This window comes from Aliiroseovarius sp. B-4, assembly GCF_056857795.1.
In genome coordinates this window covers 1-57,671 of record NZ_JBSXNV010000037.1, presented here as the reverse complement: position 1 = coordinate 57,671, position 57,671 = coordinate 1, and the positions used below count along the sequence as shown (strand labels likewise).

Here is a 57,671-nt window from a genome sequence, read left to right as displayed (position 1 = left end):
GGGGGGCGCTACCTTTTACCCACCCGAGGTTATCATGTCTGACGCCGCAACTGCTCCGGTCTCTGTTTTCGCACCCTGGGAAGACGCCCAGGCCAAGCCCTTGATCCAGTTTCAGAATGTCACCAAACGTTGGGGTGATTTCACTGCGATTGACGATCTTTCAATCGACATCTACGCGCAGGAATTCTTTGCGCTGTTGGGACCGTCTGGCTGCGGCAAGACCACAATGATGCGGATGCTGGCCGGGTTCGAAACGCCGACCGAAGGCGCCATTCTGATTGACGGCCAGAACATCGCCGCCATTCCCCCCAACAAACGCGCCGTGAACATGATGTTCCAAAGCTATGCGCTGTTTCCCCACCTGTCGGTGGCCGAAAATATTGCGTTCGGTCTGAAACGCGACAAGCAACCGAAAGACCAGATCGCTGCACGGGTCGAGGAAATGCTGACCCTCGTGCAACTGAACAAGTTTGCCAACCGCAAGCCGCACCAGATTTCCGGCGGCCAACGCCAACGTGTCGCGTTGGCAAGGTCGCTTGCGAAAGCCCCCAAGCTCTTGTTGCTGGACGAACCCCTTGGCGCGCTGGACAAAAAGCTGCGTCAGGATACGCAGTTTGAATTGATGGATATTCAAGAAAAAACCGGCACAACTTTCGTGATCGTGACACATGACCAGGAAGAAGCGATGACCGTCGCCAGTCGCATTGCCGTAATGGATCATGGCAAGATTATTCAGGTCGACACGCCTTCGAAGATCTATGAAGAGCCGAAGTCAATCTATGTCGCTGACTTCATTGGTGACGTAAACCTGATCAGGGGCAACGTGTCCAAGACGGGCGGTGGACACGCGTCCATTGCCTGGGCTGAAGGTCAACCCGAGCTAACCGGCATTTCACAGCAGGATCTGCCCCTTGGAGGTGCCGCCACACTGGCGGTGCGGCCCGAGAAAATGAGCATCTATACCTCGCGCCCAAAGGATCAGGCCAATGTGATCAAGGGCAAAGTCCTGGACATCGCTTATCTGGGCAACATGTCCACTTATGTGATTGAAACCACGACCGGTGAGACAATCAAGGCACAGATCGCCAATACGCGCCGCATTCACCGCCGCCAGATCACTTGGGAAGACAAGGTTTGGCTAGGCTTCACGGACACCGCCGGCGTGGTGCTGGACAAATGAAACGCTTCGCCCTGATTTCCATCCCCTATCTATGGCTACTGGCCTTGTTTCTGGTGCCATTCCTGATCGTTTTGAAGATCAGCTTGTCGGACACTGCGCTGTCGATCCCGCCCTACACCCCCACGCTTGACCTGTCCGAAGGCTGGGCAGGTGTGAAGGAATGGTGGGCCGGGCTGGACATCGAAAACTTCACCTGGTTGACCGAGGATGACCTTTACTGGAAGGCTTATCTGTCCAGCCTGAAGATCGCCATCATCTCGACGATACTGACCCTGATGGTTGGGTATCCGATCGCCTATGGGATGAGCCGCGCGCCGGACGAATGGCGCCCGACATTGATGATGCTGATCATCCTGCCCTTCTGGACCAGTTTCCTGATCCGCGTCTATTCGTGGAAAGCGATCCTGTCGAACGAAGGGCTATTGAACCAGTTATTGATGTATCTGGGAATTATCAGCGAGCCGTTGGTGATCCTGAACACCAACCTCGCCGTCTATATCGGCATCGTCTACACCTACCTGCCCTTCATGGTCTTGCCGATCTATTCGGCGCTGGAGCGGATGGACGAAAGCCTGCTGGAAGCCGCCGAAGATCTTGGCTGCTCGCGCTTCAACGCTTTCTGGCTGGTGACATTTCCGCTTTCCAAGCAGGGTGTCGTGGCCGGGTCTTTCCTCGTCTTTATCCCCGCCATGGGTGAATTCGTGATCCCGGCCCTGTTGGGCGGGTCGAAAACGCTTATGATCGGCAAAGTGCTTTGGGAAGAGTTCTTCTCGAACCGCGACTGGCCAGTAGCGTCCGCCGTCGCCGTCATTCTTCTGCTGCTGCTGATTATCCCGATTGTCCTGTTCCAGCGGAACGAAGAAAAGCAAAGGGAGGCTGAGAAATGAGGCGTCTGTCCTGGTTCAACGCGGTTTCCCTGACCTTGGGATTTGCGTTTCTCTATATTCCGATGATGATCCTGATCACCTATTCTTTCAACGCGGGTAAACTTGTGACCGTATGGTCCGGGTTCTCGACCAAATGGTATGGCGAGCTATTCCGAAACGAGGCGTTTCTGGACGCGGCGTGGGTCACGTTGAAAGTCGCGGTGATGTCGTCATCCATCGCCACGGTGCTGGGCACGATGGCGGCCTATGTCATCGTGCGCGCGGGCCGTTTCCCCGGCCGCACGGTATTTTCTGGCATGATCTACGCGCCGCTCGTGATGCCAGAAGTGATCACGGGTTTGTCTTTGCTCCTGCTGTTCATCTCGATCGGACTGGACCGTGGGGTTCTGACCATCGTTCTGGCACATACCACCTTCTCGATGTGCTTTGTATCGGTCGTGGTCTCCTCCCGCCTTGTGACCTTCGACCAGTCGCTGGAAGAGGCCGCACTTGATCTGGGCTGCACCGGATTCGAGGCCTTTCGCCTTGTCACCCTGCCCATCATCATGCCGGCGGTCGTATCTGGCTGGTTGCTGGCCTTCACCCTGTCGCTGGACGACCTTGTGATCGCGTCGTTCACTTCCGGACCCAGCTCGACCACGCTGCCGATCAAGATCTTCTCGGCGGTGCGGCTGGGCGTGAGCCCCGAAATCAACGCCCTGTCCACCATCATGATCGGTCTTGTCACCATCGGCGTTATCGGTGCGTCGCTGACATCCAAGCGGTCCATTGCCAAGCGTCAGAAAGACGAACAAGAGGCCATCCAATGACCGACTTCCTGAAAGAATACGCCGATTATTGCAAAGCGCATGGGCGGCCGGATCGGCTTGAGCTGATGTTGTGTGACATCAACGCCGTCTTGCGGGGCAAATGGTTGCCGGGGGATGATGAACAGAAGCTGACTGATGGGGCAGTGCGCCTGCCTCATTCCACATATGTACCGAACATTCTGGGGGCTGAAGTGTCCGAAACTGGGTTGGGCATTGTCGTGGGTGACCCGGACGGACGTATCGTCCCGATCGCCGGTTCGCTTAAACCAGTGCCATGGGCCAAGGGAAACATGGCACAGGTGCAGGTTGAAATGCTCGATCCCGATACGGGCAAGATCAGTGAATTATCGTCGCGCAAACTGCTTTCCAACATGGTTGACCGGTTCCATGACAAGGGATGGCACCCGGTTCTTGCCAGCGAGTTGGAGTTCTATCTGATCCAGCCACGCCAAAGCGAAGACGAGGCGCCGACCCCACCCGATCGCAGCCCCGACGCCCAGAATTATGATCTTGAAGTGCTGGAACGCACGCAAGATGTGCTGGACGATATTCTGGAGATATCGGCCATTCAGGGCATTGCGACGGACACGTTGATTGCCGAATACGGCCCAGGCCAGTTCGAGGTCAATTTCCACCATACCGACGATGTAATGAAGGCTGCCGATACGGCGCTTTTGTTCAAGCGATTGGTCCGGGGAGTTGCCCGCAATCACGGGTTGGAAGCCACCTTCATGGCGAAACCATATTCCAATTTTCCGGGCAACGGGATGCATTTGCACGCATCGGTCATTGATAAAGATGGCAAAAACATTTTCGACGATGGCAGCGGACAGGCATCAGAAATGCTGCGTGCTGCGGTGGGTGGCGCGCTTGACACCATGCGCGATTTGCAGGCCATCTTTGCACCCCATCTAAACTCCTATCGTCGCTATCGCCCGATGAGCTTTGCCCCGTCGGCCCCCGACTGGGGCTATGACAACCGTGCCGCCGGCGTCCGTCTGCCCGAGGTCTCGGGTCCCGGTGCCCGTCTGGAACACCGGATCGCGGGGGCAGATGTGAACCCCTATCTGGTGATCACCGCCATCTTGGGCGGCATTCTGCATGGGTTGGAAACGAAACCGGACCTGCCGTTGCCATTGGATGACCCAAATGCCGAAACCGCGCCGCGTCTGACCGCCGACTGGATCCGCGCTGTCGACCGGTTCTCGCAATCCGACATTGCTGCGGACATCTTTGGCGAACGCTATCGCGACATATACGCCGCTGTGCGACTGGATGAGATCGACCAGCTCACAAACGAAATCAGCCAGATCGAATACCGCGCCTATCTCGGACGGCTCTGAGCCAATGCCCCGCCGCATCTATGAAGGCTATGCCTATTCTGATGCGGCACGGGCAGAATGTATCTGGCCGCTGCCTGACCAGACCTGGCCGGAGTTGACGGACGCAGAAACAACCGAGGTCGCCATCGTCGGTGGCGGCTTTACCGGCTTGTCGGCAGCTCTGCATCTTGCCCAGTCCGGTGCCGAAGTCACTCTGCTGGAAGCACACGTTCCGGGCTGGGGGGCTTCTGGTCGCAATGGCGGTTTCTGCTGCATCGGAGGCGACAAGATCGGGCTTGGCGCAATCCGCCAGCGGTTTGGCGTTGCTGCCGCACAGGCCTATTTCAATGCTCAGCGCGGCGCAATCGACCTCGTCGACGACTTGCTCTCGACCCACGGAATTGATGCCGAGACCCATTCAAGCGGAGAACTGCAACTCGCCCACCGGCCCGACATACTGCCCACCCTGCGCGCCGAACGGGACCTCTGGGCAGAATACGGCGTCGACGCCACGCTGATCCCGCAGCAAGACCTTGCAGACCAAGGCGCATCCGGCACCTTTCACGGTGGGCTTCACGTGCCCCTGGGTTTTGCACTCAATCCCGGAAGATACTTGACCGGCCTTGCCACCGCCGCCGCAAATGTCGGGGCATTGATCCGTGCAAACAGCCTGGTCCAGTCGATCACCCGATCAGGCAGCACCTATAAGCTGAAAACGCCGCGCGGCCAATTGACGGCACGGAAGTTGATCCTTGCAACAAACGGATATGGCGCAGACGGCCTTCCCGACTGGCTGACCGGGCGTTACCTTCCCTTGCAATCCAACATCCTAATCACCCGCCCCCTGACTGAAGATGAAATCTTTGCCCAAGGCTGGACCACTGATCTTATGGCCTATGACAGCCGTCACCTCTTGCACTATTTTCGCCTGCTTCCCGACCGCCGCTTTCTGTTCGGCGCACGCGGCAATGTCAGGGCAAGCGCGCAGGGGCAGGCCGCGATGCGCGCGCGGATGCGCCGAGACCTCGCGGCGATGTTCCCGGCTTGGGTCAATGTCGAAACCCCGTTCTTCTGGTCCGGCCTCGTCAGCCTGTCCCGCGACCTGCTGCCCTATGCCGGGCCGATCGGAGATTGGGAAGACGCATGGGTGGGCATGAATTATCACGGAAATGGGGTCGCCATGGGCACATGGGTGGGTGCGCGACTGGCGGATTTGGCAATGGGGCGCGATCCCTTGCTACCCATCCACGCGCGTCCCCTGCCCCGCTTCCCCTTGCCGTCGATCAGGCGCAGCTATCTTTATCCAGCCATCCTTGCATACCGGTTGAAAGACGGCCCAGTCACCTGACCATCCCGACTTCTTCTTGTTCAGAAATCCCGGAGGTATCCCGTCTTGACCCATCAAATTGACAAACTGTCGGATTACCTCAAGGTGGCGACATGACCAGCCCGACTGTTTGCATTTCCTTCTTTTCCGGCTTTGGCCACACCAAACGTATTGCGCAGGCTATTGCGCAGGGGGTTGGCAAATCAGCGCAGCTGATTGATGTGGCTGCGATAACCGACGCCGATTGGGAGGCACTTGATGCTGCCGATGCCATTGTTTTCGGGGCACCGACCTATATGGGGTCAGCCGCCGCGCGGTTCAGCCAGTTTCTGGAGGCGGTCGATACCCGCTGGGAACATGGCAAATGGGTCGATAAGATCGCGGCGGGCTTTACGACTGCGATCCATCCGTCGGGTGACAAACTGGCAACCCTGCAAAGGTTGTCCATATTCGCTGCCCAGATGGGCATGATCTGGGTCGGCCAGTCCGAGATCGGGGCACCGGTCAAGCCTGACCGACACGGTGCCAATCGCGACGGAAGCTGGCTGGGTCTGATGGTCACAGAAAAACTGGGACAGGATGATGATCTGCCCGCGAGTGATCTTGAGACCGCACGCCGGTTCGGCGCACGTGTCGAACAGGTCACAACCCGTTGGACGCGCGGGCACCGTTAACGGCTTGTTTGGTGCCGTTTTAACACTGGCCGTTAGAAATATGCCCTTTGTTCCTCGGTATCGGCCAGATCGCGAACTCATCAGACGCTTGAGTGGTTCAGGAAAACGAAAAACCCCCACCGGTCAACGGCAGGGGTTTTCCGTTTCGTCGTTGACGGGTTTTACTTCTGCGTGATCCGCCCATCCAGCATTGGCGTCGCCGATCCCATCCCAGCCAGATACTCGGCGGTCACGTCGGCAAGATCCGGGCCAAAATCATATGCGTTCTGCGCGTCGCGGAACATCTTGTATCCGTCACCGCCGTTGCGAACATAATTGTTGGACACAACACCATAAGTCTTGGCAGGATCAAGCGGCACATAGCTGTCGCCTTCCATGACCATCACGTCCGATATCCGTTCGCCTGCCGGCTTCGACACGTCGAAGGTGAATTTCAATCCCGCCACCTGCGGGAAGCGACCAGCGCCGTCTTCATACTGGCTGACGCCGTTTTCAAGCGCCGCAAGGATGACCTCGCCCGAGACCTGGAAGGTCGACAACGTGTTCTGGAAGGGCAGAACCGTCAATACTTCGCCCATCGTCACTTCACCCGCATCAATCGAGGCGCGAATACCGCCACCGTTCTGAATGGCGATCTGGATGCCCTGATCCTTTACGCGCGCCAGCATCGCATCGGCGATGATGTTGCCCATCGCGCATTCCCGAGCACGGCACGAAGTGCGCTCTCCGTCGATGACCTCGCTCGTTTCGGCGATAACCTTATTGCGAATTTCGTCCAGTGGAACCGCTGCCTCGGCAATTCTTGCTGCGGTCGCTTCGTCCTCAGCCACTGAAACGTCCATGATGATCGGCTCACCGCTGGCTTCGGTGATGTTGCCATCGTCATCAAAGGTGACATTCAACTCGCCAAGGAATTTGCCATAAGCATAGGCCGACACAATCGCGGTGGACCCGATCATTGTCGGGTACGGGCCTTCGGCGTTTTCATTGGAGTTGGACAGTAACGTATTCGAGTGACCACCAACAATAACGTCGACGCCAGTTGTTTCTGCGGCCACCTTCTGATCGACCCCATAGCCCGAATGGCTGAGCACGATGATCTTGTTCACCCCCTCGGCAGTCAGCTTGTCGACCTCGCCCTGCACCGCCTGCACCGGATCGGTGAAAATGACATTGGGACCGGGCGAGGCCAGTTCGTCGGTGTCCTGCGGGGTGAGGCCGATCAAGCCCAGCTTTTCTCCGCCGCGTTCGATGATGGTCGATTTGGCGAGTTCGCCGGCAAGCATCCCTTCGCCTGACACATCAGCGTTGGACATCAGGACCGGGAAATCCACCGCATCCATGAAACCGCGCAGAACTTCCGGGCCGTCGTCAAATTCGTGGTTGCCCACGGTCATGGCGTCATAGCCCATCTTGTTCATCATCTCGGCGGCCAGTTTGCCCTTGTAATAGGTATAGAACAACGTGCCCTGAAACTGGTCGCCCCCATCCACAAGAATCGTGTTGTTCGCGCGCGCGCGCGCCTCGGCGATGGCACTGACCAGACGGGCCGAACCGCCAAAGCACTCGCCTGCCGTATTGTCCTCGGCCGAGCAACCGGAATCATATTTGCTGATCGGTTCGAACCGGGCGTGAAAGTCATTGGTGTGAAGAACGGTCAACGTGTAATCCGCCGCCGCCGTACCCGCTGTCACGGCCAACACCGCAGCCGTTGTCATGAAACGCATAATCATTGGGAACCCCCTGTTATTTGTCTTGCAAACAAGTTGACGCGAGTCGGCCCGACTTGTCAAAGATCGCGATATGAATGGCAAACTGACGTAACGGGAAGATGTCAGGTCTGCGGCGACCTATTGCCCCGGAAAGCCAACATGGCTTGACGAAGTTCAGCCCGCGAGTCACATGGAGGGCATGCAGATATACAAAATTTTTCGCACCGCAGAATGGCAGGCGTTCAAGGCAGCCGGCAAGACGCTGGGCGCCCCGGTCGACCTGAAGGATGGCTACATTCACTTTTCGACCGCCGAACAGGTGGCAGAAACCGCCGCGAAACACTTCGCGGACGAAGACGCTTTGGTGCTGGTCGCGTTTGAGTCTGATGCCATGGGAGGTGCCTTGAAGTGGGAACCATCCCGCGGCGGCGCCTTGTTTCCCCATCTTTATCGTGATCTCATGTTGTCCGAAGCCCTGTGGCATCGCGCATTGCCTCTGGGTCGCGATGGTCACGACTTTCCGAAAGCCCTTGCATGAACCTGGTCGAGAAAATCGCGCTTGGCGTGCTGCACCGGATTGATCCGGAACACTCGCATTCGCTGGCCCTTATGGCGATGAAGGCTGGTGTTGTTCCAATGCCGGGTATCGTGACCTCGGACCGCCTGAGGACCTCGTTCTGTGGAATGGCCCTGAGCAATCCGGTCGGGCTTGCCGCAGGCTATGACAAGAATGCGACCGTCGTTGATGCCTTGACGCAGGCAGGCTTTGGCTTTGTCGAAGTGGGTGCCGTCACCCCGCATCCGCAACGAGGCAACCCGAAACCGCGCCTGTTTCGCCTGACCGAAGACCAGGCCGTTATCAACCGTTTCGGCTTCAATAACGAAGGGATGGAGGCAGCTGCGGCCCGTCTGACCCGCCGTTCGCGTCGACGCCCTGTGCCCGTTGGGCTGAACCTTGGGGCCAACAAAGACAGTGAAGACCGCGCGGCTGATTACGTCCGCGTGTTTGAAACCTGCGGACCCTATGTCGATTTCGCGACCGTGAATGTCAGCTCACCCAACACCGAAAAGCTGCGTGACCTGCAAGGGGCGGATGCGTTGCGGGGGCTGTTGTCAGGGGTTTTGGCCGCGCGTGAAGGGCAGGACAAATATACGCCGATCTTCCTGAAGATCGCACCGGATCTGACCGACGCCGAACTGGCCAAGGTCGCGGGCGTCGCGCAAGAAGTGGATGTCGACGCGATCATCGCCACCAACACCACCCTGTCCCGCGATGGTTTGAAAAGCCGATACAGGACCGAGGCCGGCGGTCTGTCCGGCCCCCCTCTGTTTGAAAAATCCACCCGTGTGCTGGCCCGGTTGTCTGAATTGACCGATGGCACCATGCCGCTGATCGGGGTCGGTGGTATCGCCTCGGCGGAAGATGCGTATCAGAAGATCCGCGCGGGGGCTTCGATCGTGCAGCTTTATTCCGCGCTGGCCTATAAGGGGTTGAGCCTTGTGGAAGAGATCGCACTGGGGCTCGATGAATTGTTGGAACGAGACGGGTTCGCCCATGTCGCGGACGCCGTCGGAACCGGACGAAAGGATTGGCTATGACTGAAATCTGGCACAACCCACGCTGCTCGAAATCGCGCCAGACCCTGGCCATTCTTGAAGACCGTGGCGAGGATGTAACCGTGCGCCGGTATCTTGAGGATGCACCCGACGCGGCCACATTGCGGTCGGTCCTGACCGCTCTGGATGCTGCACCTATTGCGATCATGCGGACGGGTGAAACACGGTTCAAAGAGCTTGGATTGACCAAGGACAGCCCCGATGACACCCTGATCGCGGCCATGGTGGCGCACCCGATCCTGATCGAACGGCCCATCGTGATCAAAGAGGGCAAGGCTCGGATTGGTCGCCCGCCGGAAAGCGTGATAGAGATACTTTAGACAACGGTCCTTTCCAATGCGGGATAGCGCAGTCCAAGCGTGACACCGCGCGCGATGAACGAGATCAGCAGCGCCAGCCACAGCCCGTGATTGCCAATGAGCGGCATCAGTGCCAGAACGGCGATGATATAGATCGTTGCAGACACCACCATCATATTGCGCATGTCTGCCGTGCGGGTCGCGCCGATGAATATCCCGTCCAGCATCCAGGACGGCCACCCCACCAAGGGCGCGAACACCATATAGATCAGGAACACGCGTGCTGCGACGCGCACGTCTTCGGCTGTGGTCATCAGGTCGATGGCCGCGCCGCCGAATAACAGAAAGCCCAACGCCAGCACAGCCGAGATGCCTGCCCCCCATTGGCTGGACATGATCGCCGCACGGCGCAGCCCGGCGCGGTTTCGTGCGCCCAACGCCTGCCCCACGAAGGTTTCCGCGCCAAAGGCAAAACCGTCCATTGCAAAGGCGGCTACGTTCAGGAATTGAAGCAGGATCTGGTTGGCGGCCAGTTCGACATCTGAAAACCGGGCACCGAAGAACATGAAACTGGTGAAGATCGCCGTGAGCAGTAGTGACCGGATCAGAATGTCGCTGTTCACGACGGCCATGCGTTTCAGGGTTTCCGGATCCAGCACCCGCACCCGATCATGCCATGCGGCATTGGCGAACACGTCCCGACAGAGCCATAGAGCGAAGGCTGCGCCACCGACCTCGGCAATCAAGGTGGCAATGGCGACCCCTTGAATCCCCCAGCCCAACCCTAGAACAAACCAGACATCCAGAACGATGTTGATGCCGTTCATCGCTACTTGCAGCACTAGGATGGAACGCGTGCGCTCCAACGCAATCAGCCAGCCGGTGAAGGCCGTCATCGCAATGGCAAACGGGGCGCCCCAAATACGGATGGCCAGATAGTCCTGCGCCATGCCCTCGACCTCGACCGACGCAGGGGCAAGTTTGAACGCGGCCCAGAACAGGGGGACTTGTAGCACGATCAGCGCAAGCCCGGCTGTCACCGCAATCAACACCGCGCGGGTCAGCATGGCCGACACTTCACCCATTCGTCCTGCCCCATAGGCTTGCGCGGTCAGACCCGTGGTGCCCATCCGCAGGAAACCGAACACCCAATAGAAGGTCGAAATGACAACCGCCCCGATCCCCACCGCGCCAATCGGGGCCGCTTCGCCAAGCTGGCCGATGACGCCGGTATCCACGACACCCAGAATAGGCACCGTTACGTTGGACAGCACGATTGGACCCGCAACCGCAAGGATACGGCGATGGGTGATCTGCGCTGCGCGCGTGGTCATTTGCTGGGCATCAGAAAATGACCGGTGGCTTGAGTATAGAGCTTGTTACGATTGTCCTGCCACGCCTCGACATGCACCGACGCGTAGCGCCGCCCCTGCCGCACAATCCGCGCGCGCGCATAGGCGTCGCGCGGCAGGCCAGACCGCAGATAGTCGATCGAGAAATCGATTGTCTTGGGCAGATAGGGCAGGTTGTCCGGGCCAAGCGTGCCGGGGTCCAGCTTGCCGCTTTCCATGTCTTCCCACAAAGACACCCAGCTGAGTTCGATCACCGCTGCGGTTTCCAGAAACGCCGCCGTCACCCCGCCATGGATGGCTGGCAGCATTGGATTGCCGATCAGCTTGTCAGAAAACGGCAGAATGGCGGTCAACTCGTCCCCGTGACGTTCGACGGTGATGCCCAGAAAGGTCAGATAGGGCACGCTGCCGACAAGGGCCGACAAGGTTGCATCGCGACGTTTCTTGATCACCTCGACCGGTTCGGGACGGGGGCGTTTGACGGATCTGCTCATGGCGCGTCCCCCCCACTGATCTCGGTCGAGATTTCGGTCGAGCGGCGCTTGGAATCGCCATCGGCAGAAAACGCGCCGGTTGCGGTGGCCACCGGGCGGCTTTCATCTTCGTCCAGCGCCACGGCACGCACAAAGGCCACTGACCGGGTGACGTGATAACAGGTGGCGCGCGCTGTGATCCGCTGCCCGGGCGTCGCCGGGCGCATGTAATCAATGCGCAGGTCAAGCGTCGCGGTGACCGCGGGGGCGTCCGGGTGGCTCATCACAGCCGACCCGCAGCAAGTGTCCATCAGCGCCGATACCGCGCCACCATGAATGACCCCCGAACGGGGATCGCCTATGAAGCGCGGATCATATGGCATGGACATCACTGCCTCGCCTTCCCCCAATGCGTCAAGGGTCATGCCCAAGGCCCCGCAATGCGGGATGGCTTCAGTAAATTTCCGTGCAATTTCAGCTTTCTTTTCGGGAGTAAGACCTTTGATCATCACAGGTTCCCTTTTGTCATGTCCCGCCTTTTATTGGCTGTTGCAAAACACACGTCTAGCCCTGTTTCTCGAATTGGGAATAATTCCCAATTGCAAAAACATCCGTGACTGGTGCCACCGCCCGTATTGTCCCGAGTTGGAAAGTGCGCGTGGGGTGCAGGTTCCGCTGGCTGCTCAATTCGGGTGCTGCTCCGGGCTACCACAAAGGTCTGGCCGTTGTGGCGGCTTATTGCTCGGGCCGTGCCGGGTTTGATGCTGTGGACGAACGCGCACCGCAACACTGGGCAACGCCTTGTTCAGGGCAATAGCCCGCTTTGTTCAACAGTCCCGGCCTTGATCGCGGTCCGAGCATTCTGTTCCGTTACAGTTGGCTCGATGAACAGGGCATGCCCAGAATCCGCAGGTGGTTCTACGCAATTGCACCCCATGCACTGGTCGATTACGCTGTGTCCCATAAAGATTGAAAATGGGGCACCGATGACTGAAGACCGCCTGACCTTCAAGGAAATGTGCGCGAAGTTCGACGTGACGCCGCGCACGCTCAGATACTACGAGTATATCGAACTTCTGAGTCCCGAAAAGGAAGGCCGCGCCCGCTATTACACCCCGCGCGAGATCGCGCGTATGACACTGATTCTGCGCGGGCGGCGGTTTGGCTTTTCGCTGGAGGAACTGCGACAGTGGCTTCTGATCTATGATGAGAAAGGCACAGATGCGCAAAACCGCGCGTGGGTTGAGCTTGCCGACCGGCAACTCGTTGATCTGCGCACTCAGCAGGAAGAACTGGCGGAAAGCATCAAAGACCTTCAGAAACTGCGTGACGACGTGGCCCAGGCGCTGACCTGACCCGCGTCGTTTTCCTTTGTTTCAAGTTGTAATTGGGTGTTGCCACAATAACCGGCGATATGCGCTGACCCAGCGGCACCCTGTTTTCTGTTGAAAACCATACCCTTGCGTCATGCATGCTGATTTTCGACGTTACGTAACGACAAGAAAAACTCTGACGCCACGTTACATTTACGTCAACGTAAACTTATATTGTATGACGTGCTGGTCAGAACACACGACCGGCGTCGGGTAAAGATTGGAGCTAGTATGACCGACGAACTTATGACCATTCGGCAAATGTGCGATGCCTTTAACGTCACCGCGCGCACGCTGCGTTTTTACGAAGCGAAGGATCTTATCGCACCCATTCGTGAAGGCCAGAAGCGGTTGTTTACCAAGCGTGATCGTGCGCGTCTCAAACTGATCCTGCGCGGCAAGCGTTTCGGCTTTTCGCTGGAAGAGATACGGCAATTGCTGGACCTTTACGACCGCGGCGACCAACAAAAAACGCAACTGAAACGCACCTATGACGTGGCGCTTGGTCATTTGGATGACCTGAAGCGTCAACGGGCCGAGCTGGATGACGCCATCGACGATCTGACAAACCAGTTGAAATGGGTGAACGACAAGATCGCTTCACTTGACGATGACCAATAAGACCTAAGACAAGGACGACCTCTATGCCCAGCTATACCGCGCCGACCAAGGACATGGCCTTCCTTCTGCATGAAGTGCTCAAGGCGGACAAACTGAACATTCCCGGCTACGACGAACTGGAACCCGACTTCACGGCGGCAGTTCTGGAAGAGGCCGGAAAAGTGGCCAGTGGGGTTCTGACGCCCCTGAACGTGGTGGGCGATCAGGAAGGCTGCCGGTTGGAAAACGGTGTCGTCTATACCCCCCCCGGCTTTAAAGAAGCGTTTGAGCAAATGAAAGAAGGCGGCTGGACCGGTCTGGACATGCCGGAAGAGTTCGGTGGCCAGAACATGCCGGTTCTGCTGGGCACAGCAGTGGGCGAGATGTTTTCGGCCGCGAACCAGGCCTTCACCATGTATCAGGGCCTGACGCACGGTGCAGCCTCGGCCATCCTGGCACATGGCACGGACGAGCAAAAAGCGACCTATCTGCCGAAGATGGTCAGCTGCGAATGGACCGGCACCATGAACTTGACCGAGCCACATTGCGGCACCGATCTGGGTCTTATGCGCACCAAAGCGGAACCGCAGGACGACGGCTCGTACAAGGTGTCGGGCCAGAAGATCTTCATCTCGGCTGGCGATCACGACATGTCCGAGAATGTCATCCACCTTGTGCTGGCGAAAATCCCGGGCGGTCCCGAGGGCATCAAAGGTGTGTCGCTGTTCATCGTGCCGAAGTTCAACCTGAACGAAGACGGTTCCGTCAGTTCGCGCAACGGTGTGAGCGTTGGTAATATCGAGCAAAAGATGGGCATCCACGGCAATTCGACCTGCGTCATGAATTATGACGAAGCCACTGGTTACCTGCTGGGGGACATGCACAAAGGCATGCGCGCCATGTTCACCATGATGAACGAAGCCCGTTTGGGCGTCGGCATGCAAGGTCTGGCGCAAGCCGAAGCGGCGTATCAGAACGCCGTGATCTATGCCAGGGACCGCCTGCAAGGGCGCGACGTGACCGGCGTGAAAAACCCCGACGGCCCCGCCGATCCGCTGATCGTGCACCCAGACATCCGCCGCTCACTTATGGATCAGAAAAGTTTCATCGAAGGCGCGCGTGGGTTCCTGTTCTGGGGTGCCCTGCTGATCGACCAGGCACATCGTTCGGGCGACAAGGAAGCAGATGGCCTCATCAGCCTGATGACCCCGGTTCTGAAAGGGTTCCTGACCGATCAGGGCTTCGATATGACCGTTCTGGCCCAGCAGGTCTATGGCGGACACGGATACATCGAAGAACATGGCATGAGCCAATTCGTTCGCGACGCCCGCATCGCGCAAATTTATGAGGGTGCCAATGGCGTGCAGGCGCTCGACCTGGTGGGTCGCAAGCTGGCCGCTGACGGCGGCAAACATGTCATGGCCTTCTTCGAGTTGATCAAATCCTATTGCAAGGGCCAGGACGGCGATGAGATGAAAGACTTCATCGAGCCGCTGAAAACCGCATCGAAGCACCTGCAAGCGGCGTCGATGTTCTTCATGCAAAACGGTATGAAGAACCCCAATCACGCGCTGGCAGGCAGCTATGACTTCATGCACCTGTTTGGTCATGTCTGCCTGGGCTATGCTTGGGCACAGCAAGCGCGTGCTGCATTGGATGCCCTTGCAAATGGAGCGACTGACGCCACGTTCTATGAGACCAAGCTGGCAACAGCGCGCTACTATATGGCACGCCGCCTGCCCGCAACGGGTATGCACCTGGCGCGCATCGAAAGCGGCGCGGACATGGTAATGGCCTTGGACGCGGACGCGTTCTGAGCCACGCCAACACAGTAAGGAGAGATTATGCCGAAACGCTTCAAACTGACCCGCCGCTTCCCCTGTGCCATGACAGAGGATGGCTATCGTCGACTGCGACGTTTCGCGAAAGAGGCAGGGCTTGACGAAGGTGAAGCCCTGTCCTTCCTCTTCGAGCATTTCGACAGTGTAACGGACCACGAGAACCTGACCGCGCGTTTGCGCTTGTTCAATTCGGAATTGGATGCGCGCAAACGCTGACCACGCCGCCCGCGGCCCCGACAGGAGCCTCCGGCGGGGATACTTATGACAAGAAAAGCCCGCTCGTATTTTCTTGTCATAAATATCCCGGGGGTCCGGGGGCAGCGCCCCCGGCTACGGAACATCGACAAGGAGGCTCGGATGACGATCAAGCTGTATTGCTTTGGGGAAAGCGGCAACGCCTATAAGGCGGCACTGACGCTAGAACTGTCCGGCCTGGATTGGGAACCTGTTTTGGTCGATTTCTTCCACGGCGAAAGCAGAAGCCCGGAGTTTCGCGAGTTGAACCCGATGGGCGAGGTGCCGGTGATGATCGACGGGGATGTGACCCTGTCGCAATCGGGTGTCATTCAGGACTACGTGTCCTCAAAATCCGGCAAGCTGGGCGGGCGTAGCGCAAAAGAACGCCGCGAAATCCTGCGCTGGCAGTTTTGGGACAATCACAAGATGTCGTCAGTGGCGGGTCCGACCCGTTTCCTGATGAATTTCATTCCAGAGGACAAGCGGCCCGTAGAGGTTATCGCCTTCAACCAAGGCCGTTTGAACGCCGCTTACAAAGTGCTGGAAGGCGAGTTGAGCAAGCGCGACTGGTTGGTCGGCGACACCATCACGCTCGCCGATATCTCGTGCTGTGGCTATCTGTTCTATCCTGAACCGTTCGGCTTTGACCGCACCGAATGGCCCGCAATCGACGCCTGGCTGACCCGTATTTCCGACACGCCCGGCTGGAAACACCCCTATGACCTGATGCCCGGTTCCCCTGCGGACCGTGCGTGATCTCGAAAGGACGAAAGATGACCGACGCCTATATCTATGACGCCGTGCGCACCCCGCGTGGTAAAGGTAAGAAAGACGGCACCCTGCACGAGGTGACCGCCGTGCGCCTGTCCGCGCTGGCGCTGAACGCTTTGAAAGAGCGCAACAATCTTGATGGCCATGCCGTTGAGGATGTGATCTGGGGCAACGTGACCCAAGTGGGCGAGCAAGGCGCGTGTTTGGCCCGTTCCTCGGTGCTCTATTCCGATCTGGACGAACGTATTCCGGGCGTGTCCATCAACCGCTTCTGTGCCTCGGGCCTTGAGGCTGTGAACATGGCCGCCAACCAGGTCAAAGGCGGTGCAGGTGACGCCTATATCGCCGGTGGCGTGGAAAGCATGAGCCGTGTGCCGATGGGCATGGATGGCGGCGCGATTGCCGCCGATCCTTTTCTGGCCATGAAGGCCTATTTCGTGCCGCAAGGTATCTCGGCTGACATCATTGCGACCGAATTTGGGTTTAGCCGCGACGATTGTGACGCCTATGCCGTCGAAAGCCAGAAACGCGCCGCTGCTGCCCGGGCGGATGGCCGGTTCAAGTCGATCATTCCGGTCGTTGACCAGAACGGACTTGAGATCATGGCGCAGGACGAGATGATCCGCGAGACCACGATGCAAACGCTGGGTGGCTTGAACCCGTCATTCAAAGCGATGGGTGAGGCAATGCCGGGCTTTGACGCGGTGGCCCTGCTGAAGTATCCGCATCTGGAAAAGATCAACCATGTGCACCACGCGGGCAACTCGTCCGGCATCGCCGATGGTTCTGCCGCCATTCTGATCGGCAACAAGGAGTTCGGCGAACGTCACGGGTTGAAGCCACGGGCGCGTGTCAAAGCGACGTCAAAAGTGGGCACCGACCCGACGATCATGCTGACCGGGCCGGTTCCGGCCACGGAACGCGTGCTGCAAGCTGCGGGCATGAGTTTCAGCGACATCGACCTGTTTGAAGTCAACGAAGCCTTCGCCTCGGTCGTGCTGCGCTTTATCCAAGCATTTGACGCCGACACGAACAAAGTGAACGTGAACGGCGGTGCCATCGCAATGGGTCATCCGCTGGGCGGCACAGGCGCGATGATCCTGAGTGCCCTGTTGGACGAAATGGAACGCACCGACAAGGAAACCGGTCTGGCCACACTTTGCATCGGGTCAGGCATGGGTGCCGCAACCATTCTCGAACGCGTGTAAGAAGGAGACGTTATAATGGCTGATTTTCACTATTCCGTGGACGCCGATGGCGTCGCCACCATCACCTGGGATGTCCCCAACAAATCCATGAACGTTCTGTCTTATGACGCGTTGCGCGAGTTGGACGCTCATATCGACATTGTTTTGGCAGACGACACCGTGAAAGGCGCGATCATCACCTCTGGCAAGAAAGACTTTGCCGGGGGCATGGACCTGAACGTCATCGCACAGATGAAGTCGGACGCGGGCGACGACCCGGCCAAGGGTCTGTTTGACGGCGTGATGGCAATGCACGGCGTGCTGCGCAAGATCGAACGCGCGGGCATGGACCCGAAGACCAACAAAGGCGGCAAACCGATTGTCGCGGCCCTGCCCGGCATCGCGCTTGGCATTGGGCTTGAGATCCCGCTGGCCTGTCATCGCATCATTGCCGCCGACAACCCCAAGGCCAAGATCGGCCTGCCGGAAATCATGGTCGGCATCTTCCCCGGCGCAGGTGGCACCACCCGCCTTGTGCGCAAGATGGGCGCGATGGCGGCTGCCCCCTTCCTGCTGGAAGGCAAGACCGTGACGCCCGACAAGGCAAAGGCGTCCGGCCTGATTGACGACGTTGTGCCGGCGGATGAGTTGCTGGCCCGCGCCAAAGAGTGGGTGTTGAACGCCACCGACGCCGATATCGTGAAACCATGGGATGCCAAGGGCTATAAAATGCCCGGCGGCGCGCCCTATCACCCGGCGGGGTTCCAGACATTTGTTGGCGCCGCTGCGATGATCCACGGCAAGACCAATGGCGTCTATCCAGCAGCCAAGGCGCTTCTGTCCGCTGTTTACGAAGGCGCACTGGTGCCGTTCGATGATGCCCTGCGCGTCGAATGCCGCTGGTTCGTGAACGTTCTGATGAACCCGTCATCATCTGCCATGATCCGGTCGCTCTTCATCAACAAGCAGGCGTTGGAAAAAGGCGCTGTGCGTCCTAAAGACGTGGCCGATCAGTCGGTCAAGAAAGTCGGTGTATTGGGCGCGGGCATGATGGGCGCAGGCATCGCGCTGGTTTCGGCCATGGCGGGGATGGAGGTTGTGCTGATTGACCAGACCCAGGAGGCGGCAGATCGCGGCAAAGCCTATTCCGAGACCTATCTGGACAAAGGCATCGCCCGCAAAAAAGCAACGCCTGAAAAGAAAGAGGCCGTTCTTTCCGCCATCAGCGCCACCACCGATCTTGATTCGCTGAAAGGTGCTGATCTGATCATCGAAGCGGTGTTCGAGGATGTGGGCGTCAAAGCCGAAATGACCAAGAAGGTCGAGGCCGTTGTGGGCGATGATTGCATCTTCGCCACCAACACCTCGACCCTGCCGATCACCGAGCTGGCCAAGGCGTCGGAACGCCCCGATCAATTCATCGGCATCCACTTCTTCTCGCCCGTCGAAAAGATGATGCTGGTCGAGATCATCAAGGGCCGCGCAACCGGGGATCGTGCTGTGGCCAAGGCGCTCGACTATGTGCGCCAGATTCGCAAGACGCCCATCGTGGTCAACGACGCTCGCTTCTTTTACTGCAACCGTTGCATCATTCCTTACATCAACGAAGGGATGCGCATGGTTGGCGAGGGCGTGTCGCCCGCACTGGTCGAAGGGGCCGCGAAACTGTTGGGCTTCCCGGTGGGGCCGTTGCAGTTGGTGGACGAAACCTCGATTGATCTGGGAGTAAAAATCGCCAAGGCCACCAAGGCGGCGATGGGCGATGACTACCCGGACAGCGCGGTGGACGACATCATCTTCTGGATGGCTGACCAAGGCCGCTTGGGCCGGAAATCAAATGCAGGTTTCTATAATTACGACGACAAAGGCAAGCGCACAGGTCTGTGGGAAGGTCTTGGCGACAGGTTCCCGCCCGCAGATGAGCAACCCGACCTGACCGAGGTGAAGCATCGCCTGATGATGAGCCAGGTTCTGGAAGCCGTCCGCGCGCTGGAAGAAGGCGTGTTGGAAGACATCCGCGAAGGTGACGTCGGTGCGATCCTTGCATGGGGCTTTGCGCCATGGTCCGGCGGTCCGTTCAGCTGGCTGGACATGATCGGCGCGGGCAAGGCGGTTGAGATTTGCGATGGCCTGACCGCAACCCACGGAGCGCGGTTCACCACCCCTGCCCTGTTGCGGGATTTGGCGGACAAGGGCGAGACGTTCTATGGCCGGTTCGACACGGCGCAGGACGCCGCCTGACCCACGACCACTTGGCGTTGGAACGGTCCGTGCAACCGCGCGGGCCGTTTTTGTTGAATCAGGCCGTCTTGCCTCAGAACGTATATGAGAATCTCAGAATATCCGGCGCGCACATATCGGCAACCAACGCGGCATCATCATCGCAGTAATAATCGCGATAATCCGCGCGCCGGTCAGATCTGTTCTCATGTGGCATCGGACCCAATGAAAACCCCAAATGCGCTTCGAGCGGGGCAAGATCGGCGGGCAACGCTTCCATCCGTGCGAACAGATCACAGCGTTCCTGCCCGTTCTGATCCGTTACGTAAGATCCCAACGGTGATCCTGCGAAACTGTCAATCGTATGCTGATGGTTCAGGAACTCGGAAAATGTCAGCGCATGGGCCAGATCGACCGCGGGATGATCGAAATGCTGTGCCTTGAGCCAGTGGTAATAGCTGACCAACCGATCCCAGGGGTTTCTCACCAACGTCACGATGAAATAATCCTCGACCTGCTCTTGCGTGACCAGCCCGTAAACATCGCGCAGCTTAGAGTGTTTCCACAACCGACCCGACGACTGAACATGCTTCATACGCCTGCGCCGTTTGACCGCTTTTGGCGTGTCGCCCAGCATGATGTCGTCCTTCATCGCCCGCGCCTCAAGCGCCAGCGCAAGTGAGGTCCCCCCGGTTTTTGGCGGATGGATGAAAATGTAACGACGCCCGTGTGAAATGATCATAGCCAGATAATACCCCGGTTTCAGGTCGCGCGCGAGCGCAACGAAATGATCGCGCCGGAGGCAATGATCAAGACCATCCCAAAAATAGCGCGGGCAGGCACCGGATCGCCAAACAAGACCAAACCCCACCCCGCAGCAAAGGGCAGCAAGAGATATTCATAGATTGCCACCTGTGCGGCATCTCCCATTTGATACCCCTTGAAGATCAGGCCAACGGCGACCAGAGATCCCACCGCCTGCATCACGGTCAAGCCCCAGCCTATCGGCGTGGGCCAAACCACACCACGCAGAATGAACCCTTCGGCGCCTGCGGGCACCTCGTGCACCCATAACGTCATCACAACCGAGCCGATCAGGCCGAACAAACCCAGCGCCAGAAAGAAATACAGCAGCATCGACAAGGCGCTTTCCCCCTCGCACCATTGCCGGGTGGCGATCCCCCCGATGGCATAGAAAAACCCGGCAGTCATGGGAACGAGCGCTACGGGATCAAGGCCGTTTGCAAAGGGGTCAAGCACGATCAGCACGCCCGCAAACCCGATGACTGCGGCGCTGATGCGCGTCAGGCCGACAGGTTCCCCCAGAAACAAGGCACCGATCAGCAGAACCCAGAGGGGTGCGGTAAACAGCCCGGCGGCGACCTGTCCGATCGGCAGGAAAGCCAGAGAGCCGAAATAGATCAGCATGGCCAAGGCTGCGAACCCGCCACGGATCGTTACGGCCCAGCGACGGATGGGATTCAGCCGGGCGCGTCCAACCCATGACAGAAGGACGAGTATTCCAACGGCCATGATCGCGCGCATCAGATGGAATTGCCACAACCCAAGGTCGCGCGCGATCAACACAACAAAGTTGTCAAAGAACCCCAACAGCAGCATCGCCAGACAAATTGTGCCCGCTGCGGTCAGCGTCCGATTGCCTGACATGTCGTTTTCCACCCTTTATTCAAGCGTCATGAGCATTGACCACGTGGGTATCATTCTGGTCTGCTTCAAAAACGACATACACGACCCAAAGGTCAGAGCAAGACAGGGAGAAACACCGATGGGCTGGATGGCTGACGAAACCGGGTTGAACAAATGCGCGGCAAACTTCGTACCACTGACGCCCTTGTCGCATCTTCGGCGTGCCGCGCGGGTGTTTCCCAAGCGCGAGGCGCTGGTCTATGGCACGCGGCGACTGAGTTACGCGGAATATCACGACCGGGTGACGCGGCTGGCCTCGGCGCTGACTGGCCGTGGGATCAAACCGGGTGACGTGATCGCTACGCTTCTGCCCAACATATTGGCGCATGTAGAAGCCAGCTTTGGCGTCCCGGCGTGCGGTGCGGTCCTGAACACAATCAACACACGGCTGGACGTAGACACTGTGGCTTACATCTTCGGTCATGGCGAGGCCCGCGCGGTGCTGGTCGACACCCAGCTTCTGCCGCTGGCGGAACAGGCCATCGGTCAACTGACCGCCCAAGGCAAGCCCGCGCCGATGATCATCGAGGTTGCCGACGCGGATGCCGGATTTCCGGCCACCGGCAACCATCTGGAATACGAAGACCTGTTGCGCGAAGGCAGCGCCAGTTTTGAGTGGATCATGCCTCAGGACGAATGGGAAAGCCTTGCGTTGAACTACACCTCTGGCACAACCGGGCGGCCCAAGGGCGTGGTTTGTCACCACCGGGGGGCCTATCTGATGACCATGGGCACCCCGATCAGTTGGGGCATGACACTATATCCGCGTTACCTGACCATTGTGCCCTTGTTTCACTGCAACAACTGGAACCATAGCTGGATGATGCCAGCGTTGGGGGGGACGATCATATGTTGTCGCGATATTACTGCCAAAGCGATCTATGACGCGATCGCCGATGAAGGCGTGACCCATTTTGGCGGCGCACCCATCGTGCTGAACATGATCGTGAATGCGCCAGACAAGGACCGTCGGACCTTTGACCACACGGTCGAGGTCTTCACCGCCGGTGCCCCGCCCGCTGCTGCCACCTTGGCAGCGATAGAGCCGTTAGGTTTCAACGTTACACAGGTCTATGGGCTGACCGAGACTTACGGCCATGTAACCGAATGCCTGTGGAATGGCCCGGAATGGGACGACCTGCCGCAAGACCAAAAAGCATCCATGAAAGCGCGAACCGGCATTGCCATGCCGCAAATGGAAGAGATCACCGTTCTTGACCCCGAAACGATGGAACAAGTTCCGATGGACGGCGAAACAATCGGCGAGATCATGATCCGCGGAAATTCCGTGATGAAAGGCTATCTGAAGAACCCAGAGGCAACGCACGAAGCCTTCTGCGGTGGATATTTCCACTCAGGAGACATCGCACACCAGACACCGGACGGTTACATCCGCATCACAGACCGCGCGAAGGATATCATCATTTCGGGTGGCGAAAACGTCAGTTCGGTCGAAGTTGAAGGCACTTTGATGCACCACCCCGCCGTGAGCCTGTGCGCTGTGGTGGCCAAACCCGATGACAAATGGGGCGAAGTGCCCTGTGCTTTTGTCGAACTGAAGGACGGCGCGAAGGTGACGGAAGACGAGTTGATCGCCTTCGTGCGCAGTCGTCTGGCCGGCTTCAAGACCCCAAAGATGATCGAGTTTTGCGAACTGCCCAAAACCTCGACCGGCAAGATCCAGAAGTTCGAATTGCGTGACCGTCTGCGGAACGCATCCTGATCCACCACGCGCATTGCCCCAACGACCGCAACAGACTATTCTTTCTGCAATGATAACGAGCAGGCGAGACCCGTCCGGCACATGACGGCCCTCACGAAATATCAACGGCTGGAGGCAGCCGGATTGTGGCGCGCCGATACCGAGGCTCAGCGCCGGGATGTGATCGTGTCACTTGGTGACGCCACATTGACGATTTCCGACACACATGACACCGCACTGACCCACTGGTCGCTGCCAGCCATTATCCGGCTGAACCCGGCCGAGCGCCCGGCCTTGTTTTCGCCGGGCAATGACGCCACCGAAGTGCTTGAGATTGACGACGACACAATGATCCGGGCGATCGAGAAGGTGCGCAAGGTTGTCGAACGACGACGCCCCCATCCGGGGCGCCTGCGCCATTGGATCACAGCCGGTTTCTTCTGCCTCTTGCTCGCGCTTGGTGTATTCTGGATGCCCAATGCGCTTCGGAACTACACGGTCTCTGTCCTGCCGGACCCGACACGGGAGGCCGTTGGGCAACGTATTCTGAACCGGATCGGTCGCGTGGCGGGCCAGCAATGCGATGGAAAGAATGGCCAAACCGCGCTTGACCGATTGACAAGTCGCGTACTGGACGGGTCAACGACCCGTGTAATCGTTTTGTCGGGCGGGGTGCAGACCGCGGCGCATCTGCCGGGACGGATCACCCTTCTGAACCGCGCCTTGATCGAAGACTACGAAGAACCCGACGTGGTCGCTGGTTTCCTGCTCGCCGAGGATCTGCGCCGTCAGAATACCGACCCGATGAAAGCCCTGTTGGAACATGCCGGGTTGAGGGCGACCGCTCAGATTTTGACGACGGGCGATCTGCCTGACAGCGTGATCGACAGCTATGCTGAAGATTTACTGACTGCGCCCACAGCTCCGATAAACCATGCCGCATTGCTGGCGCGATTTGCAAAGGCGGGTGTGCGATCCACCCCATATGCCTATGCGCTGGACCTCACAGGGGAAACGACACTTGAACTGATCGAGGCCGATCCTGTGCCACTGGCGGACGCCACACCCTTGCTGACCGATGCCAACTGGGTGCGCCTGCAAGGCATCTGTGGCGAATAGCCGCCCAGATGGACGCGCTGCTTATTTTGTTCCGAACATCCGGTCACCCGCGTCCCCAAGACCTGGCACGATATACCCTTTGTCGTTCAGCTTTTCATCCAGCGCGGCGGTAATGATTGGCACGTCCGGGTGCGCCTCTTTCATCCGGGCCACCCCTTCGGGAGCGGCCAGCAAGCACATGAACCGAATGTCCCGGGCACCGGCCTTTTTCAGCAGATCAATCGCGGCGACCGAACTGTTGCCGGTGGCCAGCATCGGGTCAACCGCGATGACAAGACGGTCTTCCAGCGCCTCTGGCACTTTGAAATAGTACTGAACCGGTTCCAGCGTTTCTTCGTCGCGGTAAAGCCCGACAAATCCGACACGGGCCGAGGGGATCAGTTCAAGAACCCCATCCAAAAGCCCGTTCCCGGCCCGCAGGATCGACACCAACGCCAGCTTGCGCCCCGCCAGAACAGGGGCATCCATTTCCTGCATTGGCGTCTTGATCCGCTGGTTTTCCATCGGCAGTTCGCGTGTCACCTCATAGGCAAGAAGTTGGCTGATCTCGCGCAGAAGCTGGCGAAAATGGTTGGTCGGTGTCGTCTCGTCGCGCATCAGGGTCAGTTTGTGTTGAATCAACGGGTGTTTCACGACGGTCAGATGCTCATACATCCTGGGCCTCCACGATATTGCGCACGCGGTCACGCGTGGCATTGTCACAAAATGCCGCCTCGATGGCGGTCAGGTTCAGGGCTTTGAAATCTGCCGCGTTCCAGCCGAACTGACGCGACAGGTCTTCGTATTCTTTCACCATGTCGCTGCGGAAAAAGGGCGGGTCGTCGGTGGACACCGTGACCTTGACGCCCCGGTCGCGCAGCTTCGCAATCGGGTGCCCGGCAAGGTCGGGATAGACGCCAAGAAAGACGTTGGAACCGGGGCAGACCTCAAGCGTGATCCCGTCCTCGACCAGACGGTTCACCAGCGCCGGGTCTTCAATCGCGCGCACGCCGTGACCGATCCGCTGCACGCGCAAATCGTCCAAAGCCGCCCGCACCTCGTCCGGGCCGTTCCATTCGCCCGCATGGGTGGTCAGCTTCAATCCGGCCTCGCGCGCCATGTCGAACGCATAGGCGAAATCACCTTGTTTGCCGGATTTCTCGTCCCCGCCCATACCGAAGCCGGTGATAAAATCACCAGCGGTTTCCTGTGCGCAGCGCGCAGTTTCGCGCGCCGCGTCCGGGCCGAAATGACGAACGGCGGTGACAATCCCGCGCAGGGTGATCCCGGCGTCACGCTCGACCTCAGCGGCGGTATCCTGAATGGCGGAAAGATAGTCGCGCCACGCTATCGCATCCCGCCCGCCGCAAAAATCTGGCGAAATAAACGTCTCAAGATAAACCACGCCCGCCTCGGCGCAGTTTTCCAACACCGCTCGGGTCAACCGCGCATAGTCATTCGGGCTTTTCAGAACAGAAGTTGCTGCCTCATACACTTCAAGAAAATGCCAGAAATCACGATAGGCATAGCCGCCATCCGCCGCGAAGATACCCGACAGATCGGTGTCTTTTTCCTTCGCCAAACCCCGGATAAAATCCGGCGGGGCCGCACCTTCGATATGGGTGTGCAGTTCAACCTTCGGCAATGCTCTGTAGCTCATAAAAACGACTTCCCTGCCCCACGGGCCTCAAGCCCCAGATGTGCAGCGACTGATGCCCCAATGTCGGAAAAACCGCAAATGCCAATTTCCCGCATCCCCAGCCCGGCGCCGATCACCGGCACGCGTTCGCGGGTGTGATCGGTCCCAACCCAAGTCGGATCATTGCCGTGATCGGCAGTGAAGATCAGCAAGTCACCCTCTCGCATCTTATCGAGGACACGGGGTATCTCGGCGTCGAACCATTCCAGGGCGCGGGCATACCCCGACACTTCGCGGCGATGCCCATACTTGGAATCAAACTCGACGAAATTGGCAAACACAAGGTCGCCATCCTGTGCGCTGTCGCTCGATGCGACCAAATGCTCCATCAGGTCAGCATCGGCGCCCTTTTTCAACGTATCAATGCCGCGATGAGCGAAGATATCGCCGATCTTGCCAATCGCATGAACCTTGCGTCCGGCCTCATGCACCCAGTCGCACAAGGTCGGGCTGGGCGGGGTCATCGCGAAATCGCGGCGGTTGGTGGTGCGCTTGAAGCCCTCGGCCTCGGATCCGATGAAGGGGCGCGCGATGGCGCGCCCAACCTGCATCTTGTGCACTTCGGGCGCGATTGCCTCGCATAAGTTGACCAAACGCTCGAGGCCAAAGGTTTCTTCATGCGCGGCAATCTGTATGACACTGTCAACTGAGGTATAAACAATGGGCCAGCCCGTGCGCATGTGCTCGGCCCCCAATTCATCAAGGATCGCGGTGCCGGACGCATGTTTGTTGCCCAGAATGCCATCAACACCGGCGATTTCGCAGATTTTACGGGTGAGGTCGTCGGGAAAGGCGGGCTGGGTGTCCGGGAAGTATCCCCATTCCCACGGCACAGGCACGCCTGCGATTTCCCAATGACCCGATGGCGTATCCTTGCCCTTCGAAATCTCTTCAGCCGCCCCCCACAGACCGTCGGGTATGGTGTCCAACCCCGGGGCCTCATCGCCTGAGGCAAGACGAATTGCTGCGCCCAGCCCCAACCTGTCCAGATTGGGCAGCTTCAGCGGACCGGATCGCCCGTCTTCTGCCAGCCCTTCCGCGCAGGCCTGCGCGATATGTGCCAGGGTGTTGGCACCGGTGTCCGGCACGGTCTTGTCGTTGAAAAACGCGTGCGCGTCCGGTGCTCCGCCACATCCTGCGCTGTCCAGAACGATCAGGAAGGCACGCGTCATGTGTTCTCCATATGCTCGGTTCCGAAGGCGCCTGGCAACAGTTCCGCCATCGTCATGGTCAGGCTTTCACCGCTTAGCGTCATCATGGTGATGGTGGCATCAGCATCTGCAAATTCCGCCAGTTTCTGGCGGCATCCACCACACGGCGTTACCGGCAGCGGCGCATCGGCAATCACGACCGCCTCGATGACCTTGTGGTCGCCCGCCATGACCATGGCCGCGATGGCCCCGGCCTCGGCGCAGGTGCCCTCGGGATAGGCGACATTCTCGACGTTACAGCCAGAATACACTGCCCCGGATGCACAGCGCAGTGCTGCGCCAACCTTGAAGTTCGAATACGGAGCATAGGCGTTTTCACGTGCGGTCTTGGCAGCATCCAACAGCGACATCGGACCTCCTGAAAAGTGATGGCAATGGTATTCAACCAAGTTGGCGCGGGGCGACGCCGGATGCAAGGCCAAACCTTGCCGAGTTGACGCGCCAGCCAATACCTGCGCTATCCTATGATTGCGCAAGCAGTCTTGAATGCGCTCCGCTGCCTGTTGTATGGCAGCCCGGAAGATAGTTTAAAGCTAAACTTCTCGCTGGAGGATACCGTGAGCGACGACAATTACCCCCGCAAACGCGCGTTGGATTATCATGAGTTTCCGAAACCAGGGAAGCTGGAAATCCGCGCCACCAAACCCATGGCCAACGGGCGAGATCTAAGCCTGGCCTATTCGCCGGGGGTGGCCGAAGCCTGTCTGGAAATCAAGAAGGATCCTTCCACAGCAAGCCGATACACCGCACGCGGCAACCTTGTCGCCGTCGTGTCAAACGGGTCGGCGGTGTTGGGGCTGGGCAATATTGGTGCGCTGGCATCGAAGCCTGTGATGGAAGGCAAAGCCGTCCTGTTCAAGAAATTTGCCAACATTGATTGCTTTGATATCGAGTTGAATGAAAACAACCCAGAAAAGCTGGCGGACATCGTCTGCGCCATGGAACCCAGCTTCGGTGCGATCAATCTTGAGGACATCAAAGCGCCCGATTGTTTCATCGTTGAACAAATTTGCCGCGAGCGTATGAACATCCCCGTATTTCACGACGATCAGCACGGCACTGCCATCGTTGTCGGTGCTGCCGCGACCAATGCACTAAGGGTTACGGGCAAGTCGTTCGATCAGATCAAGGTGGTGTCAACCGGGGGTGGCGCGGCCGGGATTGCCTGTTTGAACATGCTTTTGAAACTCGGCGTGAAACGCGAAAATGTGTGGCTGTGCGACATTGAAGGGTTGGTCTATGAAGGTCGCGAAACCGAAATGACGCCGCAGAAGGCTGCCTATGCCCAGGGCACCAAACCGTCCACGTTGGATGACGTCATCGAAGCGGCAGACCTGTTCCTGGGCTTGTCTGGTCCCGGCGTTCTGAAGCCGGAGATGGTCGCCAAGATGTCCAAGCGACCGATCATTTTCGCCCTGGCCAATCCAACGCCAGAAATCATGCCGGACGAGGTGCGCGCCGTTGCACCCGACGCTATCACCGCCACCGGACGCTCGGACTTCCCTAATCAGGTCAACAATGTTTTGTGCTTCCCGTTCATCTTCCGCGGCGCCTTGGATGTAGGCGCGACCGAGATCAACGACGCCATGCAACTGGGGTGCATCGAAGGGATCGCAGCCCTTGCTCGTGCCACCACATCAGCCGAAGCGGCTGCGGCCTACAAGGGTGAGCAACTGAGCTTTGGCGAGGACTACTTGATCCCGAAACCGTTTGATCCGCGCCTGATGGGTGTCGTGGCAAGCGCGGTGGCCAAAGCCGCGATGGAAAGCGGCGTCGCCACCCGACCCGTTGACGACATTGCGGCCTATAAGAAAACACTGGACGGCTCGGTGTTCCGGTCGGCCTTGATCATGCGCCCGGTCTTCGAGGCTGCGGCAACCGCCGAACGTCGGATCGTCTTTGCCGAAGGCGAAGACGAACGGGTGCTGCGGACCGCCAACGCAATGCTGGAAGAAACCACCGATGCCCCGATCCTGATCGGGCGACCGGATGTGATTGCCCAGCGCTGCGAACGCGCGGGTCTGTCGATCACCGCCGGGAAAGACTTCCAGATCGTCAACCCGGAACGCGATGACCGCTATCGCGAGTATTGGGGCGCTTATCACCAGATCATGGCCCGCAAGGGCACGACGCCCGATCTTGCCAAGGCGATCCTGCGCACCAACACCACCGCGATTGCCGCGATCATGGTCCATCTGGAACAAGCCGACAGCATGATTGCCGGCACGTTCGGACAGTATTTGTGGCACCTGAACTATATCAAACAAATCCTGGGCACCGGGCAATTGCATCCGGTTGGCGCGCTTAGCCTGATGATCTTGCAAGACGGCCCGCTGTTCATCGCAGACACGCATGTTCACAACACACCGACCTCAGAGCAAATTGCCGAGTCTGTTTGCGCCGCAGCCCGTCATGTCCGTCGCTTTGGCGTCGAGCCGAAAATCGCGCTGTGCTCCTATTCCCAGTTCGGCAATCATGACGGCGACAGCGGCCGACGCGCACGCGGCGCGTTGGAGATTCTGGACAGCCGTCCACGCGACTTCGCATATGAGGGCGAGATGCATGTCGATGCGGCGCTGGACATGGATGTGCGCCAGCATATCTTCCCCGATGCCCGATTTGATGGGCCTGCGAACGCGTTGGTGTTCGCCAACGCGGATGCAGCAAGCGCCGTGCGCAACACCTTGAAGGTGAAAGGCGGCGGGCTGGAGGTCGGCCCGATCCTGATGGGGATGGGCAACCGCGCCCATATCGTCACACCCTCGATCACGGCGCGTGGATTGCTGAATATGTCGGCGGTTGCTGGCACGCCAGTCGCCAAGTATGGCTAGGGCGACTCAGGGCTGCTAATCTTTGCAGTGCGGAGTTTGCAATTTTGCAAATTCCATATTTTTCAAATTCAGAACGCTTGTTTCGCAGAGGTTTGCAAAAATTTGCAAGCTATTTTCTGTCCGATTGCAAATTATTCAGGTTAAACCGTCGCACTGCGACACGCTGCGCTTGCCCTAACGATAGCCGGGGGCGTAACACTTCATACCAAGGGAAACTGGAGGAAGTGCACCATGGCATACAAAGACGTTTACGCTGCTTGGCAGGCAGACCCGGAAGCTTTCTGGATGGATGCCGCCAAGGCGATCAGTTGGGACAAGCCGCCCTCGAAAGCGCTCTTTGACGAAAACGCACCGCTTTACGAGTGGTTTTCGGACGGATTGGTGAACACATGCTATAACGCGGTTGACCGTCATGTCGAAAACGGTCGCGGCGATCAGGTGGCGATCATCTATGACAGCCCGATCACAGGACGGCAGGCCAAAATTACCTTCGCGGACCTGCGAAACCGTGTTGCAGCGCTGGCGGGTGCGTTGAAGGCAAAAGGTGTCGAAAAAGGCGACCGCGTTATCATCTACATGCCCATGGTGCCCGAAGCCTTGATGGCAATGCTGGCTGTCACCCGCATCGGAGCGGTGCATTCTGTCGTGTTCGGCGGATTTGCCTCGAACGAATTGGCGGTACGTATCGATGATGCGAAGCCCAAGGCAATCATTGCGGCCTCATGCGGGATCGAACCGGGGCGCGTCATTGCTTATAAACCGCTTCTGGATGGGGCGATCGACATCGCGACGCAAAAGCCAAAGTTCACCGTCATCCTGCAACGCGAGGAAGCGACCGCCGATCTGACCGATGGGCGTGATTATGATTGGACCGAGTTGGAAGCATCGGCGGAACCGGCGGATTGCTTGCCAGTAGAAGGCAACCACCCAGCCTATATCCTTTACACCTCCGGCACGACCGGTCAGCCAAAGGGCGTGATCCGCCACACCGGCGGTCATCTTGTCGCGCTGAACTGGACGATGAAAAACATCTACAATGTCGATCCCGGCGACGTGTTCTGGGCGGCGTCCGATGTAGGTTGGGTCGTCGGGCACAGCTATATCACCTATGGCCCGCTGATCCACGGCAACACCACCATCGTGTTCGAGGGCAAGCCGGTTGGAACCCCCGACGCGGGCACCTTCTGGCGGGTGATTTCGGAACACAAGGTCAAAAGCTTCTTCACCGCTCCCACCGCCTTTCGCGCCGTGAAACGGGAGGATCCCAAGGGCGAGTTTGTCAGAAAATACGATCTGTCTTGCCTGAAACAGGTCTATCTGGCTGGGGAACGTGCTGATCCTGACACCATCGTCTGGGCACAGGAGCAGCTGAAAGTTCCCGTGATCGACCATTGGTGGCAGACCGAAACGGGTTATGCGATCGCAGCCAACCCGCTTGGAATCGAGGAACTTCCCGTGAAACTCGGCTCGCCATCGGTGCCGATGCCCGGATATGACGTGCAAATTCTGGATGAGGGAGGTCATCCGGTGGCCGCGGGCGAACTGGGTGCCATCGCCATCAAACTACCCCTCCCTCCTGGCACGCTGCCCAGCCTCTGGAACGCAGAAGACCGGTTCAAATCCAGCTATCTGAACACTTTTCCCGGTTACTATGAGACAGGCGACGCTGGTTACAAAGATGAAGACGGATATCTTTACATCATGGCCCGCACCGACGACGTGATCAACGTCGCTGGCCACCGTCTGTCTACAGGCGCGATGGAGGAGGTTCTGGCCTCGCACCCGGACGTGGCCGAATGTGCCGTGATCGGCGTCACCGACCAATTGAAAGGGCAGTTGCCCTTGGGCATGATCTGCCTGAATGCTGGCACGGATCGGCCGGAAGAGGACGTGACCGCCGAATGTGTCAGGCTGGTGCGTGAAAAGATCGGCCCAGTCGCGGCCTTCAAGCTGTGCATCGTGGTGGATCGTCTGCCGAAAACGCGGTCGGGTAAAATCCTGCGCGCTACCATGGTGTCTATCGCGGACGGTAAGGATTACAAGATGCCGGCGACCATCGACGATCCGGCCATTTTGAATGAAATCCAAGAGGCGCTGCAAAGCCTTGGCTACGCCGACTGACACGGGATTTCAAGCACGCAAAACTCATCCGGCCACGCGTCGGATGAGTTTTTTTTGGCTTTTCAGCCGCGGGGTGGCTAGAACCAACCGGGACAAGAAAACTTGTGCACGTGAACTGGGGGGAAGATGGCGATAGAGGAACGGGGCAATCCCGGCGCCACCGGATTGTTCAATACAGATGCGAACGCGCGATCCCCGGTCGTAATGGTTTTAGCCCCGCCTGCGCTTAACGACCTGTGTCCCGCCACGGTTTTCAAGTCTCTTGATTGCGAGATCAGGTATGCAAACTCGATTGCAGAAGCAAAGATCATTGCCGAGGATGATATCGTTGATATTGCCCTCCTACCGCTCGACGTAAACGGACGCAGCGTTTTGCCGCTTATTCGCGATTTGATAAAGCGAAACGCCGAACAAGCGATCATCGTTGTGTCAAAAAGCAACCAGATCAATGATGCAGCCGAAGCCATGCGCTTGGGTGCATTGGACTGTATCTTTGTGCCATTCACACATAACCGCCTGGAAAAGACTGTCAGCCAAGTGCTTCAAAAAATTGGTGGTATTCGCAAAGCGCAAGACGGAACAATCGCAATCTCCAAACCGCGCGCGCGGCTGGCCCCTGCGCACAAGGCTGGCTCTGGCCACGCTGCGCATGCGGATCCGCATTGGATCAGGCACGGCATGGTCCTGTCTGATCTGTCCATGAATCCTGTCCTACACGCGCTGGACACAATCGCCTCATCGGATGCCCCAATCTATATCCAAGGCGAAACCGGCACAGGAAAAGAGCTTCTGGCCCGTGCGCTTCACGCGGAAAGCAACCGGTCTGCTGGCCCGTTCGTAGTTGTCGATTGTGCCCGACTGGAACCTGACACCCTGACGCATCAGGTTTTTGCCGATGGCCGCAACGGTTCGATAGGCACCGCCCGCACAGCCGATGGTGGAACTTTGTTCCTGGACGAAATCGCGCGAACGGATCTACGGGTGCAAGAACAGCTGATGCGATTTCTTGAAAACGGTGACATCGCGCCACTTGGTGCGCTTGATGCAGCCAAGGTGGATGCGCGCATCATTTGTGCAAGCTCCGAAGACACCCGCGCAGAAATCAAAGCAGGTCGGCTTCGCGAGGATCTTTATTACCGCCTGCATGTTGTGCCGATAACACTGCCAGCCCTGCGTGACCGGGGCGAAGACATTCTGGTCATCGCCAATACGAAACTGGTCCAAACGGCGCAGCAGGAAGGGCGCAGGTTTCGGGGCTTCACACCCGGCGCCGCTGGTATTCTGGGATCGCATCCATGGCCCGGCAACATTCGCCAACTCGTCAATGTCATTTGGAATATCGTGCTGCACCATGATGGGGATCTGGTCACAGCCGACATGCTGCCGGTGGATCTTCTGGCTGGGCTGCCCGATCCCGACAACAGCGCAGGGCTGCAAGCAACTTTGGCGGACACGGGTCTGCTGGGGCGACCATTGGCAGAAATCGAGCGCATCGTCATCGAAGAAACGATCCGAGCGCAGGGCGGCTCTATCCCGCGGGCGGCACAGGTTCTGGACGTGTCACCCTCGACGATCTATCGCAAACGGGAACACTGGACGCAAAAATGACGCCAGCGGCTAGACGAACTGCTCGCGGATCAGGCGTTCTTCCAAACCATGTCCGGGATCGAACAGAATGCGGTGTGCAATCTCTTTATCCGATTTGATTTCCACCGAAACCACGTCGCGAACGGACCGCCCGTCCGCATCGGCCATCACCGGTCGTTTTTCATGCTCCATCACATCGAACCGCACCACGGCGTTCTTTGGCAGCAAGGCACCACGCCATCTGCGCGGGCGAAACGCGGCCATCGCCGTCAGGGCCAGCACATCCGATCCGATGGGCAGGATCGGTCCGTGCGCGGAATAGTTATACGCCGTTGATCCTGCGGCCGTACAAAGCAGTGCGCCGTCGCACACCAGTTCCGGCAGTCGCACCCGGCCATCGACACTGATCTGCAACTTCGCCGCCTGTGGGCCAGCACGCAGCAGGCTGACTTCGTTGATCGCAAGTGCTTTGTGCACGCTGCCATCCGCCCCTTCCGCCCGCATGGCAAGTGGGTTGATCACCTCTTCTTCGGCGGCGATCAGGCGTTCGACAAGATCGTCAGTGGAATACTCGTTCATCAGAAACCCGACCGTGCCGCAGTTCATGCCATAGACCGGGGCTGTCAGCGCTTGTGTCTCGTGCAGGGTTTGCAACATGAAGCCATCGCCCCCCAAGGCAACGATGACGTCTGCGTCTTTCACGTCCTTGTTGCCATAGCGGGCCACCAGTTCCTCTTTCGCGGTCTTTGCAATTTGCGCATTGCTTGCGACGAAAGCGATGTTTTGGCTCATATTTGGGTTTCCCATGCGTGTCCCGTGGTTTCCGAAAGAAACACATGTTTCCGCAAAGTGCCAGAAATTGCCGCGTCTTTCCGCAGCCATGTCGCTTTCCGGTCTTTGCGATCTGGATTGTTTCCGATAGGAAATCCGGACATCAGGCTTCCAATCCAAGGATTACGCGCATGACTGCCACCCGTGACCAAGGTTTCTTCACCGAATCCCTCGCCTCTCGCGACCCAGAGCTTTATCGGTCGATCACCGACGAACTTGGCCGCCAACGCGACGAGATCGAGTTGATAGCATCGGAAAACATCGTGTCCGCCGCCGTGATGGAGGCGCAAGGCTCAGTGCTGACCAACAAATACGCCGAAGGTTATCCGGGGCGGCGCTACTATGGAGGCTGCCAATATGTCGACATGGCCGAAAATCTGGCCATCGACCGCGCCAAGAAGCTGTTTGACTGCGAGTTTGCCAATGTGCAGCCAAATTCGGGCAGCCAAGCCAACCAAGGCGCCTTCATGGCGATGATCCAGCCGGGCGACACGATCCTTGGCATGAACCTTGCTTCCGGCGGGCACCTGACGCACGGTGCGGCCCCAAACCAGTCGGGCAAATGGTTCAACGCGGTTCAATATGGTGTGCGCAAGCAGGACAACCTGATCGACTATGACGAAGTGCAGGCGCTGGCCACCGAACATAAGCCGAAGCTGATTATCGCCGGTGGCTCGGCCATCCCGCGGCAGATCGATTTTGCCAGGTTCCGTGAAATCGCCGACAGCGTAGGTGCCTTTTTGCTGGTGGACATGGCCCACTTTGCGGGTCTTGTCGCGGCTGGCGAGCACCCCTCGCCCTTCCCCTATGCCGATGTGGCGACCACCACGACCCACAAAACATTGCGTGGCCCGCGTGGCGGCATGATCCTGACCAACCGCGAGGATCTGGCCAAGAAGATCAACTCTGCCATTTTCCCGGGCATTCAGGGCGGCCCCCTGATGCACGTGATCGCCGCGAAGGCCGTTGCGTTTGGCGAAGCCCTTCGCCCCGAGTTCAAGGAATACCAAAAGCAAGTGCGTGCCAATGCCGTGGCGCTGGCAGATCAGTTGATGAAGGGCGGCCTGGACATCGTGACCGGCGGCACCGACACCCACGTCATGCTGGTGGACCTGCGACCCAAAGGTGTGACGGGAAATATCGTCGATAAGGCGCTTGGCCGCGCGCATATCACCTGCAACAAGAACGGCATTCCCTTTGACCCGGAAAAACCCACCGTGACCTCGGGCATTCGTCTTGGCACACCCGCTGGTACCACCCGCGGGTTTGGCGAGGCCGAGTTCCGCGAGATCGCTGACCTGATCGTCGAAGTGGTCGACGGGCTGGCCGCAAACGGGGCGGACGGAAATGCAGATGTCGAAGCAGCGGTGAAGGCGAAAGTCGCGGCATTATGTGCTCGTTTCCCGCTGTATCCGAACCTTTAAGGGGCAGCTGACAGCCAGCGAGACTTACATATTTTCGACTACTATTGCACGGAAAGCTCCGGTTTTCAGATCGGGGCTTTCATTTTTGCAATATTGCGCGACATTCCCGTGGCAACGATCAAACCAATCCGCGCCAGATAAGTATCCCGGCGACCAAAGCGATCACGATCAGAAGATTCATCAGAACGCTGGCCGAGACATTCACGGCGATTCCCCGCCGCCGATCCCAGACGTCAAGGTTCAGCAGGTAGTGCTCGATCGCATCGGCGGCTTTCTCAAGTCGTTTTGAATCCACTTGTCGCCCCAGACGCGGATGATCTGACAGCTTCAACGCCTCGACCAATATGGCACCGTCGCGGCGCAAATGACGAGGCAACAACCGCCCGGCGCGGCGCAACTTGGTTTCAAACCCCGAACCGCGAATGTCCAACCGCTGTTCAAGCAGTTGGGCCAGCCGATCTGTTCTTGCGCGTATATCCACGTGGGCTTCCGCCTTGCTCGATCCGTCTTCGCCGCCATCTTATCGGTATCGCCTGTGTTTGCGAAAGGGTCCAGCCGAATAAAAGGGGGGTTCAAGCGCGACCGCCGCCACGCTATCAAACCTCATGCTTGAGATGCAGACATACGGCACCGATACGGTGCACCCGCCCGTCCTGATCGCACACGGCCTTTTTGGCTCTGCACGCAACTGGGGCGTTATCGCCAAACGGATGTCGGCCACTCGCCGTGTGGTGTGTGTGGACATGCGAAATCACGGGCAAAGCCCCTGGACCCAGAGCCACAGTTATCCTGACCTGGCCACTGATCTGGCCGAGGTTGTGAGCGCGTTAGGCGGCACGGTGGATATGATCGGACATTCGATGGGTGGCAAGGCCGCGATGGTGTTCGCGTTGTCTCGCCCCGGAATGGTGCGCCGACTTCTGGTCGCGGATATCGCCCCGGTCGGCTATTCCCACAGCCAACAATCCATGATCACCGCAATGCGCAGCATCGACCTGTCACAGATCGAAACCCGAGGGGATGCCGACAGACAATTGGCGCGGGCTGTCGATGAGGCTTCGGTGCGTGCATTCCTGTTGCAGTCGCTGGATGTCAAGGCGCGGGAATGGCGTCTGAATCTTGATGTGCTGGAACGCGACATGGATTTGATCATTGGCTTCCCAGACGTCAGTGGGCAGTTCACTGGTGCCACATTGTTTCTGTCCGGGGGCCTGTCCGACTATGTTCTGCCTGACCACCGCCCCATCATCAAAAAGCTATTCCCAACAGCAAGGCACGCCAAGATCCCACAGACCGGGCACTGGCTGCACGCCGAAAAACCGCGAGAATTTGAAGCTTCGGCTTTAAGCTTTCTCGGGGCGTGACCGCAAGGTTAACACCCTGATATTGCCGGCGTTTGAAAGTCTGGCGGGGCTGTAAATCGGGGCAAAGTTATCTCGGAGCAGGCCATTTTCACTGTAAATCAAATGACTTATACTTACCTCTTGCAAAATGGGGGTAAAGATCCCGCGAACCACCGGAGAAGACAACAACAAAGCCCGCCGAAGGGGGTTCACTAAAAAGACGATTTCTGGAAGGGTCAGGCGGATTTCTTCATCGCGACCACGAAATTCACCTCGACATGGATAGACGAAAACCCAGCGTATCTACTTCTGTTTGAACGACTGCCTGAAGGACGCGAAGCCATAACCAAAAAGCGCGAGAGCCTATAGCTCGCCAAGCAGCGGGTATCACCGAGGTTTCATTGAATGTAGGTGCCGGACGCCTTACCCGTTGCGGGGTCGATCATCCCCCTCAATGCTGTAGGTGTCCGCATCTTGAATTGGTAAGCTGGACCGCTGCTAAGCTGTTGAATGATGTGCTTCATTCCGGTTTTTCTCCGAATGGGCCTCGAATTGTAGGTAACAGCTACCCTTTTATTCCATGTTTCCACCAAAATTTTTAGGCATAGTATCAATATCTTAGATGTAATGGCGGTGGAAACGGAACTGGTAGCCAACCTTCTCTGACCTGTGCCCGGCGAAGAAAAGTGGAGAAGCCTCACCTATGCCTCTGACTTGTATATTATTTCTTCCCACACCCGATTCCATTGCGAAAAAGCGAACTTCATGCACCGGTGTCCGTACATCGTGATTCGATGAGCGATTGAAGTATGAATAGCGATCTGGTCAGGCGGCAACCGGGCGCGGGCTAGATCCAAGCCAGTCCAGCACGGCCACGGAAGAATCCGCCAACTCCGCGGCCAACCCTGCCGAAAAGCTCTCGAATGCGGGCCGGTTCATATCATTGACGCCGACTATCACGGGCACATCCCGCTCCAATGCGGACACGATGACCGGGTGGAAGCCGCGTCCAGTGGCCTCCTGCTTGCCGAAACGATTAAGGATCAGAAGATCCGGCGCAATGCAGCTGTCTGCCAGGTCCCTGCCAACGGCCATCGCCGCGGTCTCGATAGCGGATCCATCCAAACGGCATCCGGTAGAGCCCCCACCCAGTTTCTGGCTGATGTTAAGGCGCGCTCCGGTCGCGAGATTGATCAGGTCCATGTCGCAGGCGTGGCGATCCGCGGCGACGCAAGGTTCAGGCAAGACACCGATAAGCCGACGCCCCTGTCCACCAAGAGTAGCGGCAATTGCGCGCAAGGTGTTGTCGGCGCCACCACGCGATTGAACCCGGATGAAAGCGATGTTCAATTTCGTTTCCCAATTGAGCTCCCTGTCGCCAGCTGTTTGCGGGCGGCAGGGAGATGATTTAACCGATGATCGGTCGAGGCTTTAGCGACATCTCGAGGAAATTGTCCTTATACGCACTCTCGCCAACCTTGCGCAGAACACCACGGCCAAGCTTGTAGCGGTAGTTGCCGGTCACCGGGTCAGGCACCGCGTGACACACCGAGTTCGCCATGGAGCCGGGGTAGTTGAAAGCCGCCTTGGCAACGCCGGGGCGCATCTCGTCCGAGACAATGGCGACGGCGACGAACTGACCCGTAGTGGTCTTGATGTGACCGTTTTCCATAAGCTTGGCGAAGCTCAAATCGTCCGCTTTTACACCGACAGGTTCACCCGATTGCACATACACCGTGTCGTTGAACCCCTCGACCAAATCTCCCGACTCGATGCCTTGAGGGGCCGCGTCATCCGGGTGGATAACGATATGTGGCCAGGGCCAGCGCTTGGCCAGATAGGGCTTGCGAAGATCATCGAAGCCCGACTGCCAGACCTCGTTGACGCGGCCGTTGGTGATCCAGATCTCACCTTTTTCGGCACGGGGTTTGATGGCCTCATAGAAGTCCGACCAGCTGTCATTCACCCATGGCGTCTTGAGGATGTTGGCCTTGCCGGTGTGGGTCGAGAAGGCATAGAGCCATTTCTGGTCCTTGGTATCCCCTTCGATTTCACCCCAGTCGTTCTCTGGATCATGCAGGCGGCCAGTTCCGACCATCTCTCCGTTGACATAACGAACTGGCGTCTGGATTCCCGTAGTCCCGAGTTCACGCAGTTTTTCGTGACCTCGTTTGCCTTCCTTCTTGGCTTCCTTGACCAGCACATTGTAGCTCAGAACGCCCGTCCGGGAGAAACGCGCCGCTTCCTCAAAGACATCGTTGCTGTCTTGCCAGTCAAAGCCTTCAAACCCCATTTTCTGGGCAAACTGAGCCATCGCCCACCAGTCTGGTTTGGCCTCGCCCGGTGCGTCGTTGAATTTGGCATAAAGCCGCAAACGCCGTTCGGCGTTGCACCGGGAGAAGTCTTCCTCTCCCCAGCCGGCAGCCGGCAGGACGATGTCGGCGTATTGCGTATTCAGCGGCTCGACCGGATAGATATTGCTGTCGACCAGCATCATGCCTCCGCTGTCGATCCGCGCCTTGAACACTTCGACCAGGTGATCGCGATCAACCGAACGCGGTTGATTGGCGTTGCGCAGCGTAAGGTCAGCGACACGGCTGGCAAGCTCCTGACTGGCGAGCATCGCCGGAAACCATGTGATGCCCATCGTCCACATGAAACGCACCTTGCCGTCCATTACCCAACGGTCCACATTCAGCGGCTTCTTGCGGCGTCCGGGATGTTTTTCCGGGCTGAGGAAGCCCTTGCCGGGGCCTGCGCCCATGCCACCGCGTTGGTGGCCGCCGCCACGGCTGATCACTTGGCCCGGGCGATTGCCCGCGCCTGAGATCAGGCCAAGGGTCGAAAGCGACGCGGTGTTCATGTAGTTGTTGGACCAGTAGTTGCCCTTTTCCAGCATGAACGATGTCTTCGGTCGCGATCCATCCTCGTTCGGCTTTGCGATCATTTCCGCGCAGCGCATGATATCCTCGGCCGGAAGGCCGGTGATGCGTGCGGCTTCTTCGAGTTGTGCCGCAGGTTCGTTCGCAATGAACTTCTGGAAGTCTTCCCAGTCCGATTGCCAACGGCCCCAAGTCGTGCGCCACTGCCAACCCGTGTTCCGGGTGCCGCGACCGTAGCCGGATTCAAGCTCCCAACGGTTGTTCACCCAGGTGTCGATGAACTCCTGGTCCTGCCAGCCATTGTCGATGATGATCTTGGCCAGTGCCAGATGCAGTGCCGTGTCAGTGCCGGGAATGATCGGCAGCCACAAACCACCGTTCTTGATCCCGTATTCGACCCCCATCGTGCGGTGCGGTGTGACAAATATCATCTTCTTGTTGGGGTTGTCTCCGTTCATCATCCATTCGGTGAACAGAACTGTTTTCGTCTCATAGGGGTCGACACCGGAGAGGAAAGCAACGTCGCATTTGCCCCAGTCCTCATAAGTCGCAGCAAACGAGTTGATCCCGGCATCATCCAGCCCCGTGGCATCCGGCCCGCGCATCGGTTTGTCGTGCCAGGCATGTACCGGCGTTCCGATGGCGCGATCCACCAGCTTGCGGATCGTGTAAGTGTTTTCAAAGTATTCGTACGAAAACGTCTTCATGCCCCAGGCATGTTCACCATATTTTGACAGAACGTATTTCGACACGTCCGCCATGACATCGGTCACGAGGTCCCAACTGACAGGCGTAAGCACGCCGCCGATACGTACCATAGGGTATTTCAGGCGATCTTTCGTGGGCGTCTCGGGATTATAGAGCTTTTGTGCCAGCGTCCCTCCGCGGACGCTGTAGTTTCCACCCGGATTGACCACCTCGGCATCTGCGTCGGCGATGACGACGAAATTATGAGGTTTGCCTTCATGCATGCCGACATTGTGTTGGCTGCGCGCAATCCACGGGGCACCAAAGGTTGGGAAATCAACGCCAAAAGCATTCTGATCAGCTTGCGTGCCGCCTTCCTTGCCGACCGGCCAGCGGTAGACCTTGTAGGAACAGGCAACGATGCAATAGCTGCAGGCGGTGGTCAGGACTTCCGCATCAGGTGGCGGAAGGGGTACGGACTCGCGGTTGCGAAGAGTTGTATCAGCCATTTTCTTGATCCTTTCTCACGCGCCGGACGGGTTCTGGCTGTAGCCGTAGAACAGACCCATGACCCCGGTTGCGATAATGTCGTCGCCATCAATCTCGAGCACGATCTGTGGCAGGCTTTCGACGGCATGACCGGACACGAGCATCCCGTGTTTGGTCAGGTCGAAAGTAGACAGATGGATCGGGCACGGGCCCAGCACCGAATGCGGACGCTTGAAGTCATCGGCTCCCATATAGCCGCCCTGATGCGGGCAGATCGTGTTGAAAGCCACGATGTTTCGTGCCTCTCCCACACCGCCGCCTGCTTCTTCGTCGAGCATGACCAGAACGTTTTCCACGTTGTCATTCGGGTAGTTGAAGGTTGTCGCGATACCTTGCTTAAGCTCGGAGACCTTACCCACCACTGTACGGACATAGGAGGAGGACACCAACTCCTGCGCCTGTGCGCCGCCCATCCCGAAAGTGGCCAGAACCGTCACCGAGGTCCCGCCAAGGATCAGAAAGTCGCGGCGGTTAAAACTTGAGCAGGCGGTTCCACCTGCTTTTGATCTTGTTGTTTGGGTCATTGCTGGAACTCCGACCATGTTGCGGTTTCGGGGAGCTCCGGCTCATCGAGCAGAAGCGGTTCGTCCATGGAGAGGGCCTCGAGGAAAGCGACCAGATCGGCCTGTTGCGCCTCATTCAGGCCCAGCGGCTGCAATCCTGCTGTTTGGCCTTCACCGCCTCCGCCATTATAGAAGGCAACCACATCGGCAAGATCAGACAACGCTCCGTTGTGCATATACGGCTCTGTCCAGCGCAATTCACGCAAGGAAGGTGTGCGGAACTTACCCTTGTCCTTTGGCTGCTTGGTAACGTGATAAAGACCGAGGTCATTATCCCCGTTTCGATAAACGTCCTCGGGCACACCTTTTTGGTACAGTTCCCAACGCAAGGTGATCTGGTACAGCGGATCTTCCGAGAATTCCGCCGCCGGAGGCACACCGATGTTGTAGAATCTCTGATCCGAGACCAACGCACCATTGTGGCAGGAAATGCAGCCCGCCTCGCCGTTGAAAAGTTCCATACCACGCACCGCGGACTCCGTCATTGCACTTTCTTCACCAGCGAGATACCGGTCGAAAGGGACTTTGGAAGCGTCGGTGACAATGGTGCGCTCATAGGCGGCAATAGCGTCCCAGGCGTGGGCGACCTGAGGCCACTCGGTGCCGAAGACCTTCTTGAAGTCGCGGACGTAATCAGGGACGAAACGCAACCGCATTTCCATCATCGAGCCGTCGCCATTGCCGGCAACGGCCCCGCCCGCAGCACCCTTGGCCTGCGATTCAAGCGAGGTTACGCTGCCTTCCCAGAAGCCCTTGTTGTAGTAGGCCGAATTAAGGATCGTCTGACTGTTGCGCCAGTGTTGCGTACCGGGATAGCCAAAGCTGATGGGGCTGCCCGTTCCCCAGCCGGCATCAGGCAGGTGACAAGCCGAGCAGGGCATTGATCCATTTCCGGAAAGACGACCGTCCCAGAAAAGCTGTTCACCAAGGGCGATCTTTTCCGGCGTCATGCGGTTGTCGTCTGGGATTGGCGGAGGTGACAATGTTGCCAAAGGCGGCAGGTCGTCCTGCGCCAATGCAAAGGTTGCGAATGCCAGAGCCGAAGCGCCTGTCAGGATTGCAGAAAGTGTTTTCATTGGACCGTCTCCTCAGTTCTGGCCGAGTTCGCGAAGCGCGTAGTCAGGCAATTCAGGCTCGGTCACGTTAGGCGCATCACCAGTCAGGTTGTTCAGGAAAGCGACCAGATCCGCCTCTTCCGATGGCGTCAGGCCAAGCGGTTCGGACTGAACGCTTCCCGCATTGTAAAACCGCACCACTTCGGCCAGCGTGTCAAAGACACCGGAATGCATGTAGGGGGCTGTCTGACCGATGTCCCAAAGCGAGGGCGTGACGAACTTGCCAATGTCGGCCTCGTCCTTGGTGACCACATACTGGCCGACGTCTTCACGCAGGTTCATGTAATTAGGGGTTCCCAAGGTCGCATAAAACCGTAGCATCGTGATCTGCCGATTGGCCGTGTCTTCCGCTGTTTCGGGATCAAGACCCAGAAGGTCCGGATGGTCAGGCACACCGGTCGCGTGCAAGTCACCGTCAGAAAGCATCGCGCCTGAATGGCAGGAAGCGCAGCCTGCTTTTCCTTCAAACAGGGCCAGACCACGTTTGGCACTGTCAGACAGTGCATCCTCTTGACCGCGCATATAGGCGTCAAAGGGTGCATTCTCGGTCCGGATCGTCTTCAGGAATTCGCCGATCGCACCATACATGCGTCCGCCATAAGGCTCGGCCCCATAGGCGGCCTGGAACATCTCCATGTATTCTGGCACTTGCTTGAGCCGTTCTTGCGCCAGTCGGCTGTCCATATTCATCGTGTGCGATTCGGTCAGCATGTCGCGGACAACCGTCCCGAGATCTGAACCGTCGAGCCGCCCGTCCCACATGAAATAATTGCGGTTGGCAACATTAAAGAGGCCGGGCGCGTTGCGGAAGTAAAGTAAATCACCATAGCCATCCGAAAGCGCCTCGCCGTCCCCCCAGCCATTTTCAGGGCTGTGACAGGACGCACAGGACAATGCGGTATCTCCCGACATACGGGTATCGAAGAACAGCATACGCCCCAGGTCGGCGCGCGTCTGGTTGATTTCTTTCGGCTCTGGCAATGGCCCAAGCGCATCCGCGTTCTGGGCCGATACCATGGTCGCGGCAACGCTTAACGCCAGTGCGGGGATGCCTGCAAGAAACGCTGTCGCCCGCCTTGCCTTGGTCGATCGGGTCATGTGATCCTCCATTTTTCGAAATTTGGGGCGAAACGGGTCATTTCTGTGTCCCATCTGCGGTGTAAGTGGCAAGAAAGGCGATCACGTTGACCACCTCCTCGTCTTTTCATAGGCTTGCAAAAGACATCTTGTTGCCCGGCACGGTGGCCGTCGGGTCGGTCAGATACGCGGCAAGTGTGACGTCATCCCAGACAATTCCGCTATTGCTCATTGCATCGGAATATTTGAACCTCTCAACGGCACCTGCCGATTGTCCAACAATCCCGTTGAGGACGGGACCAACGCGGTTCTTTGCTTTTTCGCCAACTTGACGGCAAGTCTTGCACTTGCCAAAGACCTTTTCGCCAGCATCCGCATCCTGCGCTGACAAAAATGTCGGCGTAAATGCAGTTGCCGCCAACGCAATGACGAGATGAAGAATAAGTCGTGACTTCACCGAAGTCCCTTTCGTCAATATTTGCGGCATGCGAGCCCCCTGGATTCAACGTGCTTTCTTGCGTTCTGTCCCAACAATAGCACCGACCATCTGCGTTGATGTGACAGACAGCGTTACCAAATGTTGTGAAATGTGACGATATGTGACGGCGCTATTCAGGTCGCATCGAGGTGCTTGCGCAAGAGTTTTGCCAGTGATTTCGGGTCGATCGGTTTCGCAATAATCGCTGGCGTCGGCCCTGTGATCGGGTCAAGTCGTGGCGCAAAACCGGTCAGGAAAACAACCGGCAGAGTTGGACGCGCCAATCTCAGTCGCAAGGCAAGCTCAACGCCGTTCAGGTCAGGCATCACCACATCGGTGATAACCACGTCAAAGCGGTCCGGGGCAGTTTCGAAGCTACGCAGCGCCGAAGTCGCCGAGGTGAAGGCCTCGATCCGATAGCCATACCGCATCAGACTGCGGCGCAATGTGGCGGCAACCTCGGGTTCGTCATCCACGATCAGTAGCCGCTCAGTTCCATAAGGTGGTGTGTCGGTTTCACCGCTGGCTTCTTCATCGGATGCGTTGCTGCCCGGTAAAAGGACAGTGAAACAGGTGCCCTGCCCCGCAATGCTTTCGACTTCGATGCTTCCGCCCATGTCGGTGACCAACCCATGTACGACGGCAAGCCCAAGTCCGGTGCCCTTGCCAAGGGGTTTGGTGGTGAAGAAGGCGTCGAAAACCCGCCGACGCACATCTTCCGTCATTCCCGGCCCATTGTCCTCGACCTGCAAGCGGACCCAATATGGCACCTCTCTTGTTGCGGTGCGCGAGGCGTCGATATCTTCCTTTACAGTGATTTTCACGGTCCCCGGTTTGCCGCCAATCGCTTCGGCCGCATTGCCGCACAAGTTCATGATGATCTGATGCAATTGGGTCGGATCGGCGGCAACCCATGCCGGGACGCTTTTGGCATCGAACATGAACTTCGTTGTTGGTGCCGTCGCCGCACGGATCAACCGGAGCGCCTGTTGCACCGCCTCTGACAGGTTCGTCGGAACAGGATTGCCGGACTTGCGACGCGCAAATCCCAGCAACTGTTGCACCAGAACCTGAGCGCGGCGGGCGCCGATCTCGATCTGTTCGATTTCGTGCGCGATATCACTGTCCGGGACGGCATCCAGTGCTGCAAGATGGGTCGATCCCAGTATGGACGTCAGGACACTGTTGAAATCATGGGCGATCCCGCCAGCCAGCAACCCAACAGCTTCGATCTTCTGCGCACGGGCCATTTGTTCCCGGGTCTTGAGCCGTTCAGTGATATCCTCGCCAATGCCAAGATAGCTGTGTGCTGATCCATCAGCCCCTCGCAGCGGCAGGATAGTGGTTTCGACCCAATAACTGCCTCCATCTTTCTTGCGATTGTGCAGCACGCCCCGCCATGTTTTTCCCTCGGCCAGCAAAGCTTGCATCTGTCTGTATTCGCTGTCTTCCGTATCACCCGACTGAAGAAATTTTGGCGTCTGCCCCATGACCTCGTCGCGGGACCAACCAGACAGGTCTTCGAAATGACGGTTCACGTATTCAACATGTCCTTCCGTATCGGTAATCATGATTGTCGCCGGGCTTTGCTCCACCACCTGTGCAAGCCGCTGTGCGCGTTTCTCAAGCCGGTTTCGGATTTCCAGTTCGCCGGACAATTGTGTCATCGAGACCTGCATCTGCGATAAAAGAGTCCAGAAAACAAACGCCAGCGTCAGCGACGCGACCACAAGAAGCGCCATTGACATGAAACCAATCCGGATCAGGTCCTGACCACGATCCACAGAAGTGATCAGCCGTTCAGTTTGCCGTTTTCTGTTGGTTTGCCAAATCGTTTCCAGTGTCTCGAAGGCTGCCAATGCCGAAGTGTCATCGACCCGTACCAGCGCATCGGTCTGCTCTGCGGTCCAGCCGTCGACCGCCGCCTGCTGGGCGACAAGTAGTTTCTGACGATAGGCATCAATAGTCATGGCGATCGTGATCAGCGACTCGCGCTCTGCATCCGAAATGGGTAACGAAAGATAGTCGCCCATCGCGGCATCAAATTGCGACAACTGGTCCAGCAATTGCTGAAAATAAGCTTCATCTTTTCGCAACACGTAATTCTTGAAGGAATGGATAATGCCACCATACCCTAGATGCCCGCGAATCGCGCTGATTAAGGCACCCTTTCGGTCAGCCTCACTGGCGAATTCCGACCAGCCATCGGCGATATCAAGAAACTGCTTTCGTGTTTGTGACCCCAGAAAAAGGCCAGTGGTGACGATGCCCAGCAGCAATACACCTGCTGCCAAGGCAGTCCAGCGCGCTTTGGTACGGGGCGTCAGTCGGGAGTCTCCTAGCATGTCTCAATCTTGTCATGGCAGGTGAAGACGGGCAATAATGAAGCGGAGTCATGTAGTTGAGAGAACAATGCCAGAAAGCATTCTAATCGTCGACGACGATCATCAGGTTACCGAATTCCTCGAACGTTTCCTGTCAAAATACGCCTATCAGACTGCGTCAGCTGGGTCAGCGACGCAGATGAGTCTGCTGATGGAGCATCGCGAATTTGATCTTGTCGTCCTTGATGTCGGCCTTCCTGACATCGACGGATTTCAGGTTGTTCGAGATTTGCGTCGCGTTTCGTCGATCCCGATCGTCCTTTTGACGGTGCGGGATGAAGTCGTTGACAAGATTGTCGGGCTGGAAATCGGGGCCGATGATTATGTCGCCAAACCGTTCGAGCCGCGTGAGCTTCTGGCGCGGATCCGGTCTGTCCTGCGCCGTGCTTCAACAAAACCGGAACCTCAGGGAGCGCCGCAAGGCCCGGAAACAGTTTTTTCCGGGTTTCGGCTGGACACCGATACACGCAAGATCGCGGCGCCATCCGGAACGAACGTACCTTTGACTTCGACCGAGTATTCGATACTGGTCGCGTTGGTTCAAAGATCCGGAGAAGTCGTGGGACGCGATCAATTGATGGACATGCTTTATGGTGGATCCGTTCACGTGACCGATCGCGCCCTGGATGCGCACATTGCGCGCATCCGACGCAAACTCGTGACAGCGGGTGCTGAACCAGACCTGATCAAGACGGTTCACGGATCAGGCTATGCCTTGGCTGCCAAAATTGGAACTCCCGGTGTTCAGGACTTCACATAACCTATAGGAATTAGACATTTCCCCGTGCTTCCAAAATTACCAAGCAAAGCGTCTACAAATCTAGGGGCACCTCACGTCACGTGCTTCTGCATCAGTGCGCCGTATCTACAATCACCCTTTCCCATACATGGTTGATCCCGACGGGCCAAAACACCCAGAACTCGCCGGCTAAACCGAGAGCGCGGAAACTTGGGCGCGACGCCAATTTATGACGCCGGACTCTGGCACCCTTAAGTGACCGATTTTTGCAGCGCCGCTTGACAAGGTTTTGCTCGGCCATTGCAGCCCCAGCCTATCTCAGAAGACATGATCTGAGCCTGTGCGCCGCCTGCCACGGTTCGTTTGAATAAACAGGCAATTGTCGGACTGCCATTTGTAATGTGCTCGCGGATTGCCACTGGGCAGTCTGACAACCTATTGTTGATGCATGGGATTCGGAAATATCTCTTTGACGCGCTTCATCCTGCTTGCATTGGCATTGGTGGCAAGCGGCTGCACACGCGATGCTGGGTCTCTGCTCAACCCGAAAGGATCAATCGCGGCCGAGCAACTGGGACTTCTCTATCAGGTGACAGCCGTTACGATGATCGCCGTCCTGCCCGTTCTTATTTTCGTTCCGCTGATACTCTGGCGCTATCGCTACAACAACCGAGCCGCGAAATATGAACCCGGTTGGGACGAGTCCCGCAGGCTCGATCTGGTCATGTGGGGCGTGCCCTTTGCCATCATCGCCTTCCTGGGCGTCCTTTTGTGGCGCAGCACGACGCTTCTCGATCCTTATCGCCCGATCGAACCAGCCGCCGCGGCGACCCGCGTGCAGGTGGTCGGACTCGATTGGAAATGGCTATTTATTTATCCCGGTGAAGGCATCGCGACCGTGGGTGAACTGGCGTTTCCCGCGAGCCGCCCGCTGGCGCTGGATTTGACTTCGGACACAGTCATGCAGTCGTTCATGGTCGGGGCGCTTGGCGGACAGATCTACGCGATGCCGGGGATGCGCACGCAACTGCACCTCAGCGCAGACAGCCCCGGCAGCTACACCGGTGAGAACATGCAATATAGCGGTGAAGGCTTTCATACCCAGAAGTTTCGGGCGACCGCCATGACAGACGCGGGTTTCGCAAACTGGCTCGATGCGGCCCGTCAGGTCGCTGCGCCACTGGACGCCGCAGCCTATGCCACGCTATCCGAACGCGGCACCAAGGATGAACTGCGTGCGGCGTTTCCAACGGCGGTCATGCAGGACGGAGCAGTCGTTTTCCGTCTGGGCGACCCCGGATTGTTCGATACGATCATCGCGCGGTATCGCGGATCAGTCCCGGTCCTGCCGGCGCGACAGCCCGGTTCACCGTCGTTTCAACACACATTACCCACTGGAGCCAAACCATGATCGACCAGTGGAACTGGTTCACAGGCAGGATCGGGATCGACAGTTTTTCAATTGTCGTTGCCTGGCAAAACCCGACCACAAGTGAGTTGATTGGCGCGGGAGCGGCGTCGGTCGTGGTGATCGGTGGGGCCGTGACGGTTGCCTTGCTGACGTGGTTTCGCCTCTGGGGACCGCTCTGGCGCAACTGGCTGACCAGCGTCGATCACAAGCGCATCGGGATCATGTATGTGGTGCTGGCCTTCGTGATGCTGCTGCGTGGCGTGCTGGAAGGGGTGGTGATGCGCACGCAACAGGCGGCGGGTCTGGGCGGCGGTTTCCTGACGCCGGAACATTTCGGCGAGCTATTCTCGACCCACGGCACGATCATGGTGTTTTTCGTCGCCATGCCGTTCGTGGCTGGATTGATCAATTATGTCATGCCTTTGCAGATCGGGGCGCGGGACGTGTCCTTTCCAGTGATGAACCAGATCAGCCTGGGTATGACGGCCGCAGCAGCGGCGCTTGTCATGGTTTCGCTGGTCGTCGGACAGTTTTCAACCGGTGGCTGGACCGGCTATCCGCCGTATACAGGCATGGATTTCCAGCCCGGCCCGGGCCCTGATTACTGGATCTGGTCAATCGTGATCGCAGGTGTCGGATCGACCCTTTCAGGTATCAACGTCGCTGTGACAATCTACAAGGAACGCGCGCCGGGGATGCACTTTTTCCGCATGCCGCTTTTCACCTGGACCGCGCTTACCGCCGCCATCATCCTGATCTTCGCCATGCCGCCCCTGACGGCGGCAGCACTCATGCTGGCCGCCGACCGGTATCTCGACTTCCATTTCTTCACCAATGACTTGGGCGGGAACATGATGAACTACATCAACCTGTTCTGGCTGTTCGGACATCCCGAGGTCTATCTGCTGGTGCTGCCCGCCTATGGTGTCTACTCCGAGGTGATCGCGACCTTTTCGGGCAAGCGCCTGTTCGGCTATCCCTCGCTGGTCTGGGCGACGATGGCGATCGCGGTGCTGTCGTTCACGGTCTGGCTGCATCATTTCTTCACCATGGGCCAGGGCGCCAACGTCAGTGCCGCCTTTGGCATCGCCACAATGCTGATTGCCGTGCCGACCGGCGTGAAGGTCTATGACTGGATGGCGACGATGTTCCGGGGGCGCATCCGGATGACGACCCCGATGGTCTATTCGGTGGGGTTCCTGATCCTTTTCGTGATCGGCGGGCTGACCGGTGTAATCCTGGCCAATCCGACCATCGACTATCAGGTCCACAACTCACTGTTTCTGGTCGCTCATTTCCACAACGTGTTGATCCCCGGCGTGCTGTTCGGGATGCTGGCGGGCTATCACTACTGGTTCCCTAAGGCCTTCGGGTTCCGCCTGAACGAGACCTGGGGCAAGATTGCTGCCAGCCTCTGGATCGTGGGCTTTTCTCTGACCTTCATGCCACTTTACGTCGTCGGATTGATGGGTATGCCGCGCCGGACCGTTGCCTTTGCCGATCCGGCCTTTCAGCCCTTCATGCTGGTCGCCGTCATCGGGGCCGCGGTCGTCCTGTGCGCCGTTGGAGCGCTGGCCGTGCAGCTGTTCGTCAGCATCCGCGACCGGAAGGCGAACAACGTGTTTGCGGGCGATCCCTGGAACGGGCGCACTCTGGAATGGTTCACCTCCTCCCCGCCGCCCGATTACAACTTCGCCGTGGTGCCCGAGATCACGCAGCGCGATGCCTTCGCCGTGGCCAAGGCATATGGCGACGCTTATCAGGAGCCACCGGAGTTCGAGGATGTCGAGATGCCCGCCAATACCGCGTTTGGTTTCATCCTCTGCGTCGCGGCGGGCGCGTTTGGCTTCGGGTTGGTCTTTTACATCTGGTGGCTGGCTGCCCTGTCCCTGCTGGTGATCGTTGGCGCGATGATCGCTCGGAGTTTCGTTGCGGAAACCGAGCGCACGATCCCTGCGGCCGAGGTCGCCGCCGATTATCGCCGCTGGCTCGATGCCGTGCGCGCCGCTGAGCCGGTGGACCGAACGCAAGAGCAAGGCGCCGCAAACCGTGGCCATGCCTTGCGCGAACTGCCCGAGGGGGTCGTCTGATGGCACAGGACACAATCAAGCACCCCGGCATCAACCTTGGTGCGCATCATGGACACGCCCACGACAAGGCCGAGACACTCGTCTTTGGCTTCTGGGTTTTCCTGATGAGTGACCTGATCATCTTCGGTTTGATGTTCGCCAATTACATTACCCAACTGCCGGGCACGGCCGGCGGACCGGGGCCGAAAGATCTGTTCACCCTTGGCAGCGCCTTCACCCAAACCATGGTCTTGCTGGCCAGTTCGGTGACGTTCGGCATGGCGTCGCTTGCGCTGAAATACGAACGCGGAAAGGGCGCATTGCTGGGCTGGCTGGCGGTCACGCTGCTGCTTGGTGCGGTTTTCCTCGCGCTGGAGTTGCGGGACTTCTCGGACATGTTCGCCAAGGGGGCGATCCCCAGCCGCAGCGGCTTTCTTTCCGGGTTTTTCGGGCTGGTGCCGCTGCACGGGCTTCATGTGACTGCTGGGATTCTCTGGGGGCTGGTGCTGATGGTGCAGGTCGTCTCCGTCGGCCTGACGACGCCGGTCAAGACGCGCCTGCTGCGGCTGGGGCTGTTCTGGCATTTCCTTGACATCGTCTGGATCGGGATCTTCTCGATCATATATCTCGGAGGGCTGGCATGAACGACCGCGACACCGAATTCCGCCGTGAGCGGCGGTCCTATCTGATTGGCCTTGGGCTGGCGCTGATCCTGACCGCGATCCCGTTCGGCGTGGTCGCCTGGGCCGGATGGTCCACCGGCGCCACGCTCTGGCTGATCGCCGGTTTCGGGCTGGTGCAGATCGTGGTTCACTTCCGGTTCTTCCTCCACATCGACTTCAGCCGGCAGAAACGCGAAGACCTGCAACTCATCCTGTTCACGGTGCTTCTGCTCGCGATCATGGCGGGCGGCACCATCTGGATCATGGCGAGCCTTCAGACGAGGATGATGTGAGCAACACGGAGGCCGACTGATTGCATTGGGTGACCCAACATGCGCTGATTGTCGTCGGCGTCCTCGTGACCGCGCTTGCCGTGATCTTCGTGCTTCAGCAGCGTCGGACTGCACAATCGACGGCGGCCTGGGTGCTGTTCATCGTTCTTGTGCCCTATATCGCCATCCCGCTGTTCCTGATGCTGGGCTTTCGCAAGCAGGGATCGCGGTTTCCCCCCGTCGCGCTTATGGCGCCGATCGCAAGCACCGTTGCCGATGGCCCGGCAGCGCGGTCGCTGGCAAAGCTCGGGGCACCGCCTGCAACCAAGGGCAATACATTCACGCTGCACGACAGTGCCAGCACCGCTCACGAGGCTCTACAGGAAACGCTGGATGCTGCAAAAGAATCGCTGGATATCCTCTTTTACATCGTTGCGCCCGACGAGGCCGGAACAGCCTTTGTCAACCGGCTGACCGAGAAGGCGCGCGCCGGTGTAAAGGTCCGCCTGAACCTCGATCGCCTTGGCGCGCTGAAGCGGCCGCGCGCGGCGCTGAAGGAATTGCAATCAGCAGGTGGGGAAGTCCGCTACTTCTCTCCGTTCATACATCCGCCTGACAACGGACACATGAACCTGAGAAATCACCGGAAACTTGTCGTCGCCGACCGACGCCTGGTCTGGTCGGGGGGGCGCAACATCGGCTCTCACTATCTTGGACCGACAGAGAATACCTGGACCGACCTGAGCTTTTGTGTCTCCGGACCCGCCGTGCAGCCGTTCATCGATGTCTTCGCATCAGACTGGGATGTGACCGGCAAGACAGCCGCAGGGGACATGATCGGCCGGTGCAGATTCACCGGTGATGCGACCTTGCAGGTTGTTCCGTCCGGCCCTGACGAGCCTGGCGATACCCTATATCTGGCGCTGATGAACTTGATCCACAGAGCGCGCGACCGCGTCTGGATATCGACGCCATATTTCGTCCCGACCGAACCCTTGCAGCTTGCCCTGACCACAGCGGTTCGCAATGGCCTCGACGTGCGTATCATGGTGCCGGAACGGTCGAACCAACCCACCACGGATTTTGCGCGCGGGCCTTTCCTGCGAGACTTGCAGGAGATCGGCGCAACCGTTCTTAGGCATCAGGGCGGGATGCTTCACGCCAAGGCCGGGTTGATCGATGACACCGGCTGGGTGGGCTCGGCCAATTTCGATATGCGCTCGCTGCTTCTGAATTTCGAGATCGCAATGTTCTGCCATGACACGGGCAGCAACGCCGCCCTCGAAGCGTGGTTTCAAACACAATTCAATGATTGCAAGCGCGGCGTGGCCAGCGCGCGCCTGCCACGCAGGGTGGTCGAGGGGGTCTTCCGGCTTGGTGCGCCGGTACTGTGACGGCGCGGAACATGGACTGGATCGCACCGCGTTTTCCAGACTCCTGTAGACGAAGGCAATCGGCGTGCTATCGTCAGGCGAGACGCGCGTTGGTTTCGATCACCTACGAATGTTCGCCGACATGACTTTCAAGCAAGCCGGACCTCCATTCTCTCCGGGTAGGTTCAACGCTGCCGATCCGGGTTCTCAAGTTGCTGGCGAAATCATTGATTTTCTGTAATTTGCCACTTGTGGCGTCCGAGCCTATCGTTGCCGAAAAGAGGTTGGATACGCAATGGATTCGGAAACGTCAGTTATTGTATTGCAGGGCGGCGGAGCGCTTGGTGCCTATCAGGGTGGTGCGGTCGAGGCGCTGTCTGACGCTGGCCATCCAATCGATTGGGTTGCCGGTATCTCGATCGGTGCCATAAATTCGGCCCTGGTCGCCGGAAATGCGCCAGGGAACAGAACGACGGCCCTCAGAAACTTCTGGGAAATGGTGTCGTCTTCCGCCGTTCCGGTCGGGTTCTTTGATGGTGTCCTGTCGCGTGGGTGGCTCAATGACATGAGCGCGGCGGGGACGACAATAACAGGCGTTCCCGGCTTCTTCAAACTGCGATTCCCTCCGGCCGGTATGTTGCCAAGAGGTTCCGTCGGCGCGCGCAGTTTCTACGATACCAGCCCTCTTCGCGAGACCCTGCTTGAGTTTGTCGATTTCGACCGGCTCAACAACGGGCCCGTGCGCTTGAGCGTCGGCGCGGTGAATATCGAGACCGGGAACATGACTTGGTTCGACAGCGCAGAGATGGAAATTCGCCCTGAACATATCATGGCCTCAGGTGCCCTGCCGCCGGGGTTCCCCGCAATCGAGATTGACGGAGCGTACTATTGGGACGGCGGCCTTGTTTCGAACACGCCGCTGCAATACGTGCTGGACGAACAGATGCCGGCAGACGACCTGTGCGTGTTTCAGGTGGATCTGTTCTCGGCGCGCGGTGCCGTCCCGACCTCGGTCTGGACCTCGGAAGCGCGTGAAAAGGACATCCGTTTTTCAAGCCGGACGCGGTTCAACACCGACATGATGCGCCGGATGCATCAAACGCGTGATGCGGCGCGACGTCTTTACGACAAGCTGCCACTGGAACTGAAGGATGATCCTGACGCCAAGGCGCTGGCGTCGGGAAATGCAGATCCGCGCGTCACGATTGCGCACCTGATCTATCGCCAGACGAAATACGAGCACCAATCGAAGGACTACGAATTTTCGCGGCGTTCGATGCTGGATCACTGGGCTGCCGGTCGAAAGGATGTCGAGCGCACGCTGTCCCACCCGGACTGGAGGGCAAGACATGACGCCCCAGAGCGCGTGAATGTCTTCGACCTTTCCGCATGAACCGGCAACGGATTGTCTGTGCTGCCCCAGTCGCGGCCCCTGCCCTCGGCCCTTAAATTTGCCAATCCATTCAAACCTTCAACATATGGATGACCAGCCCATGACCCCCGCCGACGTAGTCAAAAACGCCTTCGCGATGCCCCTGACCAGCCCCTCCTACCCCAAGGGCCCCTATCGCTTCGTCAATCGCGAGTTCTTCATCGTGACCTACCGCACGGACATGGAAGCCCTGCGCGCGGTTGTGCCCGAACCTTTGCAAGTCACCGAGCCGATCGTGAAATACGAATTCATCCGCATGCCCGACAGCACCGGTTTTGGCGACTATACTGAAACCGGACAGGTCATCCCGGTGGAATATCAGGGCCGCAAAGGCGGTTACGTCCATGCCATGTTCCTCAACGACGACAGCCCGATCGCCGGGGGTCGCGAGATCTGGGGATTTCCCAAAAAACTGGCGGAACCCAGGATGCGGGTGGAAAAAGACACGCTTGTGGGAACTCTTGATGTCGGTTCTGTCCAGGTCGCAAGTGCCACCATGGGCTACAAGCACCGCGCGCTCGACCATACCAGCGTTGCCAAGGCGCTGGCCGCCCCCAGCTGGCTCCTCAAGATCATCCCGCATGTCGATTGCTGCGGGCCGCGCATTTGCGAACTGGTCGAATACTACCTTGAAGACGTCACCATCAAGGGTGCCTGGGAAGGCCCCGCAGGGCTCGAACTGCACGATCATGCGCTTGCACCGCTCAGCGACCTGCCGGTGCGCGAAGTCCTGTCTGCGACCCACATCCTGACCGACCTGACGCTGGGTCTTGGCAAGGTGGTTCACGACTACCTTGGGAAGTCGGAGTAGCACCTCGTTCATATTCTGAATCAATTCAACGACAGAGCTCTGCGAAAAAGGAACCAAAAATGAACCTGCAAGACAAATCCTGCATCATCACCGGCGCCGCACGCGGCATCGGAGCGACCATCGCCAAACGTTACGTCAAGAGCGGTGCCAAGGTTGCCATTGCCGACCTGCGGCTCTCGGATGCCGAACAGACCGCTGCCGGGCTGACTGCGATGGGCCCCGGTTCGGCCATGGGGGTCGAGATGAACGTCACCGACGAAGCCGCCGTGAACGCGGGCGTGGCCAAGGTGATCGACGCCTGGGGCAGCGTGGACGTTCTGGTGTCGAACGCCGGTATTCAGATCGTGCATGAGCTTCAGGACTTTCCATTCGACGACTGGAAGAAACTGTTGTCGATCCACCTCGACGGCGCTTTCCTGACTTCGAAAGCCTGTCTGCCGCACATGTATGAACAAGGCTCTGGCGCGATCATCTTCATGGGCTCGGTCCATTCGAAAGAAGCGTCGCCGCTCAAGTCCGCGTATGTCACGGCAAAGCATGGCCTGCTGGGGCTGGCGAGGGTCATTTCCAAAGAGGGGGCCAAGCACGGCGTACGCGCCAACGTAATCTGCCCCGGTTTCGTGCGCACCCCGCTGGTGGACAAGCAGATCCCCGAACAGGCCGCCGAACTGGGCATCTCCGAGGAAGAGGTCGTCAAGAACGTCATGCTGGGCGGCACCGTTGACGGGGAATTCACGACAGTCGAAGACGTCGCTGAAGTGGCGCATGTTTTCGCGGCCTTCCCATCCAACGCGCTAACGGGTCAGTCGCTGGTCGTCAGCCACGGCTGGTTCATGGAGTGAGGGACCGCCGGAAATTGAGTTCGTAGGAGAAAGAAGTGTTGGTTTCACAATCCCGCGCCAAGGGAATTGGCATTATTCGCATTTTGTTCGGCGTCATCTGGCTGATCGACGCTCAGTTCAAATGGCGGCCAGGTTTCATCAATGACATGTCCAGCTATCTTAGTGGCGCGTTGACAGGTCAGCCGGCATTGGTGAAGGCTTGGATAAATTTCTGGATAGACGTTGTGAATGTGAACCCGGTTGCTTTTGCGTATTTCGTGGCACTCGCGGAAACAGCACTGGCGTTCGCCCTGATTTTTGGCTTTTTGTCCAACCTCGCCTATCTGTGCGGATCTATTCTGGCGTTTGTTATCTGGTCAACTGCCGAAGGGTTCGGCGGCCCCTATGTCGCTGGGTCAACCGATATCGGCGCGGCAGTGATCTACATCTTCGTATTCGCACTGCTTTGGCAAACGCGTGCCGGACTCTATTTGGGGTTGGATCGACGCCTCGGCGAGCGGTTCGGCCCTCTGGCATTCCTGGCTTCCGGTCGGGTGACGTGAACCCCGACAGCATCCACCAACGGAATCTCACTTGCCTGAAGCGGCGACGGGAATATGCCGCAAGGCACCATTCAGTCTGGCGCGCGGGTTCTGACCCCTGTCTGCGTGCAAATTTGCCCCCCCTGGCGACGAGCTGGTCCGGGGCTGCGTAGTCTCCATCTAACGCAGCGGCACCGCGCCAGCGTGGTTGCTGCCGGGCGTTGCGCCCTAAAGCGTTTCGACATTAACCTGCGACATATCCGGCAGCCTTGAAGTAATTGCAGCACTCGTCTGGGTCGTAGAGATCGCAGATTGCACCGATGGCCTCAAAAACCTCGGTGAAGGTTCTGGCCCCGATCTTTCGAAGGT

53 protein-coding genes and 1 pseudogene are annotated in these 57,671 nt (G+C 58.3%); 34 read left to right on the top strand and 20 right to left on the bottom strand.

The features are described 5' to 3' along the window. Window positions 1-34: 34 nt before the first annotated feature. From AC13C8_RS10150 to AC13C8_RS10125, 6 genes are all read left to right on the top strand, one after another. Window positions 35-1,180, top strand: coding sequence for an ABC transporter ATP-binding protein (locus AC13C8_RS10150; RefSeq protein WP_091430922.1), 1,146 nt, complete (start codon window positions 35-37; stop codon window positions 1,178-1,180). Then, entirely contained in the window at window positions 1,177-2,067 is an 891-nt protein-coding gene (locus AC13C8_RS10145) for an ABC transporter permease subunit (RefSeq protein ID WP_091430924.1), read from the top strand. Before AC13C8_RS10150 ends, AC13C8_RS10145 begins: the two co-directional genes overlap by 4 nt. Next, window positions 2,064-2,876, top strand: a complete 813-nt coding sequence (locus tag AC13C8_RS10140; RefSeq protein ID WP_091430925.1) for an ABC transporter permease — start codon at window positions 2,064-2,066, stop codon at window positions 2,874-2,876. The genes AC13C8_RS10145 and AC13C8_RS10140 overlap by 4 nt, the downstream gene beginning before the upstream one ends. Next, window positions 2,873-4,219, top strand: a complete 1,347-nt coding sequence (locus AC13C8_RS10135; RefSeq protein WP_091430927.1) for a glutamine synthetase family protein — start codon at window positions 2,873-2,875, stop codon at window positions 4,217-4,219. Before AC13C8_RS10140 ends, AC13C8_RS10135 begins: the two co-directional genes overlap by 4 nt. Window positions 4,220-4,223: 4 nt before the next feature. Continuing rightward, complete coding sequence (locus AC13C8_RS10130) at window positions 4,224-5,546, top strand: NAD(P)/FAD-dependent oxidoreductase (protein ID WP_091430928.1); 1,323 nt, start codon at window positions 4,224-4,226, stop codon at window positions 5,544-5,546. Window positions 5,547-5,638: 92 nt separating this feature from the next. After that, on the top strand, window positions 5,639-6,199 hold the full coding sequence (locus tag AC13C8_RS10125) for a flavodoxin family protein (protein ID WP_482847227.1): 561 nt from the start codon (window positions 5,639-5,641) through the stop codon (window positions 6,197-6,199). 161 nt (window positions 6,200-6,360) lie between these two features. On the opposite strand, the gene AC13C8_RS10120 is transcribed toward AC13C8_RS10125, so the two are convergent. Continuing rightward, window positions 6,361-7,932 (bottom strand): bifunctional metallophosphatase/5'-nucleotidase, encoded by a 1,572-nt coding sequence (locus AC13C8_RS10120; RefSeq protein WP_482847226.1) that lies wholly within the window; start codon window positions 7,930-7,932, stop codon window positions 6,361-6,363. Between the two features lie 178 nt (window positions 7,933-8,110). Between AC13C8_RS10120 and AC13C8_RS10115 the strand changes: the two genes are divergently transcribed. The 3 genes from AC13C8_RS10115 to arsC are packed head-to-tail and all read left to right on the top strand — an operon-like array spanning window position 8,111 to window position 9,848. After that, window positions 8,111-8,449, top strand: coding sequence for a DUF952 domain-containing protein (locus AC13C8_RS10115; protein ID WP_482847225.1), 339 nt, complete (start codon window positions 8,111-8,113; stop codon window positions 8,447-8,449). Then, window positions 8,446-9,510 carry a quinone-dependent dihydroorotate dehydrogenase gene (locus tag AC13C8_RS10110; RefSeq protein ID WP_482847224.1) on the top strand — a complete coding sequence of 355 codons (1,065 nt, stop codon included), beginning with the start codon at window positions 8,446-8,448 and terminating at the stop codon, window positions 9,508-9,510. Before AC13C8_RS10115 ends, AC13C8_RS10110 begins: the two co-directional genes overlap by 4 nt. After that, window positions 9,507-9,848, top strand: coding sequence for an arsenate reductase (glutaredoxin) (arsC, locus tag AC13C8_RS10105; protein WP_091430933.1), 342 nt, complete (start codon window positions 9,507-9,509; stop codon window positions 9,846-9,848). Before AC13C8_RS10110 ends, arsC begins: the two co-directional genes overlap by 4 nt. On the opposite strand, the gene AC13C8_RS10100 is transcribed toward arsC, so the two are convergent. The 3 genes from AC13C8_RS10100 to AC13C8_RS10090 are packed head-to-tail and all read right to left on the bottom strand — an operon-like array spanning window position 9,845 to window position 12,161. Next, window positions 9,845-11,161 (bottom strand): MATE family efflux transporter, encoded by a 1,317-nt coding sequence (locus AC13C8_RS10100; protein WP_482847223.1) that lies wholly within the window; start codon window positions 11,159-11,161, stop codon window positions 9,845-9,847. The two genes, arsC and AC13C8_RS10100, sit on opposite strands and share 4 nt — an antisense overlap. After that, window positions 11,158-11,673 carry a PaaI family thioesterase gene (locus AC13C8_RS10095; RefSeq protein ID WP_091430936.1) on the bottom strand — a complete coding sequence of 172 codons (516 nt, stop codon included), beginning with the start codon at window positions 11,671-11,673 and terminating at the stop codon, window positions 11,158-11,160. The genes AC13C8_RS10100 and AC13C8_RS10095 overlap by 4 nt, the downstream gene beginning before the upstream one ends. Then, entirely contained in the window at window positions 11,670-12,161 is a 492-nt protein-coding gene (locus tag AC13C8_RS10090) for a PaaI family thioesterase (protein ID WP_091430938.1), read from the bottom strand. The genes AC13C8_RS10095 and AC13C8_RS10090 overlap by 4 nt, the downstream gene beginning before the upstream one ends. A 104-nt stretch (window positions 12,162-12,265) precedes the next feature. Here AC13C8_RS10090 and AC13C8_RS10085 point away from each other — a divergent pair, with 104 nt between their 5' ends. The 8 genes from AC13C8_RS10085 to AC13C8_RS10050 all read left to right on the top strand — a co-directional run bounded on the left by AC13C8_RS10085 (window position 12,266) and on the right by AC13C8_RS10050 (window position 19,902). Continuing rightward, on the top strand, window positions 12,266-12,469 hold the full coding sequence (locus tag AC13C8_RS10085; protein ID WP_482847222.1) for a hypothetical protein: 204 nt from the start codon (window positions 12,266-12,268) through the stop codon (window positions 12,467-12,469). Between the two features lie 169 nt (window positions 12,470-12,638). Further along, window positions 12,639-13,007, top strand: a complete 369-nt coding sequence (locus AC13C8_RS10080) for a MerR family transcriptional regulator (RefSeq protein ID WP_091432491.1) — start codon at window positions 12,639-12,641, stop codon at window positions 13,005-13,007. A gap of 249 nt (window positions 13,008-13,256) precedes the next feature. After that, entirely contained in the window at window positions 13,257-13,646 is a 390-nt protein-coding gene (locus AC13C8_RS10075) for a MerR family transcriptional regulator (protein ID WP_482847221.1), read from the top strand. 23 nt (window positions 13,647-13,669) lie between these two features. Beyond that, a complete protein-coding gene (locus tag AC13C8_RS10070) occupies window positions 13,670-15,442 on the top strand; it encodes an acyl-CoA dehydrogenase C-terminal domain-containing protein (protein ID WP_091430941.1) in 1,773 nt (590 codons plus the stop codon). 27 nt (window positions 15,443-15,469) lie between these two features. Then, window positions 15,470-15,682, top strand: a complete 213-nt coding sequence (locus AC13C8_RS10065; protein ID WP_091430943.1) for a hypothetical protein — start codon at window positions 15,470-15,472, stop codon at window positions 15,680-15,682. 141 nt (window positions 15,683-15,823) lie between these two features. Then, window positions 15,824-16,459 (top strand): glutathione S-transferase family protein, encoded by a 636-nt coding sequence (locus AC13C8_RS10060; RefSeq protein ID WP_482847220.1) that lies wholly within the window; start codon window positions 15,824-15,826, stop codon window positions 16,457-16,459. A 17-nt stretch (window positions 16,460-16,476) separates the two neighbouring features. Continuing rightward, the gene (locus AC13C8_RS10055; protein ID WP_482847219.1) at window positions 16,477-17,682 is read left to right on the top strand and encodes an acetyl-CoA C-acetyltransferase; all 1,206 of its coding nucleotides are present in this window, start codon (window positions 16,477-16,479) and stop codon (window positions 17,680-17,682) included. 15 nt (window positions 17,683-17,697) lie between these two features. Beyond that, window positions 17,698-19,902 (top strand): 3-hydroxyacyl-CoA dehydrogenase NAD-binding domain-containing protein, encoded by a 2,205-nt coding sequence (locus AC13C8_RS10050; protein WP_482847218.1) that lies wholly within the window; start codon window positions 17,698-17,700, stop codon window positions 19,900-19,902. A gap of 73 nt (window positions 19,903-19,975) precedes the next feature. On the opposite strand, the gene AC13C8_RS10045 is transcribed toward AC13C8_RS10050, so the two are convergent. Next, a complete protein-coding gene (locus AC13C8_RS10045; RefSeq protein WP_091430949.1) occupies window positions 19,976-20,623 on the bottom strand; it encodes a sulfotransferase family 2 domain-containing protein in 648 nt (215 codons plus the stop codon). A gap of 20 nt (window positions 20,624-20,643) precedes the next feature. Further along, a complete protein-coding gene (locus tag AC13C8_RS10040; RefSeq protein WP_091430951.1) occupies window positions 20,644-21,549 on the bottom strand; it encodes a DMT family transporter in 906 nt (301 codons plus the stop codon). A 118-nt stretch (window positions 21,550-21,667) separates the two neighbouring features. On the opposite strand from AC13C8_RS10040, the gene AC13C8_RS10035 reads away from it, so the two are divergent. Both AC13C8_RS10035 and AC13C8_RS10030 read left to right on the top strand, forming a co-directional pair. Then, window positions 21,668-23,311, top strand: coding sequence for an AMP-binding protein (locus AC13C8_RS10035; RefSeq protein ID WP_482847217.1), 1,644 nt, complete (start codon window positions 21,668-21,670; stop codon window positions 23,309-23,311). A gap of 81 nt (window positions 23,312-23,392) precedes the next feature. Beyond that, window positions 23,393-24,409 carry a hypothetical protein gene (locus AC13C8_RS10030; RefSeq protein WP_091430953.1) on the top strand — a complete coding sequence of 339 codons (1,017 nt, stop codon included), beginning with the start codon at window positions 23,393-23,395 and terminating at the stop codon, window positions 24,407-24,409. Window positions 24,410-24,430: 21 nt separating this feature from the next. On the opposite strand, the gene upp is transcribed toward AC13C8_RS10030, so the two are convergent. The 4 genes from upp to AC13C8_RS10010 are packed head-to-tail and all read right to left on the bottom strand — an operon-like array spanning window position 24,431 to window position 27,648. After that, a complete protein-coding gene (upp, locus tag AC13C8_RS10025) occupies window positions 24,431-25,063 on the bottom strand; it encodes a uracil phosphoribosyltransferase (protein WP_091430954.1) in 633 nt (210 codons plus the stop codon). Continuing rightward, window positions 25,056-26,048: an adenosine deaminase gene (locus AC13C8_RS10020; protein ID WP_482847216.1), complete on the bottom strand. Its 993-nt coding sequence runs from the start codon at window positions 26,046-26,048 to the stop codon at window positions 25,056-25,058. The genes upp and AC13C8_RS10020 overlap by 8 nt, the downstream gene beginning before the upstream one ends. Then, window positions 26,045-27,259, bottom strand: a complete 1,215-nt coding sequence (locus tag AC13C8_RS10015) for a phosphopentomutase (protein WP_482847215.1) — start codon at window positions 27,257-27,259, stop codon at window positions 26,045-26,047. Before AC13C8_RS10015 ends, AC13C8_RS10020 begins: the two co-directional genes overlap by 4 nt. Beyond that, window positions 27,256-27,648 carry a cytidine deaminase gene (locus AC13C8_RS10010; RefSeq protein ID WP_091430960.1) on the bottom strand — a complete coding sequence of 131 codons (393 nt, stop codon included), beginning with the start codon at window positions 27,646-27,648 and terminating at the stop codon, window positions 27,256-27,258. The genes AC13C8_RS10015 and AC13C8_RS10010 overlap by 4 nt, the downstream gene beginning before the upstream one ends. Before the next feature lie 207 nt (window positions 27,649-27,855). Between AC13C8_RS10010 and AC13C8_RS10005 the strand changes: the two genes are divergently transcribed. From AC13C8_RS10005 to AC13C8_RS09995, 3 genes are all read left to right on the top strand, one after another. Then, window positions 27,856-30,129, top strand: a complete 2,274-nt coding sequence (locus tag AC13C8_RS10005; RefSeq protein ID WP_482847214.1) for an NADP-dependent malic enzyme — start codon at window positions 27,856-27,858, stop codon at window positions 30,127-30,129. A gap of 231 nt (window positions 30,130-30,360) precedes the next feature. Then, window positions 30,361-32,250, top strand: coding sequence for a propionyl-CoA synthetase (locus tag AC13C8_RS10000; RefSeq protein ID WP_091430963.1), 1,890 nt, complete (start codon window positions 30,361-30,363; stop codon window positions 32,248-32,250). A 126-nt stretch (window positions 32,251-32,376) separates the two neighbouring features. Further along, window positions 32,377-33,858 (top strand): sigma-54-dependent transcriptional regulator, encoded by a 1,482-nt coding sequence (locus tag AC13C8_RS09995; RefSeq protein ID WP_482847213.1) that lies wholly within the window; start codon window positions 32,377-32,379, stop codon window positions 33,856-33,858. Window positions 33,859-33,867: 9 nt separating this feature from the next. Here AC13C8_RS09995 and AC13C8_RS09990 read toward each other — a convergent pair whose 3' ends face one another. Beyond that, entirely contained in the window at window positions 33,868-34,719 is an 852-nt protein-coding gene (locus AC13C8_RS09990; RefSeq protein ID WP_407639035.1) for an NAD kinase, read from the bottom strand. Between the two features lie 80 nt (window positions 34,720-34,799). Between AC13C8_RS09990 and glyA the strand changes: the two genes are divergently transcribed. Then, a complete protein-coding gene (gene glyA / locus AC13C8_RS09985) occupies window positions 34,800-36,092 on the top strand; it encodes a serine hydroxymethyltransferase (protein WP_091430968.1) in 1,293 nt (430 codons plus the stop codon). A 118-nt stretch (window positions 36,093-36,210) separates the two neighbouring features. Here glyA and AC13C8_RS09980 read toward each other — a convergent pair whose 3' ends face one another. Beyond that, window positions 36,211-36,573 carry a hypothetical protein gene (locus tag AC13C8_RS09980; RefSeq protein WP_482847212.1) on the bottom strand — a complete coding sequence of 121 codons (363 nt, stop codon included), beginning with the start codon at window positions 36,571-36,573 and terminating at the stop codon, window positions 36,211-36,213. A gap of 124 nt (window positions 36,574-36,697) precedes the next feature. On the opposite strand from AC13C8_RS09980, the gene AC13C8_RS09975 reads away from it, so the two are divergent. Further along, on the top strand, window positions 36,698-37,456 hold the full coding sequence (locus tag AC13C8_RS09975) for an alpha/beta fold hydrolase (RefSeq protein ID WP_482847211.1): 759 nt from the start codon (window positions 36,698-36,700) through the stop codon (window positions 37,454-37,456). A gap of 804 nt (window positions 37,457-38,260) precedes the next feature. Here the strand turns inward: AC13C8_RS09975 and AC13C8_RS09970 are convergent. The 7 genes from AC13C8_RS09970 to AC13C8_RS09940 form a co-directional block, all read right to left on the bottom strand. Further along, complete coding sequence (locus tag AC13C8_RS09970; protein ID WP_091430974.1) at window positions 38,261-38,785, bottom strand: DUF2478 domain-containing protein; 525 nt, start codon at window positions 38,783-38,785, stop codon at window positions 38,261-38,263. A gap of 58 nt (window positions 38,786-38,843) precedes the next feature. After that, on the bottom strand, window positions 38,844-41,513 hold the full coding sequence (locus tag AC13C8_RS09965) for an arsenate reductase (azurin) large subunit (RefSeq protein ID WP_482847210.1): 2,670 nt from the start codon (window positions 41,511-41,513) through the stop codon (window positions 38,844-38,846). Between the two features lie 15 nt (window positions 41,514-41,528). Then, window positions 41,529-42,077, bottom strand: a complete 549-nt coding sequence (locus AC13C8_RS09960; protein WP_177179340.1) for a Rieske 2Fe-2S domain-containing protein — start codon at window positions 42,075-42,077, stop codon at window positions 41,529-41,531. Next, window positions 42,074-43,066 carry a cytochrome-c peroxidase gene (locus tag AC13C8_RS09955; RefSeq protein WP_482847209.1) on the bottom strand — a complete coding sequence of 331 codons (993 nt, stop codon included), beginning with the start codon at window positions 43,064-43,066 and terminating at the stop codon, window positions 42,074-42,076. The genes AC13C8_RS09960 and AC13C8_RS09955 overlap by 4 nt, the downstream gene beginning before the upstream one ends. A 138-nt stretch (window positions 43,067-43,204) precedes the next feature. Beyond that, a complete protein-coding gene (locus tag AC13C8_RS09950) occupies window positions 43,205-44,329 on the bottom strand; it encodes a cytochrome-c peroxidase (RefSeq protein WP_177179341.1) in 1,125 nt (374 codons plus the stop codon). A 106-nt stretch (window positions 44,330-44,435) separates the two neighbouring features. Next, window positions 44,436-44,795, bottom strand: coding sequence for a c-type cytochrome (locus AC13C8_RS09945; RefSeq protein WP_245744732.1), 360 nt, complete (start codon window positions 44,793-44,795; stop codon window positions 44,436-44,438). Window positions 44,796-44,920: 125 nt separating this feature from the next. Continuing rightward, entirely contained in the window at window positions 44,921-47,131 is a 2,211-nt protein-coding gene (locus AC13C8_RS09940; RefSeq protein WP_482847208.1) for a hybrid sensor histidine kinase/response regulator, read from the bottom strand. 67 nt (window positions 47,132-47,198) lie between these two features. Here AC13C8_RS09940 and AC13C8_RS09935 point away from each other — a divergent pair, with 67 nt between their 5' ends. The 10 genes from AC13C8_RS09935 (at window position 47,199) to AC13C8_RS09890 (ending at window position 57,323) form a co-directional block, all read left to right on the top strand. Then, window positions 47,199-47,930, top strand: coding sequence for a response regulator (locus tag AC13C8_RS09935; RefSeq protein ID WP_482847207.1), 732 nt, complete (start codon window positions 47,199-47,201; stop codon window positions 47,928-47,930). Window positions 47,931-48,357: 427 nt separating this feature from the next. Further along, window positions 48,358-49,320, top strand: a complete 963-nt coding sequence (locus AC13C8_RS09930; RefSeq protein WP_482847206.1) for a cytochrome ubiquinol oxidase subunit II — start codon at window positions 48,358-48,360, stop codon at window positions 49,318-49,320. After that, window positions 49,317-51,410 carry a cbb3-type cytochrome c oxidase subunit I gene (locus AC13C8_RS09925; protein WP_482847205.1) on the top strand — a complete coding sequence of 698 codons (2,094 nt, stop codon included), beginning with the start codon at window positions 49,317-49,319 and terminating at the stop codon, window positions 51,408-51,410. Before AC13C8_RS09930 ends, AC13C8_RS09925 begins: the two co-directional genes overlap by 4 nt. Then, a complete protein-coding gene (locus AC13C8_RS09920; RefSeq protein WP_482847204.1) occupies window positions 51,410-52,033 on the top strand; it encodes a cytochrome c oxidase subunit 3 in 624 nt (207 codons plus the stop codon). Before AC13C8_RS09925 ends, AC13C8_RS09920 begins: the two co-directional genes overlap by 1 nt. Further along, window positions 52,030-52,344 (top strand): cytochrome o ubiquinol oxidase subunit IV, encoded by a 315-nt coding sequence (cyoD, locus tag AC13C8_RS09915; RefSeq protein ID WP_091430990.1) that lies wholly within the window; start codon window positions 52,030-52,032, stop codon window positions 52,342-52,344. The genes AC13C8_RS09920 and cyoD overlap by 4 nt, the downstream gene beginning before the upstream one ends. Before the next feature lie 29 nt (window positions 52,345-52,373). Next, complete coding sequence (locus AC13C8_RS09910) at window positions 52,374-53,717, top strand: phospholipase D-like domain-containing protein (protein ID WP_245744734.1); 1,344 nt, start codon at window positions 52,374-52,376, stop codon at window positions 53,715-53,717. A gap of 274 nt (window positions 53,718-53,991) precedes the next feature. Next, the gene (locus AC13C8_RS09905; protein ID WP_482847203.1) at window positions 53,992-55,089 is read left to right on the top strand and encodes a DUF3734 domain-containing protein; all 1,098 of its coding nucleotides are present in this window, start codon (window positions 53,992-53,994) and stop codon (window positions 55,087-55,089) included. Between the two features lie 85 nt (window positions 55,090-55,174). After that, window positions 55,175-55,939 (top strand): acetoacetate decarboxylase, encoded by a 765-nt coding sequence (locus tag AC13C8_RS09900; RefSeq protein WP_245744735.1) that lies wholly within the window; start codon window positions 55,175-55,177, stop codon window positions 55,937-55,939. A gap of 59 nt (window positions 55,940-55,998) precedes the next feature. Next, window positions 55,999-56,781 (top strand): 3-hydroxybutyrate dehydrogenase, encoded by a 783-nt coding sequence (locus AC13C8_RS09895; RefSeq protein WP_482847202.1) that lies wholly within the window; start codon window positions 55,999-56,001, stop codon window positions 56,779-56,781. 35 nt (window positions 56,782-56,816) lie between these two features. After that, complete coding sequence (locus AC13C8_RS09890; protein ID WP_482847201.1) at window positions 56,817-57,323, top strand: hypothetical protein; 507 nt, start codon at window positions 56,817-56,819, stop codon at window positions 57,321-57,323. A 223-nt stretch (window positions 57,324-57,546) separates the two neighbouring features. Here the strand turns inward: AC13C8_RS09890 and AC13C8_RS09885 are convergent. Then, window positions 57,547-57,671 (bottom strand): annotated as a pseudogene (locus tag AC13C8_RS09885) (IS630-like element ISSpo6 family transposase); the annotation flags it as partial.

Coding starts and splice junctions, on each gene's coding strand:
- AC13C8_RS10150 (WP_091430922.1), top strand. CDS start 35: ATGTCTGACGCCGCAACTGCTCCGGTCTCTGTTTTCGCACCCTGGGAA.
- AC13C8_RS10145 (WP_091430924.1), top strand. CDS start 1,177: ATGAAACGCTTCGCCCTGATTTCCATCCCCTATCTATGGCTACTGGCC.
- AC13C8_RS10140 (WP_091430925.1), top strand. CDS start 2,064: ATGAGGCGTCTGTCCTGGTTCAACGCGGTTTCCCTGACCTTGGGATTT.
- AC13C8_RS10135 (WP_091430927.1), top strand. CDS start 2,873: ATGACCGACTTCCTGAAAGAATACGCCGATTATTGCAAAGCGCATGGG.
- AC13C8_RS10130 (WP_091430928.1), top strand. CDS start 4,224: ATGCCCCGCCGCATCTATGAAGGCTATGCCTATTCTGATGCGGCACGG.
- AC13C8_RS10125 (WP_482847227.1), top strand. CDS start 5,639: ATGACCAGCCCGACTGTTTGCATTTCCTTCTTTTCCGGCTTTGGCCAC.
- AC13C8_RS10120 (WP_482847226.1), bottom strand. CDS start 7,932: ATGATTATGCGTTTCATGACAACGGCTGCGGTGTTGGCCGTGACAGCG.
- AC13C8_RS10115 (WP_482847225.1), top strand. CDS start 8,111: ATGCAGATATACAAAATTTTTCGCACCGCAGAATGGCAGGCGTTCAAG.
- AC13C8_RS10110 (WP_482847224.1), top strand. CDS start 8,446: ATGAACCTGGTCGAGAAAATCGCGCTTGGCGTGCTGCACCGGATTGAT.
- arsC (WP_091430933.1), top strand. CDS start 9,507: ATGACTGAAATCTGGCACAACCCACGCTGCTCGAAATCGCGCCAGACC.
- AC13C8_RS10100 (WP_482847223.1), bottom strand. CDS start 11,161: ATGACCACGCGCGCAGCGCAGATCACCCATCGCCGTATCCTTGCGGTT.
- AC13C8_RS10095 (WP_091430936.1), bottom strand. CDS start 11,673: ATGAGCAGATCCGTCAAACGCCCCCGTCCCGAACCGGTCGAGGTGATC.
- AC13C8_RS10090 (WP_091430938.1), bottom strand. CDS start 12,161: ATGATCAAAGGTCTTACTCCCGAAAAGAAAGCTGAAATTGCACGGAAA.
- AC13C8_RS10080 (WP_091432491.1), top strand. CDS start 12,639: ATGACTGAAGACCGCCTGACCTTCAAGGAAATGTGCGCGAAGTTCGAC.
- AC13C8_RS10075 (WP_482847221.1), top strand. CDS start 13,257: ATGACCGACGAACTTATGACCATTCGGCAAATGTGCGATGCCTTTAAC.
- AC13C8_RS10070 (WP_091430941.1), top strand. CDS start 13,670: ATGCCCAGCTATACCGCGCCGACCAAGGACATGGCCTTCCTTCTGCAT.
- AC13C8_RS10065 (WP_091430943.1), top strand. CDS start 15,470: ATGCCGAAACGCTTCAAACTGACCCGCCGCTTCCCCTGTGCCATGACA.
- AC13C8_RS10060 (WP_482847220.1), top strand. CDS start 15,824: ATGACGATCAAGCTGTATTGCTTTGGGGAAAGCGGCAACGCCTATAAG.
- AC13C8_RS10055 (WP_482847219.1), top strand. CDS start 16,477: ATGACCGACGCCTATATCTATGACGCCGTGCGCACCCCGCGTGGTAAA.
- AC13C8_RS10050 (WP_482847218.1), top strand. CDS start 17,698: ATGGCTGATTTTCACTATTCCGTGGACGCCGATGGCGTCGCCACCATC.
- AC13C8_RS10045 (WP_091430949.1), bottom strand. CDS start 20,623: ATGATCATTTCACACGGGCGTCGTTACATTTTCATCCATCCGCCAAAA.
- AC13C8_RS10040 (WP_091430951.1), bottom strand. CDS start 21,549: ATGTCAGGCAATCGGACGCTGACCGCAGCGGGCACAATTTGTCTGGCG.
- AC13C8_RS10035 (WP_482847217.1), top strand. CDS start 21,668: ATGGGCTGGATGGCTGACGAAACCGGGTTGAACAAATGCGCGGCAAAC.
- AC13C8_RS10030 (WP_091430953.1), top strand. CDS start 23,393: ATGACGGCCCTCACGAAATATCAACGGCTGGAGGCAGCCGGATTGTGG.
- upp (WP_091430954.1), bottom strand. CDS start 25,063: ATGTATGAGCATCTGACCGTCGTGAAACACCCGTTGATTCAACACAAA.
- AC13C8_RS10020 (WP_482847216.1), bottom strand. CDS start 26,048: ATGAGCTACAGAGCATTGCCGAAGGTTGAACTGCACACCCATATCGAA.
- AC13C8_RS10015 (WP_482847215.1), bottom strand. CDS start 27,259: ATGACGCGTGCCTTCCTGATCGTTCTGGACAGCGCAGGATGTGGCGGA.
- AC13C8_RS10010 (WP_091430960.1), bottom strand. CDS start 27,648: ATGTCGCTGTTGGATGCTGCCAAGACCGCACGTGAAAACGCCTATGCT.
- AC13C8_RS10000 (WP_091430963.1), top strand. CDS start 30,361: ATGGCATACAAAGACGTTTACGCTGCTTGGCAGGCAGACCCGGAAGCT.
- AC13C8_RS09995 (WP_482847213.1), top strand. CDS start 32,377: ATGGCGATAGAGGAACGGGGCAATCCCGGCGCCACCGGATTGTTCAAT.
- AC13C8_RS09990 (WP_407639035.1), bottom strand. CDS start 34,719: ATGGCTGCGGAAAGACGCGGCAATTTCTGGCACTTTGCGGAAACATGT.
- glyA (WP_091430968.1), top strand. CDS start 34,800: ATGACTGCCACCCGTGACCAAGGTTTCTTCACCGAATCCCTCGCCTCT.
- AC13C8_RS09975 (WP_482847211.1), top strand. CDS start 36,698: ATGCTTGAGATGCAGACATACGGCACCGATACGGTGCACCCGCCCGTC.
- AC13C8_RS09965 (WP_482847210.1), bottom strand. CDS start 41,513: ATGGCTGATACAACTCTTCGCAACCGCGAGTCCGTACCCCTTCCGCCA.
- AC13C8_RS09960 (WP_177179340.1), bottom strand. CDS start 42,077: ATGACCCAAACAACAAGATCAAAAGCAGGTGGAACCGCCTGCTCAAGT.
- AC13C8_RS09955 (WP_482847209.1), bottom strand. CDS start 43,066: ATGACGCCGGAAAAGATCGCCCTTGGTGAACAGCTTTTCTGGGACGGT.
- AC13C8_RS09950 (WP_177179341.1), bottom strand. CDS start 44,329: ATGACCCGATCGACCAAGGCAAGGCGGGCGACAGCGTTTCTTGCAGGC.
- AC13C8_RS09945 (WP_245744732.1), bottom strand. CDS start 44,795: ATGCCGCAAATATTGACGAAAGGGACTTCGGTGAAGTCACGACTTATT.
- AC13C8_RS09940 (WP_482847208.1), bottom strand. CDS start 47,131: ATGCTAGGAGACTCCCGACTGACGCCCCGTACCAAAGCGCGCTGGACT.
- AC13C8_RS09935 (WP_482847207.1), top strand. CDS start 47,199: ATGCCAGAAAGCATTCTAATCGTCGACGACGATCATCAGGTTACCGAA.
- AC13C8_RS09930 (WP_482847206.1), top strand. CDS start 48,358: ATGGGATTCGGAAATATCTCTTTGACGCGCTTCATCCTGCTTGCATTG.
- AC13C8_RS09925 (WP_482847205.1), top strand. CDS start 49,317: ATGATCGACCAGTGGAACTGGTTCACAGGCAGGATCGGGATCGACAGT.
- AC13C8_RS09920 (WP_482847204.1), top strand. CDS start 51,410: ATGGCACAGGACACAATCAAGCACCCCGGCATCAACCTTGGTGCGCAT.
- cyoD (WP_091430990.1), top strand. CDS start 52,030: ATGAACGACCGCGACACCGAATTCCGCCGTGAGCGGCGGTCCTATCTG.
- AC13C8_RS09905 (WP_482847203.1), top strand. CDS start 53,992: ATGGATTCGGAAACGTCAGTTATTGTATTGCAGGGCGGCGGAGCGCTT.
- AC13C8_RS09900 (WP_245744735.1), top strand. CDS start 55,175: ATGGATGACCAGCCCATGACCCCCGCCGACGTAGTCAAAAACGCCTTC.
- AC13C8_RS09895 (WP_482847202.1), top strand. CDS start 55,999: ATGAACCTGCAAGACAAATCCTGCATCATCACCGGCGCCGCACGCGGC.